Source organism: Paraburkholderia sp. UCT2 (genome assembly GCF_014397665.1).
Classification (GTDB): Bacteria; Pseudomonadota; Gammaproteobacteria; order Burkholderiales; family Burkholderiaceae; genus Paraburkholderia; species Paraburkholderia tuberum.
The window spans coordinates 57,672-109,888 of the sequence record NZ_VZQO01000018.1; the positions used below are offsets into that span (position 1 = coordinate 57,672).

Sequence of the window (52,217 nt, forward strand, 5' to 3'; positions counted from 1 at the left end):
GAGCACGGCGCGACCGCGATCTTCGGTCCGCAAAAAGGCGTGAAGCCAGAACAGGTCGCGCCGATCGACGCGGCGCTCGCGCGCTTCGCCGATCTGCTCGAAGCCGCGCTCGGCCGCACGGCGCGTGACCTGCCGGGCGCGGGCGCGGCGGGCGGCCTCGGCTTCGCATTGCACATGCTCGGCGCGCAGTTCGAGCCGGGCGCGGAAACCGTCGCGCGGCAAATCGGCCTCGACGCCGCGCTCACGGGCGCCAACTGGCTGATCACCGGTGAAGGCCGTTCCGACGTACAGACGCTGCACGGCAAGGCGCCGTTCATCGCCTGCGCGCATGCGCGCGCCGCGGGCGTCCCCGCCACGCTGCTGTCCGGCGCGATCGACCCCGCCGCGCTGCCGCGTCTTGCCGAATACTTCGGCGGCTGCTTTTCTCCGGCGCCGGGGCCGATCACGCTCGACGTCGCGATTCGCGACGCGGCGCGCCTGCTCGCCAACGAAGCCGAGCAGCTGACGCGCCTGAAATACGGCGTGCGTTGACCCGCGAAACGGTTGCCGCAACAATCACAGCGCCACGACCGTTCCACTCATCACGGGGTGACCATGAAGGACTCCGCCAAAGCCGGGCTCGAGCAGTTCCTCACGTATCGTCTGCATGTACTGAACAAACTGGCCGAGCGCGGCATCAGCGCGCGCTACGCGGCGAAGCTCGACGTGACGCTGCCCGAAGCGCGGGTGATTGCGACGGTGGGATCGTTCGGACCGTTCTCGATCATGGAGTTGGCACGCCATGCCAATCTCGACAAAAGCCAGGCGAGTCGCGCGGCCGAAGCGCTGATCCGGCAGGGACTCGTGCAGCGCGAAGCGAGCGCCGCGGACGGCCGCGTCGTGCTGGTCTCGCTGACGCAGGAAGGCCGCGCGCTGTATCGCAAAGTGATGCCGATCGCGCGCAAGTGGAACGGCGATATGTTCGAGTGCCTCGACGAAGAGGAAAGGGCCGCGTTCGGCGCGGCGCTCGACAAGGTGATCCTTGCCATGAACGCGCGGGAGTGATAGCGCGCGGCGAACCGGCCGTGTTTGAAAAGCGCCGTTTCACGGCATTGGGCGGCGCGTGTCAAAATTGAGCCTCGGCCAACGCGCCTTCACCCTCTTTTTCATCCAGGGACGCTTCAGTGGACATCAACAAACAGGTCGCGGCACTCACCGCGTCGGAACTCCAGACCGCCGGCGCGAGCCAGGCGACCGCGATCGCGGTCAGCGTCGTGCTGCGTCATCTTCGTTCGCCGGAACTGGCGAAACTGCTGTCGTCGGCATTTGAAAATCATCAGGCGGTGATGCTGCAAACGCCGTGGCCGGACCAGATGCTGCAGGCGTTCGAGTCGACGCGCCGTTTCCTCGAAGGCGCCGCGCAAGCGGAATTGCCGGGCTCGCAGGAAGTGCCGGGAACGCCGGGTGCCTGAGTCGCGCGGTCGCGATGAAAGGCAGCGGAACAACACTGAGGCCTTTCAGAAGACCGCGCAAAAAAGAAAAAACCCCGTCGGTCCAAAGACTTGACGGGGTTTTTTTCGACTACCGATAAGTGGTGCGAGGGAGGGGACTCGAACCCCTGCAATTCCTTGTAAACACGGGCGCGCATTGCCAATGCTGGCAAAAAGCTGGCAAATCGCTTCCCGGTCCGCTTATGGCGGAGCGGCGAAATACTGCATATTCATGCAGTACCACCTTAGGTCATCATTCAACTCTGGGCTGCGCCGCCCAAAAGAATGCAGGAAACTGGTGCCTGCCCCTGCGCGCGACACTCGCTGCCTTGCTCGTAAAGACTCTGCAGCGCCGAGCCTCCCACGGCCCCAAGGATAGCGAAAAACACAATGAACGGAATCACTCGTTCCCGCGGGGGCTCACTTCTATGCATCCACGCTATGAGACGTCGCAGCAAATACGCGGCAAGGTAGAGCAGCACGAGGGCTGCGGGAGTTGCAAGGCTGAGGAAGCCAAACGAAAAATGAGAATTCATCTGAAGGATTGGTTTGGGGTATCGGTCGTCGCGCATCGGGCGCGAAAAAGGCGCCCGCCTCCAGCATTCCGGAAGCGGGCGAACGGTCGCTTACTTCGACTTATTTCGAAGCACGATCCGGAACGGTTGGCCATTAGGACGACGAATCTTTCGCCCCTTGACCGTGATGGTCATCCGGTAGATGACCTGTTCGTCGTTGTTGCTTTTGCCCATATCGGCATTGCTCCAATCAACGACCCCAACCAAAAACTTGAATTGACAATCCTGCCCTATGGGGCATAGAATTCCTGTCGTCACACAGCGTCAAAGCAAGACACATCGCACATGGAATCATTGGGCGATGCGTTTTTCTGGAAGGTCTCTCGCGCGCCAACGCTTGAGGCCTTTTTTATTTCAAGCCGTCAAAATCCAGCCTTAGCTGCCTGCTCAGGCTAATGCCCATCCGTGCGGCGACGTAGTCCGCAAACATATCCGCTTGCCATTCGGCGTCCTCTTCTTTTGATGGCTTTGCGCTTTTCGCGTTGTGCAAGACCGCCTTGTGCGCCAGCACAAGATGGCCGATTTCATGACACAACGTGCTAATTGCCATCTCGTTCCCACTGCACGCCTTCAAGTACAAGCTAAGCGGCACCAGAATCGTGAACGTCTCTGGCGAACAGATCGCGTCCGTAACCCAAAGCCACTCACTGTCATCGATAGGGTCCACGCAGATATTCCGCGTGGACAGGAACTCAATGAAGGCGGCAAAGTTGTGGCGCGTCTTCTTCGTTACTCCGAAGAGCTTGCAGAAGCGCTTGGCCCTCTGCTCTACCTCTTCGACAGATATGCGCGCCACGCGATTGCCCCTAATCTCATAAGGCAGATGCTCGGCTTCAGCCATCGTCACTCTTTTTTGCGTTTGTTGATCTTATCGAGGAGCTGAGCGATCTGCTTCAGTTCCTCGGCCGTAAAGCTCGACTTGGCAAAGCCAGCGACGAGCATTTGTTGCTGTAGCGGAAGGCCATCTATCGCCACGGCTTCGTTTGAAACAGCAGCGAGTCGGTCCAGATCTTCGACCGGGTGTCCCTTTTCTGCGAAGAACTTCCCAATCTTTGCAACCCACTGACTGCTCACCTTCTTGCGTCCGGTTTCCATTGCGCTAAGAAACGACGCCGTGGTACCGAGTTCACCTGCCATCGACAACAGCGTCTGACCAGCATCTACTCTAGCTTTCCGCACAACCTTCCCGAAGGCGGTAAGTGCCATTTTTAACCCCTCTCTCCGTGCTAGTAATCCTATAGACGAAGTCTATCCGAAGCGCCCCGCGGATTGCAAGCGGTTTCGCAAAAAAATTCTACCAAACCGGTTGAATTCTTTTTTGGTTTGGCGTTGCCGTGCATTCGGCAAGACACCAGAAACATCCTTCGGCGGCGCGCTATACTGTATATCCATACAGTTATACGTACACCATGTCTCACATCCGCTATCCGGACGCCGCGACTGACCGTCCCTGCCGTTTCTGCGAGCATTGGGGCGGCGACATCGCGGGCGGAGCACATGCCCTATGTCTGTGGCACGGGCAGAAGAAGGTTCAAGCTCAGCCAGAGAGTGGATGCGTGCATTGGATACGAGCGATCGGATCAGACGATGACATCGAAGAGCGTCCACGTCGACGCTAGCTGGGAGCGGAATTTCTGCCCTGCGCGAAAAGATTTCGGAGTTGTCCGACTGCCCGCCACGGGCAAATCTAAGAGACTTCATTGGCGGGCAGCTTCCCCTGGGTCCGCTTTGTCAGATTGGCATCTTTCCGCCGCCCCTGACCGGGCGGCGTTTTTTTATCTTTTCGGCGAATTTCTGGGCCGACCGATAGCGTCCCGTTGCTGCCAGTCGCGGTCCTGCGATCTGTGCGGGGCATTTGGGTGCAGAGCGGTCATTCGTCGAGTGACGTCGTAGCCGATCTTTTCCGAATAGGTGTTGGATCATATGGCGAACCAAACCGACAATATTACCTATCGATTAAGCTTTTCCCAGCGACTGAGCAAGGTCATGAATTGCCTGTAGAATAGTAAGGGTCTCGGCCTTGGTCTCAGGCCAGCCCTCCCAACGCGCGATCATATCGTCGACTCTTGTCAGCAGCCTCTTTTGGTCTTCAGTAATATTGTCGGCATTACCGATCGCCGTTCTGTAGCGTCGTAACGATGTACGTATTCGATGACCGGAATACTGACCGGCCCCGCCAAAAAATCCTATTGAAGGATCGATCTGTCTCGCGTCTCGCTCATATTCTGCAATTTCGTTCCCGCGCCTGATACGTTCTTCATGCCATTGCCGCAACTCGTTTCGAATTTCCTTTGCCTCTTCGATTGACGACTCTGGAAATTTTCGATTCAGAAACTCTGACGCGTATTTCAGGAATTGATCGCATTTGTACATGTGCAGAGGTACGTTCGCGACGTCCCAAAGCTCCTGCCTCAATTCCGGTAGAGGTCCGATTGTTTTACCTCCAACTCTCTGCCACCAATCGTCCTTTACATCATCCGTAACGAAAATGATTGCAGACTTCATATCCGAAGCCTTTTGCAAAACTTCTAGCCACAAAACAGCGTCACCGTATTGATGATCGCCTCCTTTGGCTTTATCGCGAAGCCCCGGGGGTTGGGAATTGTCGAAACGACTTTTAGCGTGGTCGAGGAGCTTCTCGTGCTCAGCTGCATCCGGTTTCTGTCCGACTCTGCCGTCGAACACGCCACTCAGGCGCTGCAGCACGGGGTCTTCGCCTGTTAGCCAGTCGGGATGGCGCGCTTCCTGAGCTTCCAAAGCGGACTGCAAATCAGAAAAGGTGCCGTCTAGTTTTTGCGAGATGTCCTCGACGTCAATCCCAGGATGGCGACGAAATCCATTTAAAACCTTGTTTAATTCGTCTCTGCTTTTGGTCAGTTCGGTACGCAGTTTCGCGTAGCCCAAGAGGGCCGTGTTCATGACTTCAACTCGGTTTTCAAAGAACTCCAGGCCGACTTGATAGGGAATCCAGACGCGAGCCTGCAGTGCCTCCAACGTCTGAATAAATTCTTCCCGCGTTGCGTCCGTGTAGCGATAAAGATTCAGCAGTGCATTGGCATCGAACACGAAGGTTCCTTCTGCCCACATCTGCTCAATTTCTTTTTGTTCAGGCCGATAGTGGCCAGAAAATGCCTGTTTCATTCCTGACTCCCTATTCCTGACCGCAAATGAATTGCCGATCTTGACTCGGTTGGCGGGTCGCGCCACCTTGCTACCTTTTGCCGCGCCTGCCAACCCCTGGTCTTGTCCTCGAAGCTTTCCTGAACCTGGCGCGTTCGCTTGCCCGACTCCGTGCAGCGGGACTGGGTGCGTCATTATCGCGCCGCTACACCGGCGAATAGATCATGGAGTGGTGAAATACTTGACGGCGACGCGGGTCATTACCGGCCCGAATCTGTACGCGGTTTTTCAGAATGAGCGAATTGCCCGCAAACCCTGGATTTGCCCCTGTACCTCCGGACACCGCCTCATACTTGAGTTGATGAATCGGTCCTGCGCCTGCACTAGAAGTCGCTATCGGACCCCGCACACGCGCAGTGCTTCGCGCGCGTAGTCCTGCAACGCTGTCAGTTTCCGGATTGCCCGATCACCGTCCCCGGTGATGCCGAGAAGCGCGTCAGCAGCCGATCCGTCAAGTTCGGCTGTTCCGGTTCCATCAGTTCCGCCGGCGGCGGCACCAGCACCGGGCACGCCACTGCCACCGGCTGAAGCAGCGCAACTGGCGGTTGCAACGCGCAGCCGAACATCGCCAGCACGCACATCGGCGCGAAGAGTATCAATCGTCTTTTGAGCATTGGTTTGTTCCGTTCGGTAGGTTTGTTCGACTACGGCGACGGCCGACGCCGCGCGCACGGTTTCTGCGAGCGCGGCGTCGGCCGCTGAGGCGGCCATATCGGAGATCGCTCTCAGTTCGGTCTCGTGTTGCTGCCGAGCGTTCGCAAGATCAGTCCCAGCGCTGGCAATCTGCGCGCCGAGCCGCCACTGCTGCGCGATGCCGGCGACACAACAGCCGAGCGCAAAGCCCGCGATAAGCGCTTTCCAGTTCAACTGTCCCCCTCGCCCCGATCGTCGGGAAGCTTGCCGATGTACTTGTGCACAACTGCCTCAAGCACTACTTGCCCGCAAATGCCTAGCGCCGAAGCGATGCCGACCAGGCCCGTCGCCGGAAGATCCGGAAAGACAGTCAGCGTGGCCCCAGCGCTCATGGACAGGCCCGCACCGATAATGATCCGCCCGGCCACAACCCGCACCTCGAAGCGTTCGCCGCTCAACAGCCACTTGGCGAAACCGATCACAGCCCCCACACCGAACAGCGTCAAGAGCTCCTTTTCGTGCTCGTTCAGTTGCATCAGGCCTCCTCTGCATTCCGATAGGCACCCGCAGCGTCGAAAGCCTGCCGATGGAACTCCGGCCATGACTCCGGCCGGGGCTTGCCTGGCCGCCACGTCCGTAGATAGACCGCCCACGCGCCAGCCGTATCATCGGCCGCTGGCAGCTTCGGCGGGTCCGTGAAGAGGAGCAGCCGCGCCACGCCAGCGGCAAGCACATCGTCGTGCTCGAGCGCCCCATAGATCCCGACCGGATCGAACGCGACATGACGAGCCTCGCACAGCACGTTCAGCCAGTAGCGGCTCGCATCGTGCAGGTAGACGCCCCACACGCCGCCGCGCGACTTCTCCGTACCCTGCTCGAACTGCCAGAAGCCGCGGGCGGGACCGCCGTTCATCTGTCGGCGAGCCTCGAAGTGGCTCTCCTGCAGCCCGATTGCCGCAAGCATGACGCGGGCGGGCCGCGAGTCCATCGCGGACGGCAGGATGGCGAGCGCGGGTGCAATGGCATCCCTGATAACTTCGTCTATCGACACTGCTAGCCTCCCAAATAGAAACGGCCGCACGCGGCGGCCGTAAACGAAAAAACCCGCCGAAGCGGGTCGATGTGATGCACTGTTTCGTGGCTACATTGCCAGTTGCAGATCTGTCCTGATTGCAGAGGCGAGGCGCGTCAGTCCTTTCGGTGTAATTCGCACTTGCTCGACCACCTTGTCGCTGCCGTCAGTTCGGGTCACAGTGGTGACCTTGTGTTCCAGCAGCCCCGCCTGAATCTTTTCCTGGTAGCCGATCAACGGCGCGTGACCGGGCCGGTGATAAACCCACTGATGTGCTAAAAGCCATCGCTTCAGATCGACTGGACGATGCTGAAGGGTCTTTGCCGCATCGCGGATGCACAGAGATCCTTCCGCGGTCGCAATCCGATCCAGCGCCTCCACCTTTGGCGCCTGTTCCGCGACCTTGCTTTCGAGCGCCCTGTTCTGCTCGGCCAGGTCGGCCGCGAGACGCAGCGCGTCGGGCAACGTTTGCGGAATGGCGAACTGTGGCGCGGCCTTCGCGCGCCGCTCGCACTCGATGAAATAGTCGCGAACCTGCTTGCCCTTCGCACAGCGCGACATCATGGCAACGTGCTTGGCGCACTCCAGCGTCAACGCGTACTCGATGCGAGGACGCGTGGAGTTTTCCCCTTTCAGGGGGAATACTTCAAAATCAATACCTTGCGCGAACATCTCGCCAAGCTGCACCTTGATCCAATCGCTGAAGTCCTTCGACACCCCAAGGAACGCGTGCAGATCACGCGCATTGACCGTCTGCACCTGCTCGCCGCCGATGGCGCGTGCTTCCACCTTAATGAGTTCGTTCATCAGTGCGCCCCCTTCGAGGTTTTCCCCATTACAGCTTCATCCAGTGCACGCTCCTCGGCCCAGTACAACGCGGCTTCGAGCGCCTTGACAAGCGCCTCGGGCGAATACTTGAAGCGCCCTTCTGTCGTCACGCCATAGCGGCCGCCATCGTTCGTCGTCAGCACGATGCGGCCCGGCCCGTTCGCCAGACGCCAGGCCTCTGCGGTCTTCTGGGCTGCAACCCGCTTGTCTGCGCGAAAGCGGGACAGATTGACGACGTGCTTCGGGTGACGACCGGGGCCGCGGCGCTGCTGAACACGCTCGGCGACTGCCGTAGGCAGCGCAATGACGTTCGCAGCAAATGTGCTATTCTTCGCTTGCATTAAGCATTGTTCCTTTGTCAAGGGTTCACTGCATCTGACGCCTGACCGGCTGCAACCGGTCGGGCGTTTTCTTTTTCCAGGCTCGCAATCAGCCTGACGTTGATCTCATTGTTCAACGAGCGGAAATTCCGCTGCGCTTCGTTCGTCAACCGCTCCTTCACGGCTCGATTGAGCCGCAGCTGAAACCCCGCGACTTCAGTGTTTCGCATCCCGAGTCCCCCTCCAAGTTGATGCCAAGTTGGCATAGATGAAATGTAGTTCCAACTCGGAATCATGTCAAGTCGGCATCATCGAAAATATTCCGAGTCGGCATTATGATCCCGCCATGGACAAAAAACCCTATCCCAGCGAGACCCAGGAACGATTCATCGTTCGCCTTCCCGACGGCATGCGCGACAAGATCGCTGCCGCTGCGAAGGCGAGCGGGCGGTCAATGAACGCGGAGATCGTTGCTCGGCTTCAAGAGTCGTTTGAGTTAACGGACGACGTCAATCGAGGCGGCGCTCTGACGCTGCCCACCGGGTTAATCAAGAAAATCGGCGAACAGGTCGAGGCCTCCGTCAAACAAGCCCTGCGTGAGCACCCGGCTGAAACGACGAAAGCGCGCCGCGTCGAGGCTGATTTCGTCGGCCCCCGACGCACGGGCGCACACAGGAAGACCAACCGATAGCCCATTGCTCAGGTAACGTTCGACGAGCGCGCCTTCAGTAAACGAAAAAAACTGCCCGAAGGCGGTCACTTCAAAACAGATCGGCTCGCAACTATCACTTGCGGCCAGCGACCCCTCGATAGGCCTGGTTCGCCTGCGTCTGAATCGCTCGTGTGCGCCGACTGATCTCCCGCAGTTTCTCCAGCAACGCCGGATACGAGTTCCTTATTAACTGTATTCACGCATGACGAGCAGCCCGTCACCGCCCTTGCCGGCGAGGTACGAGCCTGGAAGACCCGTTCCACCACCGCCCCCCGCTCCGCGGCCCGAGGCGTCATGAACCGGAGTCGCGCCTGAAGGACCATAGATACCGCCCATTCCACCAGGGCCGAACATCGACCTTCCGCCTGGTGTGTAGTTCGATGTCGTCGTGCTGACCACCGGCAGGGAACCTTCGCCACGCACGTTCAGGTCGCCATTTACGCCGGTTCCACCGGGCGCACCGAGCAGGGCGGCATTCGTCGCCGAGCCCGTGCCGCCCCCGCCACCGGTCGCGTAGGCAACGGGTGATTGCGGGTCGCCAAGATAGGTGTACGCGCCCGGACCACCCAAGTTGCCCGAGGCTGGTACGATGCCGCCCGCGCCGATGATGATCTCAACCTCATCTGGCAGACTGTCAGCAGAGCGACGCAGCCATGCATAGCCTCCCACGCCGCCGCCCGTCGCCGTACCCGCGTTGGACGTCCGGCTCGCGATGCCGCCTGATCCGCCACCGGCCTGAATCGCGGTCTCGACAACGGCTGGACTGTGATCCGACTTGCGCCAAGGCGGATTCGCGATCGAGTGCGTCCCCGCCCCCGCGGTGGTCATCGATATGGCTGCGCCGCCCTGTACGCTGGCGATCTGGAATGTGCTCTGGTCGGCCGCCACCTGAACCACGAAATAGGTTGTTCCCTGCTCAATGTTGGCAGGTAACGTGTCCGTACTGCGGAACGTCACTGGCGATCCGGCGAGCGGTGCATTGAGCGCGCATGTGATCACGGGCGAGCCGGCCGAAAACGTGACGCTTTGCGCCACGACCGAATAGACCGTAACCGCAAGCAGTGTCGAGCCGCGCTGCGGCTGGGGAATATCCGGCCGGTCGTCCAGGTCGTTAAAGCTGCCGCTCGTCGCCACCTTCGCGAGCGGTGGCTTATTGAGGATCTCTGCGAGACCGTCTTCAGCATCCCAGTCGGCATTAACAGGCGCTGCCGGTGCGTCTCTAAGATCGTCGAATGACCCCGATCGCGCTACATCTGCAAGTCCCTCGACATCCTCAGCACCAACCTGCACCCATAGCCCATCTTGTCCCGCTGTCAGCAAGTTGCCCGGCGACGGATCAAGCGTAAGCAGCGGTTTGCCGTTGGCGTCCACCAGCAGCACGTTGCGCCGGTCCCCCGACACTCCGCTATACAGTTCGTTGAGGGCATCGATCAGATCATCAAAACGATTCGCGACTGGCGGGACTCCAGCCAACTCGAGTACGCGCAAGACATTACCGAGCAAATCATTGAGCGTGTCAGCACTGACTTTTGTTCCTGAAATACCAGCCGCGCAATCCCGACCCCAGCCGCCCTCGCCGACTGGCGGGACGGTCTGCCCTTCGGAAAGGTTCGGCGGAGCACTGACCGAATTTATCGAAAAGCCTTGCATGATATTTCACCGGTCTGATTTATCGGTCAACGGCCTGCGTCGAATCGACAGAAGGGCAAGTCAGCAAGGCACCCTGTGGCACTTCTTCACCGATATTGGTGATGCGGTGTTCCGTTCCATCTGCAAGCCAATAGGCGGTTCCCCGGTAGTCTCGAACAACCTCCCATTGCCCGTTGACGATGATGGCGACTTCGTTCGCTCCGACAACGGGCTTGTTGTCTTCCGTCGCAATTGATATGGCGTGACGCGCTTCCTGCGCGGGCTCCTCACGAAGAACCTCGAGGTTCCAGACGCCGCCGGTCCACAATGCCTTATGTGTAGCTGCATCAAAAACCGGGGGCGCGGTCAGCGTGCAGTTCGGCGGCATGAGATATGACCCGCGAGCGAACACATCCTCCTGCACAACAGTCTCTCCGATGAAACTGCCGTCTGCCGAGCATTGGTATGCAGTCTTGGTTGACAACACGCCCTCCTAGAATTTGATGATGAAGTTGGTAGCCAGGTTCTTACCGCGCGTCTCCGCACTACCGGCGGCGCCCACAGTGACACCCGAGTTGCTACCGTAGATGCCGATCCCCGTGGCCGCCGCATTGATGCTGATTCCAGTGGCCGCGAAGCTGGTTTCGATACCGATCTTTGTAATCGGACTGGTTGGTTGCCCCGACAGCGGTTCGCCTCCAGGAAGATTCGTGATGACGTCGCCTACATAATGGGCATGTGTCGGGTCGTAATAGCCGTGCCCATGCAGCGGGTCTGCAACGCCGTGCCCATGCAGCGGGTCATTTGTAGGGTGATCGTGCGAAGCCAGCGTATCGGCCTGGTATGAACCAAGCGTTCGCCCCGGGTCAAGACCGCGGCCACTATCAAGACCGCGCAAACCGACACCCCGGGTATCGGGCAAATTGAAAGTGGTTTCCCCATCGCCCGCACCATATGTCGTTCCGATCTCCCGATAGAGATCGGCGTACGACGTACGGGAGACCGCTGCCCCGTTGGTGAGCAAAAAGCCCGCAGGCGGGGTCGCTGCTGCGAACGGAAGCAATGCAGCGACCGGAACGAACGTAGCCGATCCGACCGCTGCATCCGCGAGCGACTTGATCGCATCGACAAGATCATCGAACCGGTTCGGCGTAGGCGTAACCCCAGCGACGTCACACACGCGCAAGACGTTGCCCAACAGGTCATTGAACATGTCCGCATCTGGCGTGGTTCCATCAATGCCCGGCTGGCAGTTGGCGGCCCATCCACCAGCGCCGGTCGGAGGAACGACCTGGCCGCCCACGGTGTTCGGGGGAGCGGCCACCTCGTTGATATTGAAGCCTTGCATGTACTAATACTCCGTGTAGATAACGCAGACGTGCACCGGAACGAACTTCGAAATCAGGCACATGATTGGCGGCGGATCAGACCCGCAGACTGGCGTGCATCCGAGTTGAAAATTGCACGAGCCCAACTGCGCGAAGCGCGTCGCGAGAATCGGCGCGCAGTCCCCGGACGATAGATCGTTGGCGCCCATCTCGGCGCATCCGATTTCAGCGCTGAGCGCATCCTCGGTCGCATCAAGATGGACAAGCAAAAACTGTCGGCACCCGTTCAGAGCCGGGGCGTCAGGGCTTCCCCCCAGTTGCATGCAACCGACCTGACCGCATCCCAAAGATGACTGCGGCACGCCCCACTCGCTCAGAGTTGATGGTGGATATCCCATCCAGTCCGCGACATCCTGCAAAAAGCCGATGGTGGGTCCCGCGCAATCACTGTCCTGAAGTTGTATCCACTCGCACAGCCGTTCCACAGACAGGTCGGGCGCGGGGCAATCGGTCGGGTAGCCGAAGATCGCTGCCCACCGCTGAAGCATTGAACTTGAGGTACACGGGAAGAGCTCTAGCAGGATTGAACATAGAAACCGCGAACATTCAGCGAACCCTCCCGAAACTGCACGCCAGAAGCGACTGAAGACCCGTGAATCATCTTCGAGCGACCAGATCGGCCCCTTTGGAAGGTTCTGTTGAAATGCCTGTAGATAGTCGTCTTCATCCGCGCCGCAGGCTTGATCAACCACCACGCACTCGTTCATCAGCACGGCTTCCAGTCGACAACTACGTGTGTGAACAGTTGCGACGGTGTGGCAACAGGGAAGCTTGCGTCCATCAATTGATAGTCGAAGAGAGCGGCACTATCGATGACGCGATTGAGATCCTGCTGCGTATAGCCGCGCCCCGGTGTCGCGGTGCGGACGACGTAACTATTGAGGTCCGACTCGACTGCGCTTTGGATTGAATCGTTAAAGGGAGTTGGACAACGAATCGTTACGCTAAGCGGCACACCGTCTGGTATGCGCGTCATCGGTATTGCACCAATCGGCTTGCGACACGGGTCTGTCAGATATGCCTCCAGAATTACCGCGTCTTCCTGCTGGGGAATACCCCACGATTCGGGGTAGGTTTCATCCATCATGAAAAACACCGTAATGACATTGCCGGCCGCAAACGCCCACGCACGGGTAACACCAGCGACTTCCCCGGCCCAGTCCACGTAGTCCTGCAACGTGCCGTATCGATTACGGCGGCGCATACGGGCAATCATTCGCGCGCGCAGACTATCGTTGCTTTCGATGTCGTTGCCGCCACCCAGGCCGCGCTCGCCAACGGCGGCAGTCGGATCAAGTCCTGGCACGCTGGACGATAGCGTCAGTGGCGATCCCGGGGCAGCATTTGTCGTCGCGCCGGTAATCGTACACAGCACGTCCGCGACTCCGTTACCACTCTCGTCCAGTGTCACATCTGCTTGCGTCGTGTATTCGATACCGTCGCCGCGGGTGTAGACGGTACCGGCCGGCACAGGCGTATCCGCAATCCCGGTAAGCACCACCTGGCCGCGCGCCGCCGTCGGCATCTGAATATAAACGCGAAACAGATTCGCCCAGCGCTGTAACCAGACACCCGTGGCGGTGTCTGGCATGGCCTGCCGCAAAATCGCCACGGCCTGCGCATACAGTTCCCATAGCATCCCGCCGACAACGGTGGCTGCGATCCATAAGTTATTGGGGAAAATCCACGCATCCGAATTTGGCAGCTTCGCGCGAAAGCCCTGCCGTACGCGCTCGATAAGCGTTTGCTGAGTGGGTTGGTCCATAGAATGCAGATGGGTGTGGCGTCAGGCCGAAACCCAGTAACGCCGGAATTCGCGGTTATAGATAATCCGTCCGTCGCGGCCATACAAAAGAGGATTCAGGAACATCGCACCTTGAGTCTTGTTCGCAGTCACGACGCAATCCTGCCTTGCCGCAGCCCCCTGGTCGACGAGCGGTTGAAGAGCTTCGCGGGCGTAGGCACCGGCGAGTTCAATGACCTGATCGGTCAGTGGCTGACGATAAAGCGTCCATAGCAGACTGCCGACCGGGAACGGGCTATATACATCGCCCCACCACCCGCGACGGTCCTCTGGATTGTCGAGAAAAGGGCTATCACGAGGCGCGCGCTTTTCGGTGAAAAACTGGATCACGACCGCGCTGTGCAGTTGATTGTCTGCGGCCAGATCGCCGGCCTTGACCTGCCAGTCCGGGATGGTCGCGAAATCCCAGGCTTCCGTCGCGCCTTCCGGCACGATGAAGTCCCAGCCATCGCCATAGGTCGGTGTGCAGGTGATCATGCTGCAGCCCGGACCGGCGGACCCGAGATTTCGTCGCCGCGCTGGACGTCCGAGTGACCGTGATCGCTGCCAGATGTATCCCCGAAGACGACATCGGTTTTACCTGTGACGGTCCCATCCGCAGTCATGTCGCCGGTGCTGGCGTAGTTGCCCACGTGTTCGATATTGCCCGTGATGCGCAAATCGCCGATCACGTCCGCACCGTTCGGCAACACAATACGCAGCGCGTCGCCTAGCAGTTCGATCGTGCCATCATTCCTGAAGTGCAATCGATGCGGCCGTTGTGCGTTCAGATACGTATAGAGCGACACTTCGCCGTCTGCCACGTCAAACCGGAAGCGCCTGTCGCCGATCACCACGACGACGTTGTGCGACTCGTCACCGTCGATACACTGCGCAATTGTTTCGCTACCGATCTTCGGCATCGACGCGAACCCGTACGGCTCGATCCACTCCGCGGTTTTCTGCTGATCCGCGAGACCGACAAGCGTCAGAACCTTGTTCGCGCCTTTCGATATGCCAGCGACGAAAGCGCGCCGGAACGTCGTTCGGGCGCGCTGCCTTGCGTCTACCATTTCGCTTTCCTACCTTGTCCAGAGCACCGATTTCGAACCGGTTGCCTTGCTCGCTGAAGATGCCGGTATTGGCTCGGGTGTGAAAGCACCCTGCGGCGCCAATTCCATCTCCGTAAGCGTGCCGTCCGGCCCCTTGTTGAAAGTGACGCGCACAATCAGCAACTCGTGATCGAGGTTCAGCCGGTCGTCCGTAACGTGGATCAGACGGTTGACCTGCCAGAGATTGCCGTCGGGCGCGTGAAACCCTCGCACCGTGACGGTCAAGTTGATAGCCTCGCCGAAATCGCGGGCCATCTGCCACCGTGCGCGCTCAGCAGTGGCCGCGTGATCGGTCGGGCCTTCAGGCCGCACAATGCATGGCCGGTATCGTTTTGTCTTTTTCCCCGAGGGGCTTGTGTATGTCGCGATCTGCTGGTCGGTGATGCTCGCGGAGGGCGCAAGGTGCGCTTGCGCCCTCCGGATGTAGGCTGCGTGTTCCGCGTTGGTCCAGACTACCGCAGCCGCCCCAGCATTCCCGAAATCAGGGTCGCTCTGCTGCCCCTTGCAGGTGTATTCGCTGAAACGCTTTGACCAGTCGAACTTTGCTTTGCCACGCCGGAACGGGGGTAGTTGGAACGAATAGCGGTCGCTGCCAGCCCGGGCAATCTGGAGATCTCCATCCGGGCGGCTGAAGACCAGAAGGCCCGACAGCTTGCACAGCCGTTGGATTGTTTCATACGCTTTCTCACCTTGATTGATTTCAAAATTGCCAATGCGCGCCTTGCCCGGGCCAAGTTTCTTCCCGACCTTGTGCACACTTCCCTCACCAGACTTGCCGAACCGCACATTGGCTATACGCGTAGGCGCATCGTCATGCCCCTGCACATGCACGCCAATACCGTACGGTTTGACAATCGCCGAGATAATCGACAATGCATCCGCGCCGCGAAAGTTCCCGCCCGGCACAACCGTTGACGAGTCGACCAGATCGCCACTGCGCGAGCGACCGCTGACATTCACGGAATGGTCGTCGTCCGAAATTTCGAACTCCGGGGCGTCAACGAATCCAGTGCATACGAGCACGCCGTCAATGAACAATCGAGCAGTGGCGCCGGGCTGGATGCGCCATGCCTCGCTGCGCCCCGACCACTTTTCTGTCACAGCCAGACCGAATGCGATCGCGCCTTCCTTGATCGACTGCGTGATTTTCGCCGCCTTCCAACCTTCGAACGTCAGGCCGTCTACCTCCAGGGTCACAAGATCCGGATAGTCAGTTGCTGGCGTCGCGGACATATTGAATATCAGGGGGTAAGAAAGAGCCGTTCATCACGCCATTCCGGTCAATCAGATCGATCGCGCGCGTCGGATCGTCGTAAATGTCGTAGGCGACCGACAGCGACGTCCGCCGGACTGAACCAGTCAGCGTATCGAGTGGCTCCAGTGAATCCGATATCGTTGCGAATTGCTCGCCAACGTGCCGCAGTAGGTCCGTTAACGTCTGGTGGAGCTCCATCTGCTGATCGCGCGCCGCCTGTGCCTGCGCGTCGACGATACGCTGCGCAAAGTCATACCGCGCCGCCATCGCGCTATCCCGATCCGGATACGGTGCCTCGAGCATGGCGTTGGCAAGTTCGCCGATCGCCGCGCGGGAGATGAGCGATTCAATTGCCTGCGCCGCCGTGTTCTGAATCACCGTCTGCCCAGAATCGCCGTCAACCCGCGGCAAGGTTATATCGGACGTATCCCGTAACGATTGCATCAGCAGCGATGCAGACTGAAAATCTGTGATCGGCGAAGTCTGCACATCAACCAGGGGCGCGCCGTTCAACGTTGTCGCCGGTTGATCGATGCGTTGAGCAAAAGCCGATGTCAGACCATGCACCAGGTCGACCAGCGACAACGCCACGTCGAGCGTACCGAAACTGCCCGTCGTGAAGTCCAATACGGATGCGACGAGCCCCTGAAAATCGAAATTCGAAGCGATGAACGACAACGCGCGCGCCTGCTGAACCCAGTCAATCGCAGTCGACAGATAGCCGTCTACTGCCTCACGAACATCATGCGTCATGTCTCCCGACGTAATCGCGTCGAGGTATGCCACCACCGACAAATCGTTAAGAGACTGTGCAGCATCCGCCAATAGCCCTCGATTGTTCGTTACCTGAAGTGGCGAAGCCTCGCCGCCTTGACGAACCATTTCGAGCGACAGGTCGAAGCGGCCGAGCTGGTCCTTTGACGCGTGAAGTTCCCAAGTGACGATGCTGACATCGATGTAGGCATGCTCATATGGGTGATAAAACGAACCGGGCCCTTTCTGCCGCAGAGCGGCGAGCAGACTTTCCCGCTTGCGCGCAAGATCAGGTTCGGTAATGTACCCGTCGAACTTGATCGGCTCCTTCGCGGCACCGAGGTCTTCGTTGTACCAGTCTTCGCGATTCGGGTACTCGTGCGTGACAAGGCGCCGGCCACCGGCGTCGTCATTGCCCTCCGTTTCAAATTCGACGCCACGAAACGATGCCTTGATCAGATAGCGCTGGATAACGTCTGTCATGGCGTCACCACCGACACGCCCGTATCGCCGACGATGGTCGGCGCGCCGCTGCGGTCGACGCCGGTCCCGCTAACCTTCAGCCCCTGATCCGCCGTCACGCGCACATCAATGCCGAGCCGCCCTTTCGCGTCGAGTTGTGCCTGCACCGGCCCATCCATGCGGACTGATACGGGCCTGTCCGACATCGTTGGTGCGCGTGGGCGCGATGTGGGCAGCGCAAGATTCGCTTTTTCACCAGGTTCGCTGCCGGGCGCTCCCCCAGGTTGTTGCGCTTTACTGGCTAATTCGGCTTTCTGCTTGAGCTGCTCAGCGGTAACAACCTTGCTTTTGTCGTCGGCGTCCTTCGCAATCTGAGCCAGCTTGTCGCCCACACCGGCGAAATTCTGTTGGCCCCGTTTCGCAAGAATTTCGACATTCTCTTTGAGGTCGAACAGCTTTGCCACACCGGCGAGAATCCCGCCGCTTTTGGTGGCTGACATCACGCTATGAATCTTGTCTGCGATCGATTCGAGCACGGTCGCAAGCAACCGGAATGGCACGGTCGCAAGTACTGCGGACATTTTCAGCATATCCAGAAGTCCGCGTAGGCTCTCAGCCATTGCCGCGGCAATCCCGAACTTCCCGGCTGTATCTCCGACTTCGTCGTTTACTCCGCCGATCGACGGCAGCAGATCGGAGAAAGCCGCCCATACGCCATTCACGATGCCCCACAACTCGGACAGTGTTCCCGTCACAACATCCCAGACATCACTACCAAATGCGCCCAGCACCGGTTCGACTGCGTTCCATAGATTCTTGCAGGCATCCCAAACGCGGCGGATCACCGGTTCAATCTTGTCCCAGTTGTAATAGATGACTGCAGCGGCGGCGCCGATCGCCAGCAACCAAGGCGAAGCCGTCATCAGCAACCGCATTGCGGTGCCGACTCCTTTTATTCCGCCAGACAGCAGACTCATCAGTCGGCCCGACGTAGCAGAGACAAGACCAACCTGTCTGATTTTCGCTACGAATTCGCCACCGGCAAGCCACGTCAACGCCATGTGCGCGAGCCGCGCACTAGTCGCGAAGGAAACGAGACCCGTCACCGCGACGAGGGAACTGCCTATGAATTTCACGATTTCCGGATGCGCTTTCTGAAACACACCGATTTTTTCGGCGAGCCCACCCAGCTTCCCAGCCATGGATCCGATCCTGTCCGCGAACAGACCCGCCATCAGTCCCTGATTCGCAAGATCAAGCTTCGCCAAAGCTCCGGTATAACGCTCCATCTTCTGAATCTGAGCATCGGAAAGTATGCCCCCCGTTGCATCGGCATCTGCGAACGCCTTCTTAATTCCCTCCTTGCCTTGCGCCATCATCGCGGCGATTTCCCGCGCTTTCATACCAAAGAGGCTTTGCGCCGCATTGTCCGTTTCGGCCTGCAGCGTGTTAGCCAGTGCAGACTGACCACTGGCATTCAGTTGTGCAATCCGGTCCACATGCTCTTTGAACCGGCTCGCTACGTCCATTGCTACATCCGTGATACCTCGCGCGTTGCCCTTCGCATCCTTCACCGACACGCCCATCTGCTTGAACAGTTCAGCCTGGGCTTTCGCGCCGCCATGCGCTACGTCAAAGAGGGTCTGGTTCATCTTCGCAACCCCTCGCGTCATCATGTCAGCGTCGAGCCCAGCCTGTTTTGCCGCATAACTCCAGTGCTGCATATCAGTTGCCGACATGCCTAGGCCAATAGCCGTGACGTGCAGTCGCTCTGCCTTTTCCGCCAGCGAATTTAGCGTCGCAACCGCGCCGCCAGCGACAAGCGCCCCGCCAAGCGCTCCAAGCACGCCCGACTGCCCCCAAAGCCCTTTCGTATTGTTGGCGATCGTTTCCATCTTCTTCCCGATGGACCCCGCCATGTCATTCATCAGGAACTTGGTACGCTCGTTCACAACACGGGCCATATTGCCTGCCCGATTCGCAATCGACTCCATGACCTGCGTAACGCCTTCGTGGGCGGTGATCTCGACCTGAGACTTAAACGCGGTTGCCATTTTTCCTCAGCCTGCTTACTGTTTGTGCCGTTCCTGGTACCGGACGCCCCGCTGCTGAATGCGGATCATGTCGGACAGCGACATCTCAAGAACGAAGCGCGGATCGAACTTGATATTGAACAGCAAGTCGTCCAGCACTTCGTCAAGGTTGTCCGGCATCAGCCGAAAAAAACGAACATCGCATCGGTGACTTTCTGGATATCCTTGAAACTCATGGTCAGCAGCAACGGTCGGTGAATGCCAGTCACCTCTGCCGCGTATGACAGGAGTCGCTCGCGGTTCTGCTCGACACCCATGTTTTTCCCGTCGATCATCAGCGTGTGATACGGATCGCCAATCTTCACGTACGCCGCCCCACCGGGCTCCTTGAGGGTCAGCGATGTATGTTCCTTTCCGTCCTGATCGACTAGCGGCGTGGAAAGTGTCACAACACGGACCGTAGGATCGTTGTTCTCTTGCGTCATGGATTAAACCCTTCGAGCAGTTGCGCTCGCGATTTTGAAATCGCTGATTTCACCCTTTTCGGTGTTCAGCTTCGGCGTTCCGACCACGGACGCCTTCGGAAAAATGAAAGTGTCACCGTTCACCAGTTCGATAGTGGCGGTAACGCCGCAAAGTGAGTACAGGGCTTGCAGGTCGAGTCCCGGGTCGTACGAAATCGAACCGGTGGCAGTCGCCGGTACCGGCTTCTCCGTGATATACATCGTGCCGTCCTGATTCGACTCGGCCTCGCGCTCGCGATTTAGCAACTGGATATCGAATGCTCCTCGCGGTGAAACCTGCGTGCCGTTCACCGTCAGATAGATCGTCCCGCCAATAGCGCAACCTGGCATGTGGACCTCCTAAAAGAAAAAACCGCCCGGCGGCGGCTTATGTGGTTGCGGGATATTGGTTGTAGAACTGGACAAGAATCTTGCCGATCCGCCACTGGTTCACGAAGTCCGGCGGCAGGATCATGTCGACGCAATTCGGGTCCGAGCTGCGTGCAACCATCAGCAGTTGCGCGAACGTGTCGACGTTCTCGATCACATTCAGGTCGGCCAGTTCGTGCGCCACGCTGATCACGTACGCCCGGATCATGCTCGGCGTCACTGCGAACTGGCCCGGAAACACCGGGTTCCCGTCGTCCTTCAGCGACACACGTGGAAACGTGTTCGTGATGCGGTTGTTCATGTATTCGATGAAATACATGATTTGCGCCATCGTGTTGATGTCGAGATATGACGTGTCGGCTGCACCGAATCCGTTCACTTGGTACGTTGTCAGCAACCGGTCAAGTCTGACCACGCCGGCCTGATCCACGGTCGTCGCGCCGATCCCTGCGTAATAGAGCGTCTGACGCACGTTGCGGTCGAAGCGGTCTGCAATTTCGGGCGGAAGAATGCCTGGCAGTTCAAGCGTCTGTTCGGGTCGCGACAGTTCGGGCGCGTCCGAGAGGTGCACCAGGGCATACGCCGCGAGAGCTGCGGCCAACTCCCACGGCACGCTGGGTGTCCCATATAGGCCGACCACCGAAAGGTGCTGGTCGTTGTTGGTCTTGCCAAACGCCACGAGCGGCGCCGGCGTGTCTTTCGTTCGCGCCGTGAAGGCCTGACCGTAGATCATCCGCATGGCCGCCCAGCGCCCGTTCTGGTCGTCAAAAAAAGCTCGCGAGACCGCGCGGCTTGTTGCGTCGGAGTACGGCAGCGCTACCCACTTATAGGGCTCATCACCGAGCACAGCGAGGCCAGCCGTCATGTCCGGATTCATCGCACCGGTGACAGTCTGAGCAACGACGACCGCGACGCCCTGCACCGGCGCACCGATCTTGTTATAAACGACGCGAACGTCGATTTCCCCTGCAGTCTCGCCTCCATGGTTCGCGACGAGCTTCAATGCGCCGTCTTCCACGTTGGCCGACACCTTGGCGGACGCGTCGGCCTCGATTACACCGGCAAGCGCCTGAACAACGTCGTCAACAGTATCACCGGGCAGCACAGCCGCTGCGTAGCGCGTGCCGCCGATAAAGATCCCCGCATTGCCGGGACTCGTAAGCGCTTCTTCGTCGACGGTGACAGTGACAGTCCATTCGCTCTTCGTCGCCGCAGGATTGTCAACGAACGGCAATGCCCACATTTCGGCGAAGCCGCTTTTCTTCCGGACGATTGCGACCATGTCGGCCAGCATTGAGCCTTGCCCGAAGAGCGCCGCTTCGTCACCGAAGATTTGCACGGGTTCGTTCGGCGTCGCCGTGCCGTCGAGCATCTGCCCCAGCAGTAACACACGCTCGCTCGACTGAAAATAGCTCGCGAGGCTATTGTCGACGCCGAAATAAAGGAAAGGCACCCGAACGCCAGCCGGCACGCCCGGGATCGTAATATCAGCCATAGGGTTCTCCGGTTTTGTCTGTCAGGCAGATCAGGAATCGGTGTTCGTTTCTGCCGGTGGAGCGACCGGCCGCGCTTTCTTCGCGGCAACCGTCGCCGGTCTCGCTATATCTGCCGGCTTCGGTTGAGAAACTTCCTCGATGTCACCAAAGCGCAAGAGACTCTGGTAGTAGGGATTCACAGGCACCTTCGCGCCCTCGCCTGGAAGTTCGCGAAACCCGCGCTCAGGCATCAGCACAACGCCCCGTGTCGGCTTCACAAATTTGGTCAACATGGATTTCTCCGGATCTAGCGGTGTTTGGGCTTGAACTGCACGAGGTTCTCGCCGATCTGCACGCCTGCTTTCATGCACTCAAACGTTGGCGGGGCGAGCGGCCCGTCGACGACGATTTCGGGCGGCAGACAGTTGTCGACGTAATGCACTGTCAGGCTTAGGCGCCGCATGCCGACGCGTGCTTGCCGTTCGCTATCAAGCGCCCGCGTTGACTGAAACTTCGAAACGCTCATCACGAGCGGCTCCCACCCTCTAACTGTGCCTTCGGCATCGACAACGGGTCGCCTGTAAAGGCGATCGTCCCAGAGCACCTTGCGACGTACCTGCTCTTCCATGTCGTCGAGTAGTGCTTCTGTCGCAAAGTCGGTACTCGTGCTTGCAAACATCTCGATGTGGATAACGAGATCATTGTGTGAGCCTGGATCCGCAGGCATACCGCCGCCGAAATCGCCATCTTCCGAGTCGGTGTAGACCGCAATCGCGGGTAGTTCGACGTCCGATCCGTTGATCAGTTGAAGCGGATCTGAATGACTGTCGAGCACACGATCCTCGGCGGCCGTCAGGCCGGTTTTGCACGAACCGGTTCTTAGCGCCGTCTTGGGATCTGAAAGGATTTCGATCACGACGCGACGAATTGCCGTACGGCGCAGCATCACGCTCCCTTTCCGACGAACAGCGACCGCCGTGCTTCGAATGTTTCGTCGCGCGGCTCCTGCGCATCAACGATGTCGAGTCGAATCTCGCCGTGCGAATCGCGCATCGGGTTGCGCACCTGGTACACCGTCCCCCGTACAACCATTCGAGACCCGGTCCCATTCCGCGCATGGCCCTCGGCGTACTGCACAAATTTCGTGACCTTCGTCGCGAAGTCCGCGTCGATGCCGCGCAATAGCGGATTGGTTTCGGCTACCTCGAGCTCGGCGCCGCCGAGATGGGCGTTATCCTGCGGCGCGACGAAGTGCATGAATACCCATTCCGGCGTGCCGCCAGCGGGCCGATGCTCGACCCACTCACCGAATTCCGCGATCTGTGCGCGGATCGCCGCAAGATAATGGCCCTCCCACGGACTCGTGTAGTCGCCTGACAGCCATTCGGTCGGCATCAGTCCTCGCTACCGTCGACGTGATCGTCCCCCGCGCCGGCTGCTGCCGGTTTGGATGCGGTTTTCTTGATGGTCGGGCCGGTTTTCGGTTCAACGGCCCGCGCGCCCCGCGGCACATGATCGGGATCGATTGCCCGGCCGCGGCTCACAAGCGCTTTGGCGGTCTGTTCATCGATCTCGAACTCTTTGTTAGTCAGCACATATTCGCCGTCGACCTTGATACGACACTTCGCGATCAACGTCCTTTTCGGCGCCGCCGCGTCGATGCCGTTCGCAGCCTCGGCGCCGCCATCAGAAGCGGTTGTCGACTGCGCCTGCTGCTTTGCCTGCGTGTTTCGTGGTTGAGTCATCGTCTTTCCGTTTGGCGTGTTTCAAGAAATGAAAGCGTGCTTCCCGCGCTAGGCGGGCAGCACCTTCGCGGAGACCGTCGCGTCCGGACGCACAGGCACGATCAGCGGTGCTGATTGCGTCAACAGGATGGCTGCGCTCGGATCGTCCTGTTCAAACATCTTCGCGAAGTAGCGCTGCGCCACGAGCGACCGAATGTCCTGGATCGCACCGAACGCCTGCACGCCGGCAATCCCGTCATCGCCCGGTGCAATCATCGTCACCGTGCCTGGCGGCATATACGGACGTTTTACGCCGCCACGCTCGCGATACCAGTCCTGATAGACCCAGATGTTGAAACTGCCGTATTGCCCCTTGTACAGATTGCGTTTCTGCACAGCCGGCAAAATACCCGGCAGCGGACCACCGAGGCTCTGGAATGTCTTGAATAGCTCACGGAACGGCTTGTTCCGCTGCAGCGCGCGCCACACATCGGACGTCATCACCACGTCCTGGCCGGCGGCGCCGGTCGCTTCAAGAATCAGCATCGACCAGTCTTCGAGGTCATCACCGATGTCGGCATCCGGATTCGACCAGAGGTCGTCGCCTGTCAGTTCGATCGTGTGATCGGGATTGCGCCCGAAGTCCACCGTCACGGCCTGATAGCCCTCACCGACAACCGTAACTGCGCCAGTTGTCAGCGCCTGCGCTGCCATCCATTCGAGGCGCCGGTCGATCGAGCGCAGTTGCTTCTGCAAACCCATCTGCGTCGCGATGGTGAAGCGGTCCTGCGGACTGATTTCACCGCGCCCCGGTTCTTCGCCGGCGGCACGCCGCAGTGCTTCCTGCGGGAGGATCGGCATCTTCGGCTTCAGGTAGGCCGGCGTGAAGCCCTGCACGGTGCGGCCTTCACGTTCCATCGGACGGCCTGCGACCAGCGGACTGACGAACGGCGCGATTGCCTCGTTCTCGGTCAGCCGCTCGAACAGGATCTCCGAGGTTTCCGACTCGTACACCGTCGGGAAATACCGGTACAACAGAAACATCTCCGGCTGGAAGACGGTCTGAATGAGCTGTGCCAGCTCGGAAGTATCAAACAGGCTGACCCCGTCCATACGCAACTCCCTGATCAGGTGCGACCGCTATCGCGAGACGCACGAACAAAAAGGGGCGCCCCCGAGGCGCCCCAAAAAAACAAAGGATCCGCGAGCGGACCCTTCGACGTATCAATTGCGTGTTGGCATCAAGCCATGCTGCGAAGACGGATGTTTCCGCCCGCGTTCAACTTGCCCTTCACCGCCGCAAGGTCCGCAGCCGACAGTGGTTCACCATTAAGCGTGACGAGCAGCTCGTTGAACTCGCCCTGCGCGAATACCTGCATCGCGTACTGCGCGGCAACCTGCGCGTCCGCCTGATCGGGTGTCATGTTGAACGGACATAGGTTCGCCGCTTCGTCAGCCGTCTCCGCCGGCGTGACGGTGTTGGTGCCCGCGTCGAAGGCGAGCAGATCGCCGCGCCTGTACTGCACACCCGGTGTGATGTTGACTTCGATGAATGCAACGTCGGCACTCACCTGCAGCTGATCCGGCGTGAAAGAGAACGTACGGACGCCCGCGCTCGATAGATCGAGGAGGCTTGGATCGTTTTGCAAAGATGACATGGAAAACTCCTTGATAACCAGAACCGATCGGCGCTTTAGGCGGCGCTACCGTGCTGTTTCCACAGCGCAGCAGTCCGAGCAGCGAAATCTTTCTTACGATCCGCCTCGGGTGCCGCACCATCCGGCGCCACGTTCGCAGCCTCAGCCAGTTGCGCGACCGTGCGCCCTTGCGAACTGGCCTTCGGGAAAGTCGCGAGCAGCGCGCCCGCGTTTTCCGGCGTCATGCCGGGCGAGAGCGCCAGCGTCTTCGCCGACTCGGCCCGTTCCGCCGCTTCCGCGTGATTCAGAATTGCGGTAATCCGCTCGCGCTCGGCGTGCGCGCCAGCCACCGCGCCTTCTGCACGTGCGTCCTCGGCCATCCGCAGTGCTTCTGCGGACGCGATCATGTCGTTGCCCGGCTGTTCCGCGCGGGTACCCTGGGTGCTCATACGTCGACTCCCTGTTGTTGTGCCGCCCGCACCGGACAGCGAAGTTGAAAAAGCTTGCAGCGCATCGGAAAACGGCATCACGTCATCGGCCAATCCGACGTCGACAGCGGCGGCACCGCGATATACGCGCGCTTGGGTATCGATTACCGCCTGCACGTCCATATTTCTACCTTGCGCTACTGACTGCGCGAAAAGCAGGCGCAAGTCTTCGATGTCCGCCTGGAACGACGCTCGTACGGTTTCGGGCAGCGGTTCATAAGGATTACCGTCGACCTTGGTGTCGCCGGCATAGATCAACGTGACCTTGATACCTTCGTCCTGCAACTGCTCGCTGTAGTCGGCGTGCGCCATCAGCACGCCGATGCTCCCAACTTCAGCCGTGGCGGACACGATGATCCGATCGGCCGCACTCGCGAGCCAGTAGCAGGCGCTCGCCGCCAATTCGTTCGCGTGCGCCCAGACAGGCTTGTTCGACGCGGCGATCTTGGCCGCGAGATCCTTGACGCCCGCCACTTCGCCGCCCGGCGAATCCATGTCGAGGAGAATGCCGCGCACGGAGGGATCCGCGAGCGCGCCAGCGAACTTCGCTTCGATACCGTCATAACCTTGCAGACCCGACACCGGATCGAGCGCCGCATTCTTGTGAACCAGCGTACCGTCCACCGGTATCACCGCAATGCCGTTCTGCACGTCGTACGCACGATATCCGCGGGCGGCATCGAATGCCACCAACGACCCAGCCATTGCATCGCGATCGAACGTTTGACCATCAGGCAGCACAAGTGAAGCGATATTGATGCGCGGCGAAAGGGCTGCGAAAAAGAACCGGGCATAGCCCGGTTCGAGCAGCAGCGGCCGATTCAGCGCGCGGGCTGCGATATGCGGATAGTTCTTCATTCGGAATCAACCCGCAGCATGGCAAGCGTCGTCGGGTCAGTTTGTCCGGCGTATGCATCTGTCACCGGGATACCTAACTCGTTCATCCGGTTCCTCTCTCTTGCTCGCTGCTCCAGCTGGTCCTCCCAGTTGTCGCCGTTGTCAGCGCAGACATCGGCAAGGGTGGCTTCGCCCGTTACGAGCTTGGTTTCATTCGCTTTAGCGCTCTTCAGTTCATCGATTACCATCTTGCCGGCACCGATCCAGTCCGCCTTCGTGAGCGCCGCCCGGTTCACCCAGTAGTCGATCCCTACCGGCGGCACGATGCGACCCCGCGTCACCGCTTCATCGAGCCACGCGCGCATGATCAGCGACGCAAGCCGATTTACGAAGCCGGCGCGCTTGCCTGTCACGTACTTCCAAGCGACATCGATCGAAGCGCGCGCGCTGCTGTACGTCGTTCGCGAGAAATCCCCAGAAATTTCCTCGTAACTCGTGTTCAGGCCGCGCCCGCAGTGGCGGAGCATCCATGTGTGGAAGGCGTCACTATTCGCGTTCGGATGATTGGGCGAGGGAAATTCCAGCGACTCGTTCGGGAAAAGATGCGGAATGATCGAACCATCGAACTTGATCTTGTTGTCGCCGTGGAAAGCACCCTGCGCTGTCATGTAAGCCGCCAACTGATCGCTAAATCCTCCGATAGCTTCCTGCGCCGCACGAGGTCCGAACTCCGACTTGATCACCATCGCGTACGTCGTCGCAATGATCGCGGCCTCGAGTTCCAGATCCTCAAACCGATCCATCATCTTCATCTTCTGGATGATGGATGCGAACTGGGAAAAGCCGCGGGTCTGATTCGGGCGTTCCGGCTCGAAAGCATGAATGATGTTCAGGTCGCCAAACCGGTTGTACTTTGCATAACGGTCCCACTGCCAAAGCCCCGTTGTGCTGATAATGTCCTGCGGATGACGTGTACGGATCCAGTATGCGTTCGCTGCGCCCCACCGGTCGAGTTCGACGCCCCCGCGTAACGTATCCGTATCCATGCGGACATTCGGATTGCTCAATCGTTCGGGCTCGATCGTCTTGAAGCACGTCGCGTAGCCCGCGGAACTCGGGCGCCACTCGCGCGACAGCAGCGCTTCACCCTGCAGCATTTCCGTGCCGACGCATTCCCGCAGAATCTGCGAAAACGTACGCCGGCGCGTGGCGTCGATCAGACACTCAGGATCTTCCGCGTACAGCATGAACTCGCGCTCGACCGTGGTCGCCCATTCATCAGCGACCTTGAAATCGATGCCGAGAACCCTGTGGTCCGGCTTCAGTTGCAGCCTGTACGTCGCACCGATGACGCGGTCTTTCTGCGACTGCAGGGCACCGCGTGCAAAACCGTTGTTGCGGGCCAGATCGTGGGCTCGCCCCTCAACGATGCCCTTTTCGGGCAGCATGTCCCGGTCGGCGCTCCGCAGCGATGGCCTCCAGTGCGCCAGTTCACGACTCACCAGTTGACCGGATTTCCACGCGGCGCCTCTTACCGCCGGATGCTGATCACCGTCGCGAATAGGAACGCCACGCTGATCGAGAATCTGGATGTCGGCCATTGTCAGCGCGCCCTGCCACGGCGCAGAGGAAAGTCTCCCGCCCAACCACGATCAACGAACGTCGGCCGTGCAGGCGCCCGGCTCGCCGGATAGCCCAGCAAGGCCAGACTTTCTTCGCAGGGACAACGCTGATTCAGGTTGCGAATCAGCGCGAGCAGCGCTTTTCCATCGCGCCGGCCGTATTGCGTCTCGGAGTCGATCGACTTGACGACAACGACCTCGCGAGCGCCGCTCATGAGCGCGATATATGCCCTGAGGGCCGCTGCAAGCATTTCGCTGCAATTCGGCAATCCTGCGTGAGTCGTTCCGGTCATGAATTAAGGCTCCGCCCAATCTTTGCGAAAACGGAAAAGTCGTCTTCCTTCTCTGACGCCTGCTGCGCCAGCGGGCGCGCCCAGTGGGGAGGCTCCGCCCAGTTAATAAATTCGCCCTTCAACATGATGAAGGCAGCGAGGTTGTAGACCATCAGGTCGAACGCTTCATTGCCCTGCGACTTCGAGCGTCGCTTCCAACCTTGCGGCGTCCGGACTTCCGCCGTGAGTTCCTTGTAGAACCATGCGCCAAGCCAGTCCGGAAAGTGGATATAGCCAGGCCCCGGCAACTCACGTGTCAGCGAGCGGTCGATTTCGTCTTTCAACTGATCGACGTTCAGATTCCAGAGGGGCACACCGAGACGCTCTGACTCGGTTTTCGATCGCGCACACCGGGGCGCTGCCTTCGTCGATCCACCCTTGATCAGCCGCACGCGTGTACTCTTGCCCATCTTGTGCAATCGGCGCCAGTAGGCATATGCGTTTTCGGACGCGTCGTCCGTGCCGCCAGAGTCGATCACGACCATCTTGGCCTCGAGCGTCGCGCCGCCCTCGGTCCTGTAGACGCGCTCGATGACCTTGTCGAGCGCGGTCCAGTCCTCGGCGTGAGTAAATGGCTGAATCCGCAACGGCTTGCTGTCTTCGCCGAGGCGATCGGACTCGGTCACATTGAACCGGTCCACGACCCAGCGCTGACCGTCTGGACCCCAGCCGATAACTTGCACGACAAAGCGATTCTTCTGCTGGTCGATAGCCGTCGTGATGAATCTCACGTCGCCCCAGATCCGGCGTTTCTCCACGCCTTTCTCTGCGCGAGCCTGGAACTCGTCAGGATCTGCGGCAACGGTGGTTTGCGGCGGAACGTACGGGACGCCCCAGTCGACGTTCAACGTTGCCTTCAGCGTTTGTGCGTTGCCGGTGATCTGCTCGGCCTGCTTCGCTTTCAGGTAGTTCGAAACCAGACTTGACCAGGACTGAAACGCAGCGGCCACGCCGAACATCCAGAACGACGCCGTTTTCGAGGTGCGCGGATTGCCGGTGCGCCAGCCCTCCGCGAGCCACTTTCCGGCCCGATTCATCGACGCCTTCTTCGATTCGTCGATGATGACCCCGCAATGCGGGCAGATCACGTGTGCGGTCTGCCCGGCGATTTCCGGATCCTCGATCGATGTATCCCAATGCAGGATGCTCTTCGGATGCTCCGGCCAGCTGAACGCCTCGAACAGCTCATCGCAGTGCCCGCATGTCCAATACCAGCGCCGCCGGTCGCCGCTGTTGTACAGCGCGAGAATTCCGTCGCACGGCGGTGCTTCGTGTTCGGTTGACGGCTTCCAGTCCGGGTCGGTGATCTCGAAACCGGGCGAACTCTCGGCGAGCGTCATGCCGCCGGACATGAACGACGTCGTGCGCTTCTTCGCGAGCACCCATGCGCCACCCTCACCTCCGACGTCCGGCGGATAGCCGTCGTAGTCGGTCATCGCCACGCGCGGAATGTTCTTCCCGCGGAACTTGCCCGGCGTCGGCCAGCCGATGCGCACCCGGTTTCCAGCACGAAACAGCTTGTCAAATACGTTGTCGTCGTTGCCGCCTTTCGACAGCCTCGCGCGGAGTTCAGGGCTCGCCTCAATTGCACGGTCAACCCGGTCGCGGCTGAACGTGCGGGCGTCGTCCTGCGTCACGTGGACCACCATCATGTCGGCGGGGCTGTCGATAACCGAATACACCATCCACCCTTCGACCAGCCCGTTCGTCTTTCCGCTTTGTGCGATGCCGGCAAATGCTACGGCCTCCAGATCGCGCTGCGTCAGGCAGTCCATCGGCTCGACCATATACGGCGTGATGGTCGGATCCCACGGCCCTTCATATCCGCCTGGCGTGCTAATCCGCAGGTTTTCGACTGCGCTTTCGCTGACGCGGCTTCGCTTCGGCGGCAGGAGAATCTCCATCGTCGCCGCCGCTTCCTGCCGCCCGCTCGACAGGTTGTTTATCGGGTATGACGAGAGATAGCGCATTCTTGTAGAGATCGGCTCGCACCGAAGTAATCTTCCGGACCAGTTCCGCAACCTGATCAGCCGTGAGGGCGACGGAACGCTCCAGCACGTCAGGCAGCGTATCGAGGAATGTCGCGAAAAACTTCGCCATCTCGGCCATCTGCTCGACGTGCCCCGAGACCGGCATCAGCTCGCCCTCCAGGCGCCCGAGTTCCAGTTCGTTCAGTCGGGTTTTCGCATGCAGGTTGTCGATCAGCGCCTGCCTGTATGGGTCCGTGTCGTCGAGCTGCGCATCCTTGACCTTGTCCAGTTCGCGCTGATAGAGATTACGCAGGCTCAGGCCGGCAAGGTACAGCCCGCGTGCAGCCTTGACCGTGACGCCCTCATTTGCGAGCCGGATGATCTGCTCCCGCGATGAATACGGGCCGAATTCCACGAGCCACCGGACCGGAACCTCGAAATCGGCGGACGCCTGCGCCGTGTCATCTGGTTTGCTGCTTCGGGATCGCTCTGCCTGTCGTTTGCCAGTCACAAATAAGGGGCTGAAAGTCACATGCGATCACAACGTTTTCGCGCATCGCGAATCGCTGCAACCCGCATGCACAAAAGCGCTGCGCGATTGTTTCAAAACGCGTAATAGCGCCATTGTGATTGTGATTGACCCCATTTCTGGGCCGAAAATTACTTAAAAGCCGAGCGTCGCAGCATTCCCCGCAGATCGCCCCGGCCCCGGAAGGACCCGCGCCGATTTTCAGCCCCGCCGAGCCCCTGAGGGCCCCTGAGAGCCCCTGAGAGCCCCGTGGGGCCGCCCGCGTGAAGGCCGCGACGCGCGACGCGCCTGACTACGTCATTCCCGCCTTGCGCGCTATACGCTCGAATTCGGCCTTAAGCTTCTCGTCAAAGCGTTTCTGGACCACTGCGTTAATGACCGGCTGCATGTGCAGTCGATCCCTCACCCACACTCGCGGCGTCAGGACGTATAGCGGCTCCATCCCGCGATTGCGTCGCGGATCATGAGCAACCACGGCATAGGTCCCGGACCTGAGCTTGACCACGAACGCCTTGCCTGTGGCGATCAGCACGCTCGCTCGCTGGTTCTTGGGGATCACCTTAGACGGGGCACCGCCAACTGGGATCGCCAGATAGGGCTTGCCCTTCACCTTGATGCTTTCCCGACCCTCTGCGCCAGCGCGACGTGACGCGCCACCAACCTGCTCACTGGTCCACCAGTCCCTCGACCCAACCGTGGCCGTCAGCCGCTGCTTCGTCGCCTTGTCCATCACGATGCCCGATTGCGTGCGCCGGTTCCGTAGCGTGAACGTACCGGGGAGCGTATCTCTGCGTAACGTGCGCTGCGACTCAAATCCGACAGAGTTGAGAGCCTGCGCCGTCGCGTACGGAAGATCGCGAGCGAACATTCGATATTTGAATGCCAGCTTATCGAAGCTCGTTTTCACGTCGATCTTGATCATCTGCAATTCCGTCCGCGCAACAAAAAGCCCGACCGGAGAACTCCGCATCGGGCCTAGGCGCAAAAATTCAACCTATCTATCAGGGGCTGATTTTAGGCAAAAGTGTTCAACGTCCGCAAGAACTATTACGTTCAACTGAATTTGAACACTCGACCGGTACCATTGATTCATGCACGTTTCGGATAGTTCGACTGAGCAGCGTCGCGCACTTCGAAAACGCGCGCGCGCGGTTGTACACGGTACCGCGGGCGCAAGCCTGCTCACGCGCCAGCGCCTTAATACAGGTCGTGTACCAGTAGATACCGAGAAAGCACACTGCCTCGCTCGCGTGGTTCGGATCGTCACACAACGCATGCACGGCCATATTGAAAAACGGCATTTCCGAATCCATTACGGCATCCGGCTCGCACCGCGCGCCGCCCGGCGATGTCAGCCGAGCAAGCACACTGGATTTGACTGTCGGCGCCAGAAACCGACGCGTGCGGCTCCAATGCACCCAGCGATTCGCGAAATCATCGGCTACGTGCTTGTGTTCGAGCCGCTTTTCTTTCGCAGCGAGATCTGCTGCCACTTTGGATTCAACTTGCTTCTTGTTCATCGCGACCGTCCCTTTTTCTGCCATTGCTCATACTGTGCAAACACGAGACCGCGTTGAGATAGCGCCTCCGCGACTCGCAGCCGACAAATCGCGATCCACGGCGAATCATCCATAAACAGGTCGTGGAACGACGGGTTCATCTGTGCTTCTGCCATCCAGACGCGCAGCGCGCCGCCGTGCTTCTTCTGATCTTCGAGCGGTGCCGGGCCAACGGTATAGAAGTGCTTCTGCATGATCCGCGCAGCGAGCAGTTCGTTCTGCGTGGGCCCGTACACCTGGTATCCGTGATACGGCACATCGATGCGGCAGTACCGCCAGCCATGCATGGCGATGACCTCCGCGTCGTATCCCTCGGCGCGCGCGACCCAATAGTCGAGATCGGCGCCGGTCAGTTCGACAACGTTCATGCTGCCCGCTCCCTCAAGTCCCATTCCCGATCACCGCTGGCGAGAAACGCCGCCAGCGTCTTCCTATGCGTGTTCGCCCATACCTGTACGCGGATCGTGCCATCAGCATTGAAACCAGCGACCGAAACGTGATCACGCAAGTCGTCAGGAATTTCGATGTCCGCCCAGATGTAGCCGCGGCCCAACTCGCCCCTCAGATGCGACTCGCGAACCGGGCCATACAACCGCGTGACCGTGAACCATCCACTGTGAAACGTCGACGCCCGGTTGCCGCGCACGCTGCGAGTCGACTTCAGCGCCAGATTCACAAACACCTGCATTACGCTGCCTCCTGCATTTCCAATCCCATCTTTCGAGCTCGCCGCGGAATCCAGCGGGCCAGTGCATCGTCGAATACAGCGCATTTCTCCTCAAATGGTGCGCCGCTGTTGTCAAGCCAGTCGTGACACAGCGCGCAGCCCGGCACCGTGAACCAGTGCTTCGCCTTCAATCCACCAGCCTTGCCGTGCTTCGACTGGTTCGAATGGCAGTCAACGACCGTCGGATCGGCCCAATCGGTCCACGGACACTTCACGTTCAGATAGCAAGGCTCATCGCGGCACGCCGCCAGATACTTCGCGCCCTCCGCTACAGTGACGCGCCGCCGCTTCGTCTTCATCACGGCTTTTCGGATCAGCGTCTGCGTGTGGAAAGTCGTCTTGAATGCCGCTGACGGTTCCGGCCGTTTGAAGCCCGTACAAGCGAGCGGCGTTTTCCGCTGCAGTGGTGCCGAGCGCTTCATGGCTGGACAGACTCCGTGCGCACCATCGCATCGAACGCAGCAATCACAACTGGATCGGCGCGTGACCACTTCCGCGCAGGCGCTCGATACGCAGCGTCGAGCAGCCGATCGAGCTCCTCTTCGGTTTTCGCTTCTGCCATCGCGCGCCGCCGTGCTTCTCCACGCGGCACGGGCCGCGCTCGGGTCAATTTCGGCTTGCCCTCCGGTGTCGGCCCAAACTGGTAGTAGGCCGCTTTGTAAGGACCGTATTCGCCGGTCAGATGCACCTTGTCCAGCGCTATCAGGCTCACGAGCAGATCGCGAACAGTTTTTCTGTCCAGATTGACGGCCTTCGAAACTTCCGAGCCGGTTCGAGCCACCTTGTCTTTCATGAGTTGGACAATCCGCTCGCGGCTCGCGGCATGTGTGCGCTGTTTCGTCGGCAATCCGATGCTTCGCCCATAAGCGCGAGCGCAATCGACCGAACGTCCCGGCAGCAGGTGGATATGGCTATCCAACGGCTTCGGCGATTTCCAGATGCGCTTCAGCGTGCGCTTTTCCTTTTCACTCCACCGTGTGCCCATCTAGCCAACCTCCCTGATATCGAAGCCGCCGCTCTTGTCCTTACGGACCAGTCGGAACGTGAATGGGTATTGCGAAGCCGCGCTCTTGATCTTCACGTTCGCGTCTTCCTCCATGAATCCCTTGCACTCGTGCAGTTCGAGCGCGCCGCTCGCGACGATCACCGCGAAGTCAGGCGTGTAGAACGTGCGGTCAGCAAGCCGGAATTTCAGACCTTCGAAGCGAAACCACAGGACGTCGCCCGCATGTCGCAGCATGTCGAGGTGGGCGGCGTAACGCTTTTCCAGCCCGTTCATCGTTCCGCCACCAAGGCGACCGAGGTCGCGATTGCGCGGGCTATGCGCGCCGCTGACGAGTTGAGCGATCGGTGCATCAAGCGCGACCGGCTCAGCCGAATTCAGGCGCGCCGCCGCACTGCTGATCTCGCCGCTGATACGCGCGGTGCCGAACCGGCCACCAGCGATCGCGCTCTCGGGAAAGCGAAGTGAGTTCTTGCTCATGACGCGTAGTCGTCCACGGGCATGAGCGCATCGCCAAACTGGGTGCGGGCGAACTGGTACAGCCGCTCATCGTTGAATTTCCTGGCATCCGCCAGAACGAATGCGATCGCCGCTTTCTCGCGCGAAGCCGCCACCACCAGCACCCGGTACGCGCCGATCGCCTCTTCATGCTTTCGGGCACGTACGCCGAGCTCCGCACCGCGGGCTTCGATCACGGCAGGGTCGGTCGACTCGTACCACGGCGCGCCGTCTTCGGCACCACCGGCAGCGGCAGTCGCGGCCGGAGCCAGCACCTCGTCCACGAAACGGGCGAGAAACCCGGCGTTCACTGGCCTGCCGTCGTTATCGCGCTCACGCGCCGCCACGGCGCGTCGATACGCGTCTCGCAACTCGTCGGGCCTGACGGCACGCGCCGTCCAGTCCGCAAGATGCGGCCGGACCTTGGCAAGCGGTATCCCGCCGCCCTTGCCGTGGCTCTCCTCGAGTTCACGCAGCACGCCGAGCAAAACGCTCTCGTCGAGGGTCAACGGCGGTTCACCGCCCGGATGCATTTCCCCCGCCGGCGGTTTGTCGGGTTCTTTGTTCGAAGGCAGCAGCAGCGATTCGAGAGCGGAGTTATCCACAGGCGGTTCCTCGCGCGCGTTGCTGCTGCTTTTCTTTGAAGGGTTAACTGCAGTACTAGACTGAACCTCCTTCAGTGCCTTTTTGTCGTTAGGTTCAGTGCCTTCTGGAATGACGTTCAGTGCCTCGCCTAAAGGTACTGAATCTCCTTCAGTGCCTTTATCGTTAAGGTGCTGAACCTCCTTCAGTGCCTTTGTGGATAACTTTTTGGCGCGAGGCACTGAACGTTCTTCAGCGCCTTTTTCATCGCGATCGGGCAGAACGAAGTCGTCCGGGACGCGTGGGTAATATTGGTGCCGCGCCCATTTCTGTCCGCCATAGCCGTGTTTCCGCACGGCGAACCAGCCTTCCGTCGCCGCCAGTTCCAGATGCGTGCATACGGAGCGCTCTGACAGACCGGTTTCACGTGCGAGCGTTTTCGTTGACGGAAAGCAATCCTCTCCGACGTCGTTCACGTGACATGAAAGCGTGAGCAAGACGTGCCGCGTCGTGGGCGGCAGCGGTGAGTTGATGATGGCGTGACGCCATGTCCATGGCTTCATGAGCGCCCCTCACGCAAACTGGTGAGCAACGTCTGCAGCGTCACCACGTCAATCCGGAAAAATATCCTGTGCTCGAGCCGCCGCTCAGTCTCGATCAGCACGCCGGCCTTTCGCAGCGCCTTACGCGCGCTCCGCTGCTCCTCGTAGGTCAGGCCGAGTTCACGCTCGATGTCTTCGGCGGTCCGGTGGACGCCAAGCGGGTGATCGGCGTCTTCCTGCCAATGTGCGATCTGGCAGAGCAGCGCCGCAGCCTTCACGCCGCCCACGTGTTTCGCGAGGCTCGGGTAGAAAGCCACAGGCTGCCCAAACTTGCCTAGGAGGTCAGTCGTGGTCGGCGCGGCCAGATTGGAAATGTCGTTCATTCGGCCGCCTCTTCGAATGACGCATCCCATGCACCGACATCGATACTTCGCAGCGCGGCATTTAGCGCGCTGCGAAGTTTTTCCTTCGAGACCGAGAAACAGCCATCCAGGCGCACTTCGAGGCGGCCGTCGCGGCGGCGTGACAGCACGAATTCACCCGGCGCGGCGGACTGCGCGTCGAGCTGCTGGCGTCGACGCAAGTCAATGAGGCGAGATACGGTTTTTGGATAGCGACCGCGCCACGACTGACGAACGCGTTCAGGCGCTGCCGTGGGCAGCGGGATGACATTGGAGGATGTGATGCGGGACGTAGGGACGTGCGAACGCACGCCCTCGTTGGGCGGATGCGGCATGAAACGCTCCTCTGCGAGTCTCGAAAGACCATGCAGGAGCGTTTCTAGGCGCATCCGGCATGGTGGCCGGGAGGCTAGAAACCCGTGCAGAGCCGGGCGGACTTCTTTCCCTTGCGGGTCTTGTATCCGTCGCCCTCCCGGCCGTTGAACTGGCGCGGGCGCAAAAAAACCACGAACTGACGGGCGTGGAGGCCGCTCTGCATCGAAGTTTCTAGGCTCCTTGTCCGCAGAATAAGCCAGGTCGCCCTGGATTGCAAATTCGGTCATTGCCTCAATCGTTTGCCGTTTGCCGGTAAACGGTATAAAATGACTTCCATGATCCAAACGTTCCGATGCACAGACACCCAGGCGCTTTTTGAAGGCCGCCCCGTACCGCGCTTCGCGAACATCCGGACCGTGGCGGAACGCAAGCTCGCAATGCTGCATGCCGCTGTCACGCTGGATGCGTTGCGCTCGCCGCCGGGTAACCGGCTCGAAGCGCTGAAAGGCGATCGCGCCGGCCAACACAGCGTCCGCATCAACGACCAGTGGCGCATGTGCTTCACATGGACGGCGGATGGCCCTACCAGCATTGAAATCGTCGACTACCACTCCTAACGAAACGGAGTTCATATGATCAAGAACGGAATGCGCCCGGTGCATCCGGGCGAAGTTCTGCGCGAGGAATACCTCGTGCCCCTCGACATGAGCGCGAATGCTCTGGCGAACGCGCTGCACGTCACCGCAGGCCGCATCAATGACATCGTGCGCGAGCGTCGCGGCATTACTCCCGACAGCGCGATGCGGCTCGCGCGCTATTTCGGCGGCGACGCGCAGAGCTGGATGAACCTGCAGCTCATGTACGACATGAAGATTGCCGAGCGCGATATCGCAAAGAAGATCGAACACGAAGTCGAGCCGCGCGAACTGGCCCATGCGTGACGCCACTATCGCGTCGGAGTGGGTCGATCCGGACGACGCGCCCGAAATCACCGATGAATGGATCGAGCAGGCGGACCAGTACCAGGGCAACACACTGGTGCGGCGTGGTCGCGGCAGGCCGACCGGCTGCCAAAAACCGGCGACCACCGTCAGGTTTGAGGGCGGCGCATGAAGCATAAGATCAGCACCCGACCGTGGGTTTCGGCCGAACATCTGCGGACCGAACAGGACATTGCCGAATACCTCGAGGCCTGTGCTTTGGAAGGCGGTGATGATCCAGCCTTCATGGCGATCGCGCTCGATGTTGTCGCGCGAGCGCGCGCCACACTTTACCGTTGAGCTGAAGGCGGCCCGGCGAGAAGCGGGGACTGTCACGGGAATCATGTCAGGCGCCCGTAGAAGCCGACGCAGCGACGCCTGCATCGTCGAGGCCCAGCACCCACCGAAGCGCTGCGCCTCGCTCACCGGTCGCGGATTCCAGCTCCTTTTCGATCTTTGCGCGCGTCTTCATGCGCGGCTTGCCGTCGCCCATCACGGCCCGCTGTTTGCGCGAGCGTTCATGCCCATTTACGCCGTCGCCGGCCGCGATCAGCTCGGCAACCTTCGCTCGCTGTTCGTCGGGCGTCAGTTTCGTCAGTTGCTTCGCATGGGTGACGTTCACCTTCCCCGCTTCGACAGCATCCTGAACGGCAGCGCAGCATTCGAGCAGTTCGAGCGATGCGCGCACGGTCTGTGGCCCCACCCCGAACAGAATTCCGATATCTGCCTCGGAACGACCGAGCGACAGTTGCCGCGCCATCTTTTCGGCCCGCGTTATCGGGCTTTCCTGTTGCCGAATGGCGTTTTCGCTTGCCGTGGCGGCCGACAGCACAAGCGCGCGGTCACGCGCCGCCACCTTCCGCACGATCGCCGGCACGAGCTTCGGTTCCTCGCCCCGATCGCGCAAACGCCGGTTCGCTTCACGGCAGTTCTTTACGCGCTGTCGGCCCATGACGACCTCGACGGCACCCGTCTCGGGATTCTTGTTGACCTCGATCGCCTGCAGCACGCCTTGGTACATGATGTTGCGCACCATGTTCTCGTCGAGCGGCAAATACACGCGCGAGTCGAAAAGCGGATGCGCCGGATCTTCCACAAGCGTCAGCACCTCGGGATCGAAATAGAGGACGTTGCTTTTTCCGGCTGCGCCGTACGCATCTATACTGTTTTTCGCCATTCTCGTTGCTCTCAATCGGTTGACCAAAGGCCGCCGGAAGGTCGGTGTTGGCGAGGGTCTGCCTCGCTTCCGGCGGTGATCTCTGGCACTGCTCGCGTATGGGGGCCGTCACGGAAGCCGGGCGCAATCCCTCGCATTGCTACTGCGCGCGTCCCTTCCGCAAGCCGCGCGCGCCATGACTGACGACCTGCAAACTACACAGGCTCGCCCCCTCGGGTGTTTTCGAAAACCTCGGTACATCTCGCCACGTATTCCGACCACCCAAGTTCCCATTGGCGCGCGAAGCGCCGCAACGGCCCCTTCAGCGGGTTTTCGTGATACGGGATACCCACACGCGCCGCCATGGAGCCTGCCTTGCGCGCCGCCGCGTCGAACAGTTCGCGCATCACGCCTCCTTTGCCGATGCGAGTGCGATCGCTGTCGCCGCCGGCCGCCCATACACGCGATGGGTGAGCGCCGCCAGTTCCTCAACTGCCCGAACCACCCGATGCGCGTCCGACTGCAACACCTCAAATTCCGATTCGGTAACCTCGTCGTCGGCAGTGAACGTGTTGAAATCTCCCGACAGCCTGCCGAGCTCGATGTAGATCTCGTTCCACTTGCGCAGCACTGCGTCGCGATCGCCCACCTCGACGTCAGGCAGGCGGATGAACACCCCGCCGCTCAGGCGCGCAATTTCTTCGACGAGCAGCGTCGTGCCAGATATCTCCTGAATCAGCATCGCCGTGTCCAGATGCAGGCGCTGATCCTTCTTCTGATAGATACGGTTTTCGAGCGCGACCACCGACATGCCGCAGTAAGCAGCGACGGTTTCCCAGCCACCGCGGGCCGCGCCGATCATCGCCATGAATATCTGCCTTCCGATCATCTGCCAGACTCCATCCGTTTTCGCAACCACCGGAGCACATCGCCACCCGGTGGTTACAAATTGAACTCAGCACTCCTAAAATCGCGATGTCGCTACGATTTCGGTATGGACACACAACACATCGCCACACGACGGCACAGCAAAAAAGGCGTACCCACCGATATGGGAGAATTGATGACTCTGACCTCTTCAACCACCCATAAAGGGAGTACGCGTGACCTTCAAAACTGCTATCGAACAAGCTGCTCAAGCAAAGCAGCTTGCCGAGAAGAATCAGGACAAAACGCTCGAACACCTCGCCATATCAATCGGAAATCTCGCGCTTGCGCTGCAGGCAGAGACCGCTCGTCAACGAAAGGAACTCACGGACTATCTCGCGATGACGGAAGGACATCTGGAGTCGCTGACCGAAACTCTTCAGCGACTTCGTTAAGCCGCTTCTTTGCCGCGGCGTACGCGTTGATGACCGAAAGCGCCGCGGCGATTGGATCCATGTTGCTCCTGCCAGCGACATCGGCTGCTGTCCTGAATGCGGCTTCCAGCACCTCTCCATCAATCGTCGGCCTGCGCACCGTCATCACCTCCGACACGCTAACGTCAGCTTCCAAGGCGACATTGCCCATTTGCATTCCTGTGTTCATAACGCCAGTGGTGTCTCCCTGTTCGCCGGGAAAGAGTTTCGGAATCCCGATGGCCTTCATGCGCTTCATTTCGCGGGCGCGCTGCTCGAGCTGGTCTTCCCAGTTGTCGCCGTTCGTAGCGCAGACATCCGCCAGCGTCGCCTCAGCCTGTGATTCAAATCCCGCAGCCGCGCACCCGGTAACGGGATAAAAACCTGCCTCGTGAAGCCTCATCAACCAATCGAGGATCGGTGGCACAGTCTTCGGCGGCGCACCTCGGAAATCCGCCGGCACCCCGTCTGCGCCGAGCACCTCGCGCAGGGCGTATCTCGCCAGTTGCGGCCCGATGATGAGCGCCCGCTCAAGCACCAGCGCGCCGATGACGTGACCGTCACCAACGGCATCCGGTGCACCGGGGAGCGAGCCCGCGCGCCGAAGTGGGATCACGACGCGCGCGTCACTGATCGCTGGCAGGTCAACGCAAAGCTCCACCGATGTGTCCATGTGCATCACGCCACCCACATTCAGTGGCAGCGGTACTCGCGCAATGTTCATGTCAGGCCGCCTCCTTTGCTGGTGCGCGTTGCCCCGGTTCGCCTCTTACCGCCTCTCCGGCAGTAAGAGGTATGGGGGGAGATCCAGGGGCGCCGGCCAGTTCGGGCCAGAGTTTGTGCCAGTTGCTCGGCTTCAAATCCCATCGCATCACCATTCCGCTCGTTACCTGCTCGATGACGAAGCAACGTTCCTGGGAAATTGGAGATTGGCCGGCGGCCATCTGAGAGAGATAGGACTGCGAAATTCCTAGCGATTCAGCCAGCCTTTTCGCGGTGCCGCGCTTGCTGCCGGCGATGTATTCCTTGAGGTTCATGCGACCAGTTTAGTTTCAACTAAACCAATGGTCAAGTGATCACTAATTTAGAATTGACTAAACTTACGGTATGGATATCCAAGACGTTCGCCGCGCCAACCTGCTGAAGTGGACTGAAAGCCACTCCGTGCCCCCCAAAGAGAAGAGTTATTTCTCCCAGTTGCTGGGTGGAGCATCATTTGGCGAGCGCGCTGCACGACGTCTGGAACGCGATTATGGGATGGGTGAAGGCGTCCTCGACCGAACCTTAGATGACGAATCGGTAGACTCCGACGGGAAACTTGGCCCTGGGGCGTCACTATTGCTGAAGGTCGTTGAGGGGCGTGATGATACGGAGATCATGCGAATAGCACAGGCACTCCAAGTCCTTCTAGGCGCGTCAGCACTCTCTTCTGAAGCGGTCGATGATCATGCCGAAGTCGTCATCGCGCCGCCGCCGCGCCGACGTCGAAAACATGCAGCAAATGAGTAGGTCAGCCGCGCGAGCGGCTATTTTTACGGCAAATAGATAGTTATTATCTATTGAACGGTGATTTTTGAGATACAAGCTATATCGTTCATTGGTTAACCTGTTCGCGCCATTGCCACATCTGCCCCGCGCTGCTCGATGCTTCTTGTATGCATGTCGCCGGCCCGCGCACGGATCAGGCGCCGTAAGAAATTTGCAGCGGAGTTTGCCCTTCTAGATCAGTAACTCGACTGTATGCATCACCCGCCTGGTATCGGGATCGGACGAACTCATGCTGTCACGGATCGTGTCGATCAGACATTCGATAAAGCAGTTCGCGGCAGGACTCATAGTAACGTCGCTTCGCGTCAAGAGGCCGATCACCGTGTCGTTGACATGCTCTCGTATGGGCACCGCCCGAAGGTTGTCGCGGGCCGCGCTGACCTCAATCAGCGGCCACATGAAAGCGCCAACCATGTCCGTCTTCGGCAATAGTGCGAGGGAGAAGGTGAGCGAATGTCCAAAGTGGATGACTGCCGGCATAGGTAAGCCGTACTGCTCAAACATCCTGAACGGTATCTGGCCTTCAGACTCCGCATCCAATGCCATGAGCCATTCGAGATCAAGCAGATTCGCGAGTGAGCGACTGTCGGCACGCGGATGCCCTCGGCGAACCACGATCGCCATGCTTGAAGATACGAGCGGCCTGAAACTGATGTCCGGATTCTTTTCACCGGGCATTTCCCGTCCGATAGACAGTTCTATGCTGCCGTCACGCAAACCCGGATACACAAGCGCCGGCAGCCCTTCGAAGAACTCGAACCGGACATTTGGCATTCGCTCCCGAAAGCGCTCCACTGCTTCCGGAAGGAATGTCAACGTCACCCAAGGCGTCACAGCTATCGAAAAGATGTCTCGCCGCTCCCGATGGGTTGCATGGAGTGCCCGTTCCGCGCGGCTCGCCTCCGTAACGATACGGCGCGCGTATGGCACCAGAATCCGCCCCTGGTCGGTCAGCATTATGCCGCTCGACGTTCCCTGTATCAGCCGCGCATCAATATACGCCTCCAACTGATGAATACTCGAGCCGACCGTCGACTTGGGGGCATTGAGCATTTGTGCTCCATTGCGGATGCTGCCGGCGTCCGCAAGAGCGACCAGTACCTGCAGATGATGCAACCGCGCACTACCGAGCCTATCCACAAAAGCTAGGTCCGACATTTTGCCCTCCAATTTTCGTGCCTTGTTACAAAAGCGTCGTCATTTTGTGAACTGATTTCAACACGAAAACCCGGAGAAGGCCGCCGATATTGGCTTTGGGTGGTGTCCAGGTTTCCTGGACGCGTCCAGGTTTCCCGACCTTATGCGGGACCGTGGAAACCGGTACCGTACGGGCAGTTCAACAGAAGAGAAATTCAGCTCGAGCGCACAGCGCTAAAGCCGAAGCTGCGGGTTGCCGACATGCCGACTGGACCAGAAAGCGGAAAACAGCCGACGTTATACGACGCGACGAAAGAAGCGTTCGGCCCGTTTGTGTCTGAGCAGCTGTGAACGTCATTTCGTTCGCGCCGTATCTCGAAAGACGTCGCCAGTCCGGCGGCGGCGTTGCTCAGCAGGTGCCTCTGCCATCCAAGAATCGCCGCCCCCTTGGTCGCATCGTTATCGAATTCGGACACGATGAGCATCATCGCGTGTACCGAACCGGCCAGTATTGTGCGAATGACGCCTTGACGCGCTATGCACTCGTGGAAGCGCTCTCCTACTACGTCAAGCTCGACCCGGACTTGGCGGATTAAGCATCACCTAAACCGAAGTTTATTTATTACTTGACTATAAGTTTAGCATTCACTAACCTTCTCTCCATCGCCACCCAACCGATGGAGCAAGGATGCACCACCTTCCACCCTCTGCGCCGCTGGCATCGCACCCCGCGAAAAAAATCGTCGACGAACATCTGGCAGTCGTCCATTCGATCACCGTCGCCGACATCGCAGCGGCGCTCCAAGCACAACCCAAGGCGACGCAACAGCGCTGCTTAGTCGCATTGATCGACGGCGAACCGCTCGACGCGGGACTCGTGCTGCTGCACGCCTTTAACCAGGCAATCGAGGCCCGGGCGTTACGCGCTCGTGACGCAGCAACGACGACCGCGGAGCCGGAGTCAACCGAGGTCGCGCCGGATCACCGCACATTCATCATTGCGGGGGTGCAGTAATGTCCGTGCTCGCCAAAGACCTGCTTGTGCTGCGGGCGCTGCCGAAACCGCACGGCGCGCTGACCGAACATCTCAAACGCGAACGCGCTGCCGGGCTGATCGGCGAAGGCGTCGACGCCAAGCCAGAGGCTGCCCGCCCGCGGCGCGACGCAGCAGCTGAAGCCGACCAGTACGCACGCCGCACGACGAAGCGCCCGCTGCTCTGCTTCGCGTTCCTCGCTGCGTCGCCGGTCGTGGTTGAGCTGCTGTGCCGCCTCCTTGGAGCGCAGTGAGATGACCGCCATCATCGTGCTGGCCGCGTGGTTCGTGCTCTCGATCGTCGCCGCGGCCTTCTTCATATTGCTCCGCAGCGACCGGCTGGTGTATCGCCTCGACCGATGCGCGCGCCGCCATCGCTTCGCCACGGCTGTCATGACGATGTTGTTCCTGCTCGCGGTTACGGTCGGCAGCTACTGCATCAATGCCACGTCACCTGATGCCGGGCCTGCTTCAGTTCCCGGGCGAGGAGTCTGATCATGCACCGCCGCATTCCTGCCGCCAACATTCCCGTCAGCGCCGATGCGCTTTCGAGCGCGCTCGTTGCGATGGGTGGCGACAGTGACCCAAAACGTAATCCGTCGTGGCGTGTTGCGCTCGCCATCGCCAACTGTCGCAGGACCATTGATCCTGCTCCATGGGCACAGCCAGCGACCAGCCCTGAAACATTCAATATCCGTCAGCCGTGGCGCCCTCCGCGCTCATTGCGACTCGTCGCTGTCAGCGGAAAAGACCGCGCTGCCGGCGACACTGCCCCGTCCCCGTTGGCCGAAAGCTGATTCCTCCTGTAAGTAGGCCCTTTTTATTCCATGCAGCACCAGAAAAGAATAGGAGTCCAAATGTCTGCTGTCAGACCCATCACCGATGTTCTTCGCCAGATCGCCGGCGGAGCGCTACTCGATAACACAAGCGAGCAATTCGCCGACCTCGTGCGCTCGATCGACGAACACGGCGGCTCCGGCAAGCTCGTGCTCGAGCTCAACGTCAAGAAGGCAACCCGTGGTGGCGCCATGGTCATCACGCCGAAGATCACGACGAAGAAACCGGCCGACGCGCCGATCGAAGCGCTGTTCTTCGCGACGCCGGAGGGCAACCTGCTGGTCGACGATCCACGTCAGGAAAAGCTTGATCTGAAGCAGGTTCCGAGCGCTTCAGACGCCCCGCCGTCGACCCTCAAGACGGCATAACCCTTCCTTCACACGACAGGACATTTAAGAGAATATGGAAACCCTCAACGAATCCGACAACTTCGCCGAAACCCTCGCTCGCGAGATTAAAGAGCCGATCGAGATTGGATCCGTCCCCGATGCTGCGATCACCCGCATCGCGATGCCGCCGGGCTGGAATCTGCTCGAGAAGGACGACAGCAAGCGGCTACCGGCGCCACTGCGCAAGACGGCGACGATCCAGATGAACGACGTCGACTGCTATATCGACTACATCAAACGTCACGGTTCGCTGGTTGATTCGACGATCTGGTGCCGCGCCGACTACGCGGCCGGAAAGGTGGACTTCACCGCCATCCTGAATGACAACGGGGAAGACGCGTCAAAAGCTGCATGGCGCGACCACGTCGCGCGTTTCACGCCCCGCTTCAGTACGGAATGGAATCGATGGAGTGATTCGAGCGGCAAGTCGATGAGCCAACTCGACTTCGCGACGTTCATCGAGGAAAACCGGAAGGACATCGTTAGCCCCGACGGCTCCGGCATGCCCTCGGGCGCTGCCATGCTGGAAATGGCGCTCCAGTTCGAGGCGACGCAGGACATGCGCCTGAAGAGCCACATCCGCCTGCAGAACGGTGGCATCAGCATGTCATTCATCCAGGACGACGACTCCCAGACGATCGCCAAGATGGATGTTTTCTCGAAGTTCTGCATTGGCGTGCCCGTGTTCTGGAATGGCGACGCCTATCAGGTCGAGGCGCGTCTGAAATACCGTACGCGCGATCAGAAAGTCACGTTCTCGTTCGAGCTGGTGCGTGCCGACAAGGTACTCGAAGCTGCTTCGAACACGGTCATCGAAATGATCAAGGACAAGACCGGCAATCCGTTCTTCTTCGGCAATCCGTTCGCGCAGTAACGAACCGGCGGCTCGCCGGCTGCCGCAGAGACATTCCACGCCTCGAAAGCCGGTATCTCTTTCCAAATTGCGGGGGCATCAATCATGACAGCCCGAGAGTGGCACCTGTACTCGGCCAAGGTCTTGCTAACCGAACTTTCGACGCATCGGCGTGCAATCGACTGGCCTCATTCATGGTGGAACATTTTCGCGATGGCACAGGAAGCGCGCCGCCGTGCTGCCTCAATCAAGGCTTAAAGCAATGGATACGAATCAACCAATTGCGTGCCCGCTTTGTGGCACAGGTCTCTCGCAGGCCAGCGACGCCGGCTTTCACTATCACCCGCCAGCCGATTGCATTCTCAGCGGGTTCGAAGTTTCGTGCACCGACGTGCCGAGGTGGAATCGCCGCGCCGCTTTCGCTGCTACCAGTGCAGAGCCGGTGGCAGACGCTGATGCGAAATCCGAGACGCTCCAACGCGTCTACGACCTCGTCGGTATGGGCGCGCTGGCGCGCACGCCCGGCATCCTCATGACGAACCTCGAAAACATGCAGCGCCGTTCGCGCTGCCTGTCGGGCATCGAGAATCTTTTCACGTACCAGGTGCCCGACGAACACGACGAGCGGGAGGCCGCCGACGAGTGCGACCTCAACTGGGGGCAAGAGCGCGACCAGTACGTCGAGACGTTCAAAGCGGCGCTCCCGGCATTCATCGCGCGCCACCCGGAGTACGCCGCCCCTCTCCCTCGCTCTGCCGCGACTGTGAGCGACGAGCGGGAGGCGGAATACCGTGAGGGCACTGAGCATTCGCGAGTGCTTGCCGATCTTTCGGCCGGTGAATTCAAGCCTGTGTTTCTGGAACTGCAGAACTCTGTAGAGAACCACGAGCGCGCGAATGCGGCAATAACGGCTTGCGCGTTGATGATCAAGGGCATCTGCCTTACCAAGCCGAACGCGGAATGGGTCGGGCTGATCGAAGATCGGATTCGATACATGCTCGAAGCGCGCGCCGCATCCACGCAAGCCACGGCCGCCGATGAACTTGTGGGCGAAGTCGTGTTGTTCGGCGGCGATCTGAAAGCGGTTTTGTGGCGCAACGGCAAGATGCCAGCGCCGGGCACGAAGCTCTACGCCACCCCACCCCAGGATGGAGCGCAGATCAGGGATGCGTGGCGGCTAATCGAGACGGCGCCGAAGACCGGCAGCACCGTTCTGCTTGGCTATCTGAATATGGCAGGCAAGTGGCGCACGGTGCGGGGCCAATGGATGTCAGAGGCGTACATCGCTGAGTACTGGGAAGAACCCGACGACGTAGAGCCAGGTTGGTTCGAAACCTCGGAGGAAGCCGACAACGTTCCGAATTGCTGGCGCGTAGAACCGACGCACTGGATGCCGTTGCCTAAAGCACCCGGCGCCGATACTCATCTGGATGATCCCGATGACTCCGACCGTCTTTCCACGCTGCTATGCGAGATCCGCGCGGCTTGCGGAGATAACGGAGAGCGCGAGAGGGATGAGCTTGTGGGATTCATTGGCGAGGTTCGCAGGGATGCAGAGCGGTATCGAGCGTTCTTCGACTCCGGCCTACCGATCTGCTTTTGCGGTGTCGACTATTACGACAAGGCGAGTCTCGATGCTGCCATCGACGCCACCCCCAAAGGAACGCTCGTGAAGATCATTCCTCTGCCTGATCTTCCTAACCAAACCACAAAGGATGTTGATCATGAACCATGAAAACAAAGTGAAACGTTTGTTGCTCTCCGCTGTGCTCGTGTGTGGTGCGTCTGCATTGGCTGGCTGTAATGACGCCGATGTGGCATCGCAGAACCTGTCGAAAGCCGCTGACAACTTCCAGATCAATCGAAGGGTCGTGTTCTACAACGGCATCACCGGCGACTACATGCTGAGCATCGAGGGGCTATGCTCGCTCGGCAATGCCGACAAGGTGCGCGAAGTGTCAATCACCTGCAAGACCGGCCCGAAGAGCTATAAGAAGCACTTCTTGGGGCTGTCGGACAACGTGACGTATTTTGTTGAACAGGTCGATGGGGCGGACGTGAGTAGTTACCACTACAAGGTCATCTTCAAGCCGTCGGTGATCCTCCCTGACATCTCCATCAAGTAATAAGGACTGCCCATGACTGTCTACGTCGACGACATGCGAGCGTCCTTCGGCCGCATGGTTATGTGCACATGAAAATGACAACCCCCATGATTGAACTCGTTGCGACGTTTCCGCTGTTACTAGCCTTGCGCCTGTGGCCGTGGCTCAGCCGCGCCCTCAGCCGGAGCATTGACCGTGAATGGCGCGATCTTGATCGGTTCCTTGCCACTAAGTACGCCTGCTGCCCCGCGCAGGACAATCGCCTGCAATCCTTCAATGTCACCGTGTGCTTTCGGAGTGTATGCACCGCGCTTAAGTTGGACACGGTCGAAATCAAGGCGCCGCTCTTTCGCCATCGAAGCGAGCAGATTGATGAACAGTTCGTCTCGACTGGCATAAAAGGCGGCCCTTGCTGCGTCTTCGGCCGGATCTGGAATATTCAAATTATCGAGGTATTCACGCCAAGCATCGATTACAGCCTGCTCCGCCTTAGTCCGGCTTCGACGACCTCGAGTCTCGCTACCGTAAAAAGCAAGGTCAATCATGTTGAGAGATCGAACATGTTCGGGCGACAGACGTGCCTGACGGGTTGCCATCAACGAGAGAAGAATCTGGTGCTTTCGCGCGCCTCGCTCGCGTCCTCGCTCGATCCACTTCTGCGCCTGGACGGCAAGTATAGGTCCCATCAATGTCGCAAAGACGATCGCCAAGTCGCTCCAATTCATGTGCGCCCCCGTTTAGACCTCAGAGGAATCCTAGCATGAGAGCGATCTCCATCCGGCAACCTTGGTGTTGGCTGATTCTTCGCCCGGACCTCACTGGTCCTGCCCGCGCCGCCGCAATCGCCGCCGGGGTCCTGAAGGACATCGAAAACCGCAGCTGGTCGACGAGGATACGCGGGCGCGTGTTGATTCACGCTTCCAGAGGCATGACGCGCGCTGAGTACGAAGCAGCACAGGATCCCCTCTGGCCGGTCGGCGGCCCGACGATCGAACTGCCTCCGTTCGACCAGCTACAACGCGGCGGAATCGTCGGCGTCGCAACGATCGACGGATGCGTCACGCCCAACGATCGCACGTCACCGTGGCACGTCGAAGGCCAATACGGCTTTCATGTCGTGGAGTCGAAGCCGCTGCCTTTCGTTGCCTGCAAGGGAGCACTCAACTTTTTCGAAATCACGCCAGACCTTGCCGCGCAGTTGCGGCAAATGCACGACTTAGGGGCGATCGCGTGAACGCCAGACGCCTGTCAGTGCTGCCCGGCGTTCAGCAGCATCCATGTCTGCCGGCCGGCCGGGCCAGCGAGAATTCGTGCAAATACGCCGCCACATTGCAGGCAGGTGTAGTGCGCCTCTACTCGCGCGTCCTTCACAGCGCCCGCACCGTTGAGCGTCAGCGCTTCGTGTGGCTCGGCGGTGGCCGGCTGCCCATACAGGTCTGCGCAAGCGGTGCAGGGCTGAATCCACGTTTTCACCGACGAACGTCCATGCGGCTACCTCGCGGAAACATTTTGCAACTGAACAACGATTTCGCGCATACCGCGGTGCGTGCAAGGCCGGCCCGGCGCGACTCCGTCGATAAGTGCGTTCATCTGCGACTTCGACAACCCGGCCTGAAGGATCGCGGGGAAAAGCCTTTCCAAATGTCCTTGGTGCAGCGATTTCCTGCTCTTTTCATTGAAGCAAATCTGATTGAGCCCGTCGCGGTTCCGCTCGACGCGAAATCCGCGGTTCCTGGCTGCGTCAAGAACTGCTGTAACAAAGTCAGCTTTTTCCATAGGTCAGTGGCCCCTTTTAGAAAAATCCTAGCATGGCCCGCGCAGCGCAACGACTTTTTCAACCGATCGGCTCACGCCCAAAGCGGCGCGCTCCGAACGGACTGACGAGGGCACAATGGTACGCTTCGTGACCATCGCCAAGTTCTGCGAACTCACCGGGTACACCGCGGCGGCTGTCTACACGCGAAAATGCAAAGGCATCTGGCCAGAGGGCTCGGTCTGGCGGTACGAGCCAGGTACCAAAAAAATCGTTATGGATCTTGAGGCATACGACGAATGGGTAGAAAAGGGACAGGGGTCACAGTCGTTTCAGACTCCAGCTATGAAATCGCCTTCACCTACAAAGGTAAGCGCTGCCGGGAACGCGTCAAAGCGAAGCCCTGTCCTGCCAACACTCGAAAGCTGAGCCAGTTCGCCGCGGCGGTCCGTCACGCGATCGACAAGGGCGAGTTTGACTACGCGAAGACATTTCCGAATTCGAAACACGCCGCCGCCTTCGCCGAGCGACCCGGCGACGTGCTCACCGTCGAAAAATATTTCGACCAGTGGCTGACGCGGAAGCAATCCGAAATCAAGGCCTCGACCTACAAGGGCTATTACGGGATCGTCAATCGGTTTGTCATCCCGAAGTTCGGCAAACTTGCCCTGTCGGATCTGAAGCGGGCAGCCATCCGCGACTGGCTCGCGACCATCGACGAAAAGAAAGACGAGAAGGTCACCAACAAGCGCTTGTCCAACATCCAGAGTTGCATGCGATCTGCGCTCGGCGACGCGGTCGCTGACGAGATCATCGACGCAAGCCCACTGGCCGGATACACCTATTCACGCATTGAGCGCCCTGTCGCCGGCGAGCCAGACGACGAAGTAGATCCGTTCACATCAGACGAGCAGGCGGCGATCTTATCGAAGATGCGCGCCGGCGAGCGTAACCTGACCCAGTTCTTTCTGTGGACGGGTCTGCGAACATCAGAAGCGATCGAGCTCAACTGGTCCGACATCGACTTCATCGGCGGCTATGTGCGCGTGCGACGAGCGCTGACGCGCGAAGCCAAGGGCGTGGCCGAGTTGCCAAAGACCACGGCGGGGCGCCGTGACGTAAAGTTGCTCGGGCCGGCGCGCACCGCCCTGCTCGCGCAGAAAGAACTGACGTTCATGGCCGAGTTGGACGGCCCGGTGTTCGTCAACCCGACGACCCGCAAGCGGTTCACCGGTTCACACCAGTTCTGGCGGGTCTGGCAGACCGCCTTGAAGCACGCCGGCATCCGGTATCGACGGCCGTATCAGACCCGCCACACCTACGCATCGATGATGCTTTCAGCCGGCGAACATCCGATGTGGGTTGCGAAACAGATGGGACACGCTGATTGGACGATGATCGCCCGCGTGTATGGCCGCTGGATGCCGTCTGCCGACGAGTCGGCGGGCAACCGAGCGGTTGAGAAGTTCGCGGTCGGCACTACCGGGTTGTCGGATCGCGCGAAGCGTCAGACTGGATAACCCGCGCGCGGCTTTACTGCTTCACGACTTTGAGGCCACCCCGGGCTGCCGGCTGCGGTTGAGTCGGTGTCGATGATGGCGGCTGAGGGGGCGGCACCGTGATTGGGCCAGCGCTCGAATTCAAGAACTTCGGCAGAGGGGTGCCAACGGTCTGACCGAGCAAAACGTTCGGGACATTCTTTGCCGTCGTCATACTGCCTTGAGCTTCGCGCCGCGTGACGGCCTTCCCCGGCTCATAATCTGCATCGATGCGGGCCGCGTGCAGGTTTTCGAGCATTAAGCCCAACTTGAACGACTGCTTGTTACGGGCATCTGTCTTCGGAACTGTCGGATTTTTCAATCCCGTATACAACCTGTGATGCATTCCAGGCGGAGTATTGGCCGGAATGGTCCCGGGATACGCTGCCTTTGCCAAGGAATCGGCGAATGCCTGCCCGTCGTGATAGACAGCATAATATGCACGCGAACAAGTCGCGCGCCAATCTGCTTCCGTACTGCCGGTATCGAAAATTCGTTGGGCTGTCGCCAGCAAGTCAGTCGACGTGACGCTCATACGCGAGTTTCTTGTGATTTTGAGTCTTTATAAACTGCACCAGCAAACGGAGCCGGTTCGTCCGCGTCATAGACCACAATCAGGCCATTGGGAACTGGCACTTCCTCGTCGTACAGTCTATCGAGGAATTGGTCGTATAACCAAATAGCCTGATCCGGGTCGACCGCCAACCTATAACGCAGGGTAACCTTACCGGAGGTTTCCGAAGCATCGACATCCACGTGACCTAAGTGCAACAGTCCGTGCTCTCGAATGACAGCTCCTGAAACGTCCAAAACTCTGGCGATTTCTTCGTCTTTCGTGCCGTAACTCTCAAGTATAGAACCCGCGAGCAATAACTTATCTGCTGCAATTCCGTCTAAATTGGAGAGGTGCATGGATTTGGCTTGGTTGATAAAACCAGCAATCGTCCCAATTGCTCCAGCTGCTAAGCCACCTGGAACGCTAACCGTGAACTGCCCCGTCGTTGGAGAACCAACAATCTTGAACAGGGTGAGTGCCTCAGTCGCAAACCCCAAGTTCACGAGAACGCAAAATCGGTGGAACCCGGGATTAAGCTCGCTATCTTTAATCTCAGTCAATTTGCGAACCGCTGCGGCCGCGTCGCCGCACTGCATGTGCCAGAGGCCACGCAACAGCAAAGCCTGCTGATCCGAGGCCTCTCGAAGCTTGGCG

Annotated in this window: 74 protein-coding genes and 1 pseudogene (2 of these 75 cut by a window edge); 20 read left to right on the forward strand and 55 right to left on the reverse strand. The window is 59.7% G+C overall.

Annotated elements, in window-relative coordinates; all coding sequences use genetic code 11:
• The 4 genes from F6X39_RS16870 to F6X39_RS16885 form a co-directional block, all read left to right on the forward strand.
• Positions 1-531, forward strand: the end of a protein-coding gene (locus F6X39_RS16870; RefSeq protein ID WP_184063594.1) for a glycerate kinase. Its footprint begins 615 nt before the window's first position; 531 of the gene's 1,146 nt are visible here — the last part of the coding sequence; its start codon lies off the left edge, out of view; it ends in the stop codon at positions 529-531.
• A 63-nt stretch (positions 532-594) separates the two neighbouring features.
• Entirely contained in the window at positions 595-1,044 is a 450-nt protein-coding gene (locus tag F6X39_RS16875) for a MarR family winged helix-turn-helix transcriptional regulator (RefSeq protein WP_187617428.1), read from the forward strand.
• Positions 1,045-1,163: 119 nt separating this feature from the next.
• Positions 1,164-1,451: a hypothetical protein gene (locus tag F6X39_RS16880; RefSeq protein WP_187617429.1), complete on the forward strand. Its 288-nt coding sequence runs from the start codon at positions 1,164-1,166 to the stop codon at positions 1,449-1,451.
• 542 nt (positions 1,452-1,993) lie between these two features.
• Positions 1,994-2,287 carry a hypothetical protein gene (locus tag F6X39_RS16885; RefSeq protein WP_187617430.1) on the forward strand — a complete coding sequence of 98 codons (294 nt, stop codon included), beginning with the start codon at positions 1,994-1,996 and terminating at the stop codon, positions 2,285-2,287.
• A gap of 106 nt (positions 2,288-2,393) precedes the next feature.
• Here F6X39_RS16885 and F6X39_RS16890 read toward each other — a convergent pair whose 3' ends face one another.
• From F6X39_RS16890 to F6X39_RS16930, 9 genes are all read right to left on the reverse strand, one after another.
• Entirely contained in the window at positions 2,394-2,885 is a 492-nt protein-coding gene (locus tag F6X39_RS16890; RefSeq protein ID WP_187617431.1) for an ImmA/IrrE family metallo-endopeptidase, read from the reverse strand.
• A 2-nt stretch (positions 2,886-2,887) separates the two neighbouring features.
• The gene (locus F6X39_RS16895; RefSeq protein WP_187617432.1) at positions 2,888-3,250 is read right to left on the reverse strand and encodes a helix-turn-helix transcriptional regulator; all 363 of its coding nucleotides are present in this window, start codon (positions 3,248-3,250) and stop codon (positions 2,888-2,890) included.
• Between the two features lie 750 nt (positions 3,251-4,000).
• Positions 4,001-5,185 carry a PIN domain-containing protein gene (locus F6X39_RS16900; RefSeq protein WP_187617433.1) on the reverse strand — a complete coding sequence of 395 codons (1,185 nt, stop codon included), beginning with the start codon at positions 5,183-5,185 and terminating at the stop codon, positions 4,001-4,003.
• Positions 5,186-5,557: 372 nt separating this feature from the next.
• Positions 5,558-6,091: a lysis system i-spanin subunit Rz gene (locus F6X39_RS16905; protein WP_187617434.1), complete on the reverse strand. Its 534-nt coding sequence runs from the start codon at positions 6,089-6,091 to the stop codon at positions 5,558-5,560.
• The gene (locus F6X39_RS16910) at positions 6,088-6,393 is read right to left on the reverse strand and encodes a holin (protein WP_090804500.1); all 306 of its coding nucleotides are present in this window, start codon (positions 6,391-6,393) and stop codon (positions 6,088-6,090) included. Before F6X39_RS16910 ends, F6X39_RS16905 begins: the two co-directional genes overlap by 4 nt.
• Positions 6,393-6,908, reverse strand: a complete 516-nt coding sequence (locus F6X39_RS16915) for a hypothetical protein (RefSeq protein WP_187617435.1) — start codon at positions 6,906-6,908, stop codon at positions 6,393-6,395. Before F6X39_RS16915 ends, F6X39_RS16910 begins: the two co-directional genes overlap by 1 nt.
• A 90-nt stretch (positions 6,909-6,998) precedes the next feature.
• Positions 6,999-7,736 (reverse strand): phage antirepressor KilAC domain-containing protein, encoded by a 738-nt coding sequence (locus tag F6X39_RS16920; RefSeq protein WP_222945236.1) that lies wholly within the window; start codon positions 7,734-7,736, stop codon positions 6,999-7,001.
• Positions 7,736-8,119 carry a hypothetical protein gene (locus F6X39_RS16925; RefSeq protein WP_187617436.1) on the reverse strand — a complete coding sequence of 128 codons (384 nt, stop codon included), beginning with the start codon at positions 8,117-8,119 and terminating at the stop codon, positions 7,736-7,738. The genes F6X39_RS16920 and F6X39_RS16925 overlap by 1 nt, the downstream gene beginning before the upstream one ends.
• Positions 8,116-8,307, reverse strand: coding sequence for an Arc family DNA-binding protein (locus F6X39_RS16930; protein WP_167368647.1), 192 nt, complete (start codon positions 8,305-8,307; stop codon positions 8,116-8,118). Before F6X39_RS16930 ends, F6X39_RS16925 begins: the two co-directional genes overlap by 4 nt.
• A gap of 116 nt (positions 8,308-8,423) precedes the next feature.
• Between F6X39_RS16930 and F6X39_RS16935 the strand changes: the two genes are divergently transcribed.
• Positions 8,424-8,768 carry an Arc family DNA-binding protein gene (locus F6X39_RS16935; RefSeq protein WP_187617437.1) on the forward strand — a complete coding sequence of 115 codons (345 nt, stop codon included), beginning with the start codon at positions 8,424-8,426 and terminating at the stop codon, positions 8,766-8,768.
• Between the two features lie 207 nt (positions 8,769-8,975).
• On the opposite strand, the gene F6X39_RS16940 is transcribed toward F6X39_RS16935, so the two are convergent.
• The 35 genes from F6X39_RS16940 to F6X39_RS17110 form a co-directional block, all read right to left on the reverse strand.
• Positions 8,976-10,439, reverse strand: a complete 1,464-nt coding sequence (locus F6X39_RS16940; RefSeq protein WP_187617438.1) for a hypothetical protein — start codon at positions 10,437-10,439, stop codon at positions 8,976-8,978.
• 19 nt (positions 10,440-10,458) lie between these two features.
• Complete coding sequence (locus F6X39_RS16945) at positions 10,459-10,902, reverse strand: hypothetical protein (RefSeq protein WP_187617439.1); 444 nt, start codon at positions 10,900-10,902, stop codon at positions 10,459-10,461.
• Positions 10,903-10,911: 9 nt separating this feature from the next.
• Positions 10,912-11,766: a tail fiber protein gene (locus F6X39_RS16950; protein ID WP_187617440.1), complete on the reverse strand. Its 855-nt coding sequence runs from the start codon at positions 11,764-11,766 to the stop codon at positions 10,912-10,914.
• Positions 11,767-11,769: 3 nt separating this feature from the next.
• Positions 11,770-12,519 carry a hypothetical protein gene (locus F6X39_RS16955; RefSeq protein ID WP_187617441.1) on the reverse strand — a complete coding sequence of 250 codons (750 nt, stop codon included), beginning with the start codon at positions 12,517-12,519 and terminating at the stop codon, positions 11,770-11,772.
• A complete protein-coding gene (locus F6X39_RS16960) occupies positions 12,513-13,571 on the reverse strand; it encodes a baseplate J/gp47 family protein (RefSeq protein ID WP_187617442.1) in 1,059 nt (352 codons plus the stop codon). The genes F6X39_RS16955 and F6X39_RS16960 overlap by 7 nt, the downstream gene beginning before the upstream one ends.
• 21 nt (positions 13,572-13,592) lie before the next feature.
• Positions 13,593-14,087: a phage GP46 family protein gene (locus F6X39_RS16965; protein ID WP_187617443.1), complete on the reverse strand. Its 495-nt coding sequence runs from the start codon at positions 14,085-14,087 to the stop codon at positions 13,593-13,595.
• Entirely contained in the window at positions 14,084-14,662 is a 579-nt protein-coding gene (locus tag F6X39_RS16970; protein WP_187617444.1) for a phage baseplate assembly protein, read from the reverse strand. Before F6X39_RS16970 ends, F6X39_RS16965 begins: the two co-directional genes overlap by 4 nt.
• 9 nt (positions 14,663-14,671) lie before the next feature.
• A complete protein-coding gene (locus tag F6X39_RS16975; protein ID WP_187617445.1) occupies positions 14,672-15,934 on the reverse strand; it encodes a phage baseplate assembly protein in 1,263 nt (420 codons plus the stop codon).
• Positions 15,912-17,192, reverse strand: a complete 1,281-nt coding sequence (locus tag F6X39_RS16980) for a DNA circularization N-terminal domain-containing protein (protein WP_187617446.1) — start codon at positions 17,190-17,192, stop codon at positions 15,912-15,914. The genes F6X39_RS16975 and F6X39_RS16980 overlap by 23 nt, the downstream gene beginning before the upstream one ends.
• Positions 17,189-19,225, reverse strand: coding sequence for a hypothetical protein (locus F6X39_RS16985; RefSeq protein WP_187617447.1), 2,037 nt, complete (start codon positions 19,223-19,225; stop codon positions 17,189-17,191). The genes F6X39_RS16980 and F6X39_RS16985 overlap by 4 nt, the downstream gene beginning before the upstream one ends.
• Positions 19,226-19,240: 15 nt before the next feature.
• Positions 19,241-19,384: a hypothetical protein gene (locus F6X39_RS16990; protein WP_187617448.1), complete on the reverse strand. Its 144-nt coding sequence runs from the start codon at positions 19,382-19,384 to the stop codon at positions 19,241-19,243.
• Positions 19,384-19,689, reverse strand: coding sequence for a phage tail assembly protein (locus tag F6X39_RS16995; protein WP_187617449.1), 306 nt, complete (start codon positions 19,687-19,689; stop codon positions 19,384-19,386). The genes F6X39_RS16990 and F6X39_RS16995 overlap by 1 nt, the downstream gene beginning before the upstream one ends.
• Before the next feature lie 3 nt (positions 19,690-19,692).
• Positions 19,693-20,058: a phage tail tube protein gene (locus F6X39_RS17000; protein ID WP_262414732.1), complete on the reverse strand. Its 366-nt coding sequence runs from the start codon at positions 20,056-20,058 to the stop codon at positions 19,693-19,695.
• Between the two features lie 37 nt (positions 20,059-20,095).
• Positions 20,096-21,592 (reverse strand): phage tail sheath subtilisin-like domain-containing protein, encoded by a 1,497-nt coding sequence (locus F6X39_RS17005; protein ID WP_187617451.1) that lies wholly within the window; start codon positions 21,590-21,592, stop codon positions 20,096-20,098.
• 30 nt (positions 21,593-21,622) lie between these two features.
• The gene (locus F6X39_RS17010; RefSeq protein ID WP_187617452.1) at positions 21,623-21,865 is read right to left on the reverse strand and encodes a hypothetical protein; all 243 of its coding nucleotides are present in this window, start codon (positions 21,863-21,865) and stop codon (positions 21,623-21,625) included.
• A gap of 14 nt (positions 21,866-21,879) precedes the next feature.
• On the reverse strand, positions 21,880-22,518 hold the full coding sequence (locus F6X39_RS17015) for a hypothetical protein (RefSeq protein WP_187617453.1): 639 nt from the start codon (positions 22,516-22,518) through the stop codon (positions 21,880-21,882).
• Positions 22,518-22,967, reverse strand: coding sequence for a hypothetical protein (locus F6X39_RS17020; protein WP_187617454.1), 450 nt, complete (start codon positions 22,965-22,967; stop codon positions 22,518-22,520). Before F6X39_RS17020 ends, F6X39_RS17015 begins: the two co-directional genes overlap by 1 nt.
• Positions 22,967-23,317, reverse strand: coding sequence for a hypothetical protein (locus tag F6X39_RS17025; RefSeq protein ID WP_187617455.1), 351 nt, complete (start codon positions 23,315-23,317; stop codon positions 22,967-22,969). Before F6X39_RS17025 ends, F6X39_RS17020 begins: the two co-directional genes overlap by 1 nt.
• 48 nt (positions 23,318-23,365) lie before the next feature.
• Positions 23,366-24,409 (reverse strand): major capsid protein, encoded by a 1,044-nt coding sequence (locus F6X39_RS17030; RefSeq protein WP_187617456.1) that lies wholly within the window; start codon positions 24,407-24,409, stop codon positions 23,366-23,368.
• 128 nt (positions 24,410-24,537) lie between these two features.
• The gene (locus F6X39_RS17035) at positions 24,538-24,954 is read right to left on the reverse strand and encodes a hypothetical protein (protein ID WP_187617457.1); all 417 of its coding nucleotides are present in this window, start codon (positions 24,952-24,954) and stop codon (positions 24,538-24,540) included.
• Positions 24,955-24,989: 35 nt separating this feature from the next.
• Positions 24,990-26,279 carry a S49 family peptidase gene (locus tag F6X39_RS17040; RefSeq protein WP_187617458.1) on the reverse strand — a complete coding sequence of 430 codons (1,290 nt, stop codon included), beginning with the start codon at positions 26,277-26,279 and terminating at the stop codon, positions 24,990-24,992.
• Entirely contained in the window at positions 26,276-27,859 is a 1,584-nt protein-coding gene (locus F6X39_RS17045) for a phage portal protein (RefSeq protein WP_187617459.1), read from the reverse strand. The genes F6X39_RS17040 and F6X39_RS17045 overlap by 4 nt, the downstream gene beginning before the upstream one ends.
• A 2-nt stretch (positions 27,860-27,861) precedes the next feature.
• Positions 27,862-28,173 (reverse strand): hypothetical protein, encoded by a 312-nt coding sequence (locus F6X39_RS17050; protein WP_187617460.1) that lies wholly within the window; start codon positions 28,171-28,173, stop codon positions 27,862-27,864.
• Entirely contained in the window at positions 28,170-30,116 is a 1,947-nt protein-coding gene (locus F6X39_RS17055; RefSeq protein ID WP_187617461.1) for a phage terminase large subunit family protein, read from the reverse strand. The genes F6X39_RS17050 and F6X39_RS17055 overlap by 4 nt, the downstream gene beginning before the upstream one ends.
• Complete coding sequence (locus F6X39_RS37385) at positions 30,049-30,714, reverse strand: DUF1441 family protein (protein WP_187617462.1); 666 nt, start codon at positions 30,712-30,714, stop codon at positions 30,049-30,051. The genes F6X39_RS17055 and F6X39_RS37385 overlap by 68 nt, the downstream gene beginning before the upstream one ends.
• 289 nt (positions 30,715-31,003) lie before the next feature.
• The gene (locus F6X39_RS17065; RefSeq protein ID WP_187617463.1) at positions 31,004-31,633 is read right to left on the reverse strand and encodes a hypothetical protein; all 630 of its coding nucleotides are present in this window, start codon (positions 31,631-31,633) and stop codon (positions 31,004-31,006) included.
• A 106-nt stretch (positions 31,634-31,739) separates the two neighbouring features.
• Positions 31,740-32,231 (reverse strand): hypothetical protein, encoded by a 492-nt coding sequence (locus tag F6X39_RS17070; RefSeq protein WP_187617464.1) that lies wholly within the window; start codon positions 32,229-32,231, stop codon positions 31,740-31,742.
• On the reverse strand, positions 32,228-32,638 hold the full coding sequence (locus tag F6X39_RS17075; protein WP_187617465.1) for a DUF2591 family protein: 411 nt from the start codon (positions 32,636-32,638) through the stop codon (positions 32,228-32,230). Before F6X39_RS17075 ends, F6X39_RS17070 begins: the two co-directional genes overlap by 4 nt.
• Positions 32,635-32,946, reverse strand: coding sequence for a hypothetical protein (locus F6X39_RS17080; RefSeq protein WP_187617466.1), 312 nt, complete (start codon positions 32,944-32,946; stop codon positions 32,635-32,637). Before F6X39_RS17080 ends, F6X39_RS17075 begins: the two co-directional genes overlap by 4 nt.
• A gap of 11 nt (positions 32,947-32,957) precedes the next feature.
• Positions 32,958-33,419: a hypothetical protein gene (locus tag F6X39_RS17085; protein WP_187617467.1), complete on the reverse strand. Its 462-nt coding sequence runs from the start codon at positions 33,417-33,419 to the stop codon at positions 32,958-32,960.
• On the reverse strand, positions 33,416-33,982 hold the full coding sequence (locus F6X39_RS17090; protein WP_187617468.1) for a hypothetical protein: 567 nt from the start codon (positions 33,980-33,982) through the stop codon (positions 33,416-33,418). Before F6X39_RS17090 ends, F6X39_RS17085 begins: the two co-directional genes overlap by 4 nt.
• Positions 33,983-34,480 (reverse strand): DUF1064 domain-containing protein, encoded by a 498-nt coding sequence (locus tag F6X39_RS36860; protein WP_262414733.1) that lies wholly within the window; start codon positions 34,478-34,480, stop codon positions 33,983-33,985.
• Entirely contained in the window at positions 34,477-35,643 is a 1,167-nt protein-coding gene (locus F6X39_RS17100; protein ID WP_187617469.1) for a helix-turn-helix domain-containing protein, read from the reverse strand. Before F6X39_RS17100 ends, F6X39_RS36860 begins: the two co-directional genes overlap by 4 nt.
• Positions 35,640-36,005 (reverse strand): hypothetical protein, encoded by a 366-nt coding sequence (locus F6X39_RS17105; protein ID WP_187617470.1) that lies wholly within the window; start codon positions 36,003-36,005, stop codon positions 35,640-35,642. Before F6X39_RS17105 ends, F6X39_RS17100 begins: the two co-directional genes overlap by 4 nt.
• A complete protein-coding gene (locus tag F6X39_RS17110; RefSeq protein ID WP_187617471.1) occupies positions 36,002-36,358 on the reverse strand; it encodes a hypothetical protein in 357 nt (118 codons plus the stop codon). The genes F6X39_RS17105 and F6X39_RS17110 overlap by 4 nt, the downstream gene beginning before the upstream one ends.
• A 306-nt stretch (positions 36,359-36,664) precedes the next feature.
• Here F6X39_RS17110 and F6X39_RS17115 point away from each other — a divergent pair, with 306 nt between their 5' ends.
• From F6X39_RS17115 to F6X39_RS17130, 4 genes and pseudogenes are all read left to right on the forward strand, one after another.
• The gene (locus F6X39_RS17115) at positions 36,665-36,955 is read left to right on the forward strand and encodes a type II toxin-antitoxin system RelE/ParE family toxin (RefSeq protein WP_316251697.1); all 291 of its coding nucleotides are present in this window, start codon (positions 36,665-36,667) and stop codon (positions 36,953-36,955) included.
• A gap of 15 nt (positions 36,956-36,970) precedes the next feature.
• Entirely contained in the window at positions 36,971-37,279 is a 309-nt protein-coding gene (locus F6X39_RS17120; protein WP_187617472.1) for a HigA family addiction module antitoxin, read from the forward strand.
• The gene (locus F6X39_RS17125) at positions 37,272-37,451 is read left to right on the forward strand and encodes a hypothetical protein (protein WP_187617473.1); all 180 of its coding nucleotides are present in this window, start codon (positions 37,272-37,274) and stop codon (positions 37,449-37,451) included. The genes F6X39_RS17120 and F6X39_RS17125 overlap by 8 nt, the downstream gene beginning before the upstream one ends.
• A pseudogene (locus F6X39_RS17130) lies at positions 37,448-37,600 on the forward strand (DNA-binding protein); the annotation flags it as partial. The gene F6X39_RS17125 and the pseudogene F6X39_RS17130, both read left to right, overlap by 4 nt.
• A 64-nt stretch (positions 37,601-37,664) precedes the next feature.
• On the opposite strand, the gene F6X39_RS17135 reads toward F6X39_RS17130, so the two are convergent.
• From F6X39_RS17135 to F6X39_RS17155, 5 genes are all read right to left on the reverse strand, one after another.
• Positions 37,665-38,495, reverse strand: a complete 831-nt coding sequence (locus F6X39_RS17135; protein WP_187617475.1) for a ParB/RepB/Spo0J family partition protein — start codon at positions 38,493-38,495, stop codon at positions 37,665-37,667.
• Positions 38,496-38,689: 194 nt separating this feature from the next.
• A complete protein-coding gene (locus F6X39_RS17140) occupies positions 38,690-38,881 on the reverse strand; it encodes a hypothetical protein (protein ID WP_187617476.1) in 192 nt (63 codons plus the stop codon).
• Positions 38,881-39,363 (reverse strand): YmfL family putative regulatory protein, encoded by a 483-nt coding sequence (locus F6X39_RS17145; RefSeq protein WP_187617477.1) that lies wholly within the window; start codon positions 39,361-39,363, stop codon positions 38,881-38,883. Before F6X39_RS17145 ends, F6X39_RS17140 begins: the two co-directional genes overlap by 1 nt.
• 362 nt (positions 39,364-39,725) lie before the next feature.
• Complete coding sequence (locus F6X39_RS17150) at positions 39,726-40,538, reverse strand: hypothetical protein (RefSeq protein WP_187617478.1); 813 nt, start codon at positions 40,536-40,538, stop codon at positions 39,726-39,728.
• 1 nt (position 40,539) lies between these two features.
• Positions 40,540-40,851, reverse strand: a complete 312-nt coding sequence (locus F6X39_RS17155; protein ID WP_187617479.1) for a transcriptional regulator — start codon at positions 40,849-40,851, stop codon at positions 40,540-40,542.
• 70 nt (positions 40,852-40,921) lie between these two features.
• Between F6X39_RS17155 and F6X39_RS17160 the strand changes: the two genes are divergently transcribed.
• A complete protein-coding gene (locus F6X39_RS17160) occupies positions 40,922-41,323 on the forward strand; it encodes a hypothetical protein (protein ID WP_187617480.1) in 402 nt (133 codons plus the stop codon).
• A gap of 210 nt (positions 41,324-41,533) precedes the next feature.
• Here the strand turns inward: F6X39_RS17160 and F6X39_RS17165 are convergent, their stop codons facing one another.
• Positions 41,534-42,520 carry a LysR family transcriptional regulator gene (locus F6X39_RS17165; RefSeq protein ID WP_187617481.1) on the reverse strand — a complete coding sequence of 329 codons (987 nt, stop codon included), beginning with the start codon at positions 42,518-42,520 and terminating at the stop codon, positions 41,534-41,536.
• 326 nt (positions 42,521-42,846) lie between these two features.
• Here F6X39_RS17165 and F6X39_RS17170 point away from each other — a divergent pair, with 326 nt between their 5' ends.
• From F6X39_RS17170 to F6X39_RS17205, 8 genes are all read left to right on the forward strand, one after another.
• A complete protein-coding gene (locus tag F6X39_RS17170; protein ID WP_187617482.1) occupies positions 42,847-43,095 on the forward strand; it encodes a hypothetical protein in 249 nt (82 codons plus the stop codon).
• Positions 43,096-43,187: 92 nt separating this feature from the next.
• A complete protein-coding gene (locus F6X39_RS17175; RefSeq protein ID WP_187617483.1) occupies positions 43,188-43,514 on the forward strand; it encodes a hypothetical protein in 327 nt (108 codons plus the stop codon).
• Positions 43,514-43,786 (forward strand): hypothetical protein, encoded by a 273-nt coding sequence (locus F6X39_RS17180; RefSeq protein ID WP_187617520.1) that lies wholly within the window; start codon positions 43,514-43,516, stop codon positions 43,784-43,786. The genes F6X39_RS17175 and F6X39_RS17180 overlap by 1 nt, the downstream gene beginning before the upstream one ends.
• A gap of 1 nt (position 43,787) precedes the next feature.
• Complete coding sequence (locus F6X39_RS17185; RefSeq protein WP_187617484.1) at positions 43,788-44,027, forward strand: hypothetical protein; 240 nt, start codon at positions 43,788-43,790, stop codon at positions 44,025-44,027.
• Positions 44,028-44,389: 362 nt separating this feature from the next.
• Positions 44,390-44,737, forward strand: a complete 348-nt coding sequence (locus F6X39_RS17190) for a hypothetical protein (protein WP_187617485.1) — start codon at positions 44,390-44,392, stop codon at positions 44,735-44,737.
• Between the two features lie 34 nt (positions 44,738-44,771).
• Complete coding sequence (locus tag F6X39_RS17195; RefSeq protein WP_187617486.1) at positions 44,772-45,632, forward strand: DUF2303 family protein; 861 nt, start codon at positions 44,772-44,774, stop codon at positions 45,630-45,632.
• Between the two features lie 241 nt (positions 45,633-45,873).
• On the forward strand, positions 45,874-47,346 hold the full coding sequence (locus F6X39_RS17200) for a hypothetical protein (RefSeq protein ID WP_187617487.1): 1,473 nt from the start codon (positions 45,874-45,876) through the stop codon (positions 47,344-47,346).
• Positions 47,336-47,737, forward strand: coding sequence for a hypothetical protein (locus F6X39_RS17205; RefSeq protein ID WP_222945237.1), 402 nt, complete (start codon positions 47,336-47,338; stop codon positions 47,735-47,737). The genes F6X39_RS17200 and F6X39_RS17205 overlap by 11 nt, the downstream gene beginning before the upstream one ends.
• A gap of 119 nt (positions 47,738-47,856) precedes the next feature.
• On the opposite strand, the gene F6X39_RS17210 is transcribed toward F6X39_RS17205, so the two are convergent.
• A complete protein-coding gene (locus F6X39_RS17210; RefSeq protein ID WP_187617488.1) occupies positions 47,857-48,441 on the reverse strand; it encodes a DUF6680 family protein in 585 nt (194 codons plus the stop codon).
• 35 nt (positions 48,442-48,476) lie between these two features.
• Between F6X39_RS17210 and F6X39_RS17215 the strand changes: the two genes are divergently transcribed.
• The gene (locus F6X39_RS17215; protein ID WP_187617489.1) at positions 48,477-48,950 is read left to right on the forward strand and encodes an ASCH domain-containing protein; all 474 of its coding nucleotides are present in this window, start codon (positions 48,477-48,479) and stop codon (positions 48,948-48,950) included.
• A gap of 14 nt (positions 48,951-48,964) precedes the next feature.
• Here the strand turns inward: F6X39_RS17215 and F6X39_RS17220 are convergent, their stop codons facing one another.
• Together F6X39_RS17220 and F6X39_RS17225 are read right to left on the reverse strand one after the other, a co-directional pair.
• Complete coding sequence (locus F6X39_RS17220) at positions 48,965-49,189, reverse strand: hypothetical protein (protein WP_187617490.1); 225 nt, start codon at positions 49,187-49,189, stop codon at positions 48,965-48,967.
• 18 nt (positions 49,190-49,207) lie between these two features.
• Positions 49,208-49,492 (reverse strand): hypothetical protein, encoded by a 285-nt coding sequence (locus F6X39_RS17225; protein WP_187617491.1) that lies wholly within the window; start codon positions 49,490-49,492, stop codon positions 49,208-49,210.
• Positions 49,493-49,768: 276 nt separating this feature from the next.
• On the opposite strand from F6X39_RS17225, the gene F6X39_RS17230 reads away from it, so the two are divergent.
• Positions 49,769-50,989: a site-specific integrase gene (locus tag F6X39_RS17230; RefSeq protein ID WP_187617492.1), complete on the forward strand. Its 1,221-nt coding sequence runs from the start codon at positions 49,769-49,771 to the stop codon at positions 50,987-50,989.
• Between the two features lie 13 nt (positions 50,990-51,002).
• Here the strand turns inward: F6X39_RS17230 and F6X39_RS17235 are convergent, their stop codons facing one another.
• Positions 51,003-51,542 (reverse strand): hypothetical protein, encoded by a 540-nt coding sequence (locus tag F6X39_RS17235; protein ID WP_187617493.1) that lies wholly within the window; start codon positions 51,540-51,542, stop codon positions 51,003-51,005.
• A protein-coding gene (locus F6X39_RS17240; protein WP_187617494.1) for a hypothetical protein crosses the window boundary here: on the reverse strand, positions 51,539-52,217 show its 3' portion. It continues 119 nt past the right edge of the window; the window shows 679 of its 798 coding nt (coding positions 120-798); its start codon lies beyond the right edge, outside the window — the gene reads right to left on this strand; the stop codon is at positions 51,539-51,541. The genes F6X39_RS17235 and F6X39_RS17240 overlap by 4 nt, the downstream gene beginning before the upstream one ends.

What these genes read in the sequence shown, in the direction of transcription:
- F6X39_RS16875 (WP_187617428.1), top strand. Translation starts at nt 595, where the DNA reads ATGAAGGACTCCGCCAAAGCCGGGCTCGAGCAGTTCCTCACGTATCGT.
- F6X39_RS16885 (WP_187617430.1), top strand. Translation starts at nt 1,994, where the DNA reads ATGAGAATTCATCTGAAGGATTGGTTTGGGGTATCGGTCGTCGCGCAT.
- F6X39_RS16890 (WP_187617431.1), bottom strand. Translation starts at nt 2,885, where the DNA reads ATGGCTGAAGCCGAGCATCTGCCTTATGAGATTAGGGGCAATCGCGTG.
- F6X39_RS16895 (WP_187617432.1), bottom strand. Translation starts at nt 3,250, where the DNA reads ATGGCACTTACCGCCTTCGGGAAGGTTGTGCGGAAAGCTAGAGTAGAT.
- F6X39_RS16900 (WP_187617433.1), bottom strand. Translation starts at nt 5,185, where the DNA reads ATGAAACAGGCATTTTCTGGCCACTATCGGCCTGAACAAAAAGAAATT.
- F6X39_RS16910 (WP_090804500.1), bottom strand. Translation starts at nt 6,393, where the DNA reads ATGCAACTGAACGAGCACGAAAAGGAGCTCTTGACGCTGTTCGGTGTG.
- F6X39_RS16920 (WP_222945236.1), bottom strand. Translation starts at nt 7,736, where the DNA reads ATGAACGAACTCATTAAGGTGGAAGCACGCGCCATCGGCGGCGAGCAG.
- F6X39_RS16930 (WP_167368647.1), bottom strand. Translation starts at nt 8,307, where the DNA reads ATGCGAAACACTGAAGTCGCGGGGTTTCAGCTGCGGCTCAATCGAGCC.
- F6X39_RS16935 (WP_187617437.1), top strand. Translation starts at nt 8,424, where the DNA reads ATGGACAAAAAACCCTATCCCAGCGAGACCCAGGAACGATTCATCGTT.
- F6X39_RS16940 (WP_187617438.1), bottom strand. Translation starts at nt 10,439, where the DNA reads ATGCAAGGCTTTTCGATAAATTCGGTCAGTGCTCCGCCGAACCTTTCC.
- F6X39_RS16950 (WP_187617440.1), bottom strand. Translation starts at nt 11,766, where the DNA reads ATGCAAGGCTTCAATATCAACGAGGTGGCCGCTCCCCCGAACACCGTG.
- F6X39_RS16960 (WP_187617442.1), bottom strand. Translation starts at nt 13,571, where the DNA reads ATGGACCAACCCACTCAGCAAACGCTTATCGAGCGCGTACGGCAGGGC.
- F6X39_RS16965 (WP_187617443.1), bottom strand. Translation starts at nt 14,087, where the DNA reads ATGATCACCTGCACACCGACCTATGGCGATGGCTGGGACTTCATCGTG.
- F6X39_RS16970 (WP_187617444.1), bottom strand. Translation starts at nt 14,662, where the DNA reads ATGGTAGACGCAAGGCAGCGCGCCCGAACGACGTTCCGGCGCGCTTTC.
- F6X39_RS16975 (WP_187617445.1), bottom strand. Translation starts at nt 15,934, where the DNA reads ATGTCCGCGACGCCAGCAACTGACTATCCGGATCTTGTGACCCTGGAG.
- F6X39_RS16980 (WP_187617446.1), bottom strand. Translation starts at nt 17,192, where the DNA reads ATGACAGACGTTATCCAGCGCTATCTGATCAAGGCATCGTTTCGTGGC.
- F6X39_RS16985 (WP_187617447.1), bottom strand. Translation starts at nt 19,225, where the DNA reads ATGGCAACCGCGTTTAAGTCTCAGGTCGAGATCACCGCCCACGAAGGC.
- F6X39_RS16990 (WP_187617448.1), bottom strand. Translation starts at nt 19,384, where the DNA reads ATGCCGGACAACCTTGACGAAGTGCTGGACGACTTGCTGTTCAATATC.
- F6X39_RS16995 (WP_187617449.1), bottom strand. Translation starts at nt 19,689, where the DNA reads ATGACGCAAGAGAACAACGATCCTACGGTCCGTGTTGTGACACTTTCC.
- F6X39_RS17000 (WP_262414732.1), bottom strand. Translation starts at nt 20,058, where the DNA reads ATGCCAGGTTGCGCTATTGGCGGGACGATCTATCTGACGGTGAACGGC.
- F6X39_RS17005 (WP_187617451.1), bottom strand. Translation starts at nt 21,592, where the DNA reads ATGGCTGATATTACGATCCCGGGCGTGCCGGCTGGCGTTCGGGTGCCT.
- F6X39_RS17010 (WP_187617452.1), bottom strand. Translation starts at nt 21,865, where the DNA reads ATGTTGACCAAATTTGTGAAGCCGACACGGGGCGTTGTGCTGATGCCT.
- F6X39_RS17015 (WP_187617453.1), bottom strand. Translation starts at nt 22,518, where the DNA reads ATGCTGCGCCGTACGGCAATTCGTCGCGTCGTGATCGAAATCCTTTCA.
- F6X39_RS17020 (WP_187617454.1), bottom strand. Translation starts at nt 22,967, where the DNA reads ATGCCGACCGAATGGCTGTCAGGCGACTACACGAGTCCGTGGGAGGGC.
- F6X39_RS17025 (WP_187617455.1), bottom strand. Translation starts at nt 23,317, where the DNA reads ATGACTCAACCACGAAACACGCAGGCAAAGCAGCAGGCGCAGTCGACA.
- F6X39_RS17030 (WP_187617456.1), bottom strand. Translation starts at nt 24,409, where the DNA reads ATGGACGGGGTCAGCCTGTTTGATACTTCCGAGCTGGCACAGCTCATT.
- F6X39_RS17035 (WP_187617457.1), bottom strand. Translation starts at nt 24,954, where the DNA reads ATGTCATCTTTGCAAAACGATCCAAGCCTCCTCGATCTATCGAGCGCG.
- F6X39_RS17040 (WP_187617458.1), bottom strand. Translation starts at nt 26,279, where the DNA reads ATGAAGAACTATCCGCATATCGCAGCCCGCGCGCTGAATCGGCCGCTG.
- F6X39_RS17045 (WP_187617459.1), bottom strand. Translation starts at nt 27,859, where the DNA reads ATGGCCGACATCCAGATTCTCGATCAGCGTGGCGTTCCTATTCGCGAC.
- F6X39_RS17050 (WP_187617460.1), bottom strand. Translation starts at nt 28,173, where the DNA reads ATGACCGGAACGACTCACGCAGGATTGCCGAATTGCAGCGAAATGCTT.
- F6X39_RS17055 (WP_187617461.1), bottom strand. Translation starts at nt 30,116, where the DNA reads ATGGAGATTCTCCTGCCGCCGAAGCGAAGCCGCGTCAGCGAAAGCGCA.
- F6X39_RS17065 (WP_187617463.1), bottom strand. Translation starts at nt 31,633, where the DNA reads ATGATCAAGATCGACGTGAAAACGAGCTTCGATAAGCTGGCATTCAAA.
- F6X39_RS17070 (WP_187617464.1), bottom strand. Translation starts at nt 32,231, where the DNA reads ATGAACAAGAAGCAAGTTGAATCCAAAGTGGCAGCAGATCTCGCTGCG.
- F6X39_RS17075 (WP_187617465.1), bottom strand. Translation starts at nt 32,638, where the DNA reads ATGAACGTTGTCGAACTGACCGGCGCCGATCTCGACTATTGGGTCGCG.
- F6X39_RS17085 (WP_187617467.1), bottom strand. Translation starts at nt 33,419, where the DNA reads ATGAAGCGCTCGGCACCACTGCAGCGGAAAACGCCGCTCGCTTGTACG.
- F6X39_RS17090 (WP_187617468.1), bottom strand. Translation starts at nt 33,982, where the DNA reads ATGGGCACACGGTGGAGTGAAAAGGAAAAGCGCACGCTGAAGCGCATC.
- F6X39_RS36860 (WP_262414733.1), bottom strand. Translation starts at nt 34,480, where the DNA reads ATGAGCAAGAACTCACTTCGCTTTCCCGAGAGCGCGATCGCTGGTGGC.
- F6X39_RS17100 (WP_187617469.1), bottom strand. Translation starts at nt 35,643, where the DNA reads ATGAAGCCATGGACATGGCGTCACGCCATCATCAACTCACCGCTGCCG.
- F6X39_RS17105 (WP_187617470.1), bottom strand. Translation starts at nt 36,005, where the DNA reads ATGAACGACATTTCCAATCTGGCCGCGCCGACCACGACTGACCTCCTA.
- F6X39_RS17110 (WP_187617471.1), bottom strand. Translation starts at nt 36,358, where the DNA reads ATGCCGCATCCGCCCAACGAGGGCGTGCGTTCGCACGTCCCTACGTCC.
- F6X39_RS17115 (WP_316251697.1), top strand. Translation starts at nt 36,665, where the DNA reads ATGACTTCCATGATCCAAACGTTCCGATGCACAGACACCCAGGCGCTT.
- F6X39_RS17120 (WP_187617472.1), top strand. Translation starts at nt 36,971, where the DNA reads ATGATCAAGAACGGAATGCGCCCGGTGCATCCGGGCGAAGTTCTGCGC.
- F6X39_RS17125 (WP_187617473.1), top strand. Translation starts at nt 37,272, where the DNA reads ATGCGTGACGCCACTATCGCGTCGGAGTGGGTCGATCCGGACGACGCG.
- F6X39_RS17135 (WP_187617475.1), bottom strand. Translation starts at nt 38,495, where the DNA reads ATGGCGAAAAACAGTATAGATGCGTACGGCGCAGCCGGAAAAAGCAAC.
- F6X39_RS17140 (WP_187617476.1), bottom strand. Translation starts at nt 38,881, where the DNA reads ATGCGCGAACTGTTCGACGCGGCGGCGCGCAAGGCAGGCTCCATGGCG.
- F6X39_RS17145 (WP_187617477.1), bottom strand. Translation starts at nt 39,363, where the DNA reads ATGATCGGAAGGCAGATATTCATGGCGATGATCGGCGCGGCCCGCGGT.
- F6X39_RS17150 (WP_187617478.1), bottom strand. Translation starts at nt 40,538, where the DNA reads ATGAACATTGCGCGAGTACCGCTGCCACTGAATGTGGGTGGCGTGATG.
- F6X39_RS17155 (WP_187617479.1), bottom strand. Translation starts at nt 40,851, where the DNA reads ATGAACCTCAAGGAATACATCGCCGGCAGCAAGCGCGGCACCGCGAAA.
- F6X39_RS17160 (WP_187617480.1), top strand. Translation starts at nt 40,922, where the DNA reads ATGGATATCCAAGACGTTCGCCGCGCCAACCTGCTGAAGTGGACTGAA.
- F6X39_RS17165 (WP_187617481.1), bottom strand. Translation starts at nt 42,520, where the DNA reads ATGTCGGACCTAGCTTTTGTGGATAGGCTCGGTAGTGCGCGGTTGCAT.
- F6X39_RS17175 (WP_187617483.1), top strand. Translation starts at nt 43,188, where the DNA reads ATGCACCACCTTCCACCCTCTGCGCCGCTGGCATCGCACCCCGCGAAA.
- F6X39_RS17180 (WP_187617520.1), top strand. Translation starts at nt 43,514, where the DNA reads ATGTCCGTGCTCGCCAAAGACCTGCTTGTGCTGCGGGCGCTGCCGAAA.
- F6X39_RS17185 (WP_187617484.1), top strand. Translation starts at nt 43,788, where the DNA reads ATGACCGCCATCATCGTGCTGGCCGCGTGGTTCGTGCTCTCGATCGTC.
- F6X39_RS17190 (WP_187617485.1), top strand. Translation starts at nt 44,390, where the DNA reads ATGTCTGCTGTCAGACCCATCACCGATGTTCTTCGCCAGATCGCCGGC.
- F6X39_RS17195 (WP_187617486.1), top strand. Translation starts at nt 44,772, where the DNA reads ATGGAAACCCTCAACGAATCCGACAACTTCGCCGAAACCCTCGCTCGC.
- F6X39_RS17200 (WP_187617487.1), top strand. Translation starts at nt 45,874, where the DNA reads ATGGATACGAATCAACCAATTGCGTGCCCGCTTTGTGGCACAGGTCTC.
- F6X39_RS17205 (WP_222945237.1), top strand. Translation starts at nt 47,336, where the DNA reads ATGAACCATGAAAACAAAGTGAAACGTTTGTTGCTCTCCGCTGTGCTC.
- F6X39_RS17210 (WP_187617488.1), bottom strand. Translation starts at nt 48,441, where the DNA reads ATGAATTGGAGCGACTTGGCGATCGTCTTTGCGACATTGATGGGACCT.
- F6X39_RS17215 (WP_187617489.1), top strand. Translation starts at nt 48,477, where the DNA reads ATGAGAGCGATCTCCATCCGGCAACCTTGGTGTTGGCTGATTCTTCGC.
- F6X39_RS17225 (WP_187617491.1), bottom strand. Translation starts at nt 49,492, where the DNA reads ATGGAAAAAGCTGACTTTGTTACAGCAGTTCTTGACGCAGCCAGGAAC.
- F6X39_RS17230 (WP_187617492.1), top strand. Translation starts at nt 49,769, where the DNA reads ATGGGTAGAAAAGGGACAGGGGTCACAGTCGTTTCAGACTCCAGCTAT.
- F6X39_RS17235 (WP_187617493.1), bottom strand. Translation starts at nt 51,542, where the DNA reads ATGAGCGTCACGTCGACTGACTTGCTGGCGACAGCCCAACGAATTTTC.